Consider the following 57,671-nt stretch of genomic DNA (forward strand, 5'->3'; position numbering starts at 1 on the left):
ACGAATCATAGCCTGCGGCCGGAGCGCCTGCGGCTCTTCACCGGGAATCTACCGATCCGCGACGTCCTCTTCGGGCCGGAGCGACGTGAAGGAGAGCCGCAGGAAGCGGCGGGTGGCGTCGCGGACGCGCACCGTCTCGGCGAGGCGGTGGCCGACGACCCAGACGATCTCCTCCCCGCTGCAGACCACCCGCACCCGTGCCCGCGCGTGGGGCGGCACTTTGGCCTGGGTGAGCAGATCGCTGACCTTCTGGCGTCCCTGCATGCCGAGCGGGCGCAGGCGGTCGCCGGCGTGCCAGAACCGGACGGCAAGCGGGAAGGTGAGCCGGTCCGCATCCACGATCTCGCAAAAACGCCCGGTGCCCGTCAGGTCGCCGGGCCGCTCCGGCAACGGCTCGGCCCGCAGGATGCCGTCGTCGAACACGAGGGCGTCGCCCGGTTTCCGGAGCAGCCAGGCCGGGGTCGTTGCGGTCTCCCCCGCCCTTTTCTCCCGGTGTCGGGTGAAGAAGAGCGCGGTGCGCTCGCGCCACACCGTCCCGCCGGAGAGCACGACGCGGCGCCCCACCTGGGCCTCGATCAGGGCTTCGACGGCTTCGGCGACGGAGGCCCGGTACGGGGCCCCGGGCAGCCAGCGGGCCAGGGCTTCGAGCAGGAGCCGCCGGCGCCAGACCGCGGGCAGGGGATGCAGCACGTCCAGTTCCAGCCGTCCTCCCCGGGTGGTGGCCCGCCCCGCCGCCTCGAAGAGGGAGCTGACGGCGGGCTCGATGGCGTGCGCCAGGTAGTCCCGCACCATCTCTGCGGTGCGGGCGACCTGGTCGATCGCCGCCGGGCCGAAGTGCTCGCGCAGGCGCGGCATGATCTCGGCGCGCAGCCTGCCGCGCCGGTACCTCGGATCCGCATTCGAGGGGTCTTCCCGCCAGCGGAGCCCTTCGGCGCGGGCATAGGCTTCGATGGCCGCCCGCGGGACGCCCAGGAGCGGGCGAATGACGCGACGCGGTCCCTCCGGCCGGAGAGGCCGTGCCGGCGCCATACCGGCGAGGCCCTCCAGGCCGGCTCCCCGGAAGAGGTTGAGCAGGACGGTCTCCGCCTGGTCGTCCCGGTGGTGCCCCACGGCCACCCGGGTCAGGCCTTCCGCCGCGGCCACCTCGTCGAAGAAGGCGTACCGGAGGTCCCGCGCCGCCTCCTGGAGGGACTGCCCGGCCGCCCGGGCCGCCGCCCGCGTCGCGGGCCGGTGCACGTGGAGCGGCACGCCGTAGCGCGCGCAGGCTTCCCGCACGAGCCGCTCGTCCGCCTCCGACGCCGCCCCGCGCAGCCCGTAGTTGACGTGGGCAACCACGACCGGATAACCCAGGCGGTGCAGCACGTCGAGCAACGTCATGGAATCCACGCCCCCGCTGACACCGGCGAGCACCCGCTCGCCCGGTTCGAGGAGCCGGTGCCGGGCGATGAAGGCCGCAACCTGTTCACGAAGCGACATACCGGCGGCGCGAGGATGAGCTGGGCGTCGAAACGGGTCGATCCGGTCCCGCCCACATCAGGCACGACCGAATCGTTTCTGGAGCTCCTCGATGGCGATCTTGACCATCGTGGGGCGGCCCTGCGGGCAGGCGTAGGGCATTTCGCAGAGAAAGAGCTGGTCGATGAGCGTCCGCATCTCCTTCGTGGAAAGCTTCACCCCCGGCTTGATGGCGCTGCGGCGGGCGATGCTTTTGGCCAGCGCCTCCCGCCGCCGGTCCCGGCCGGTGTCTCCGAAGGTCTTGTACGCATCCAGGATGTCTTCCAGGATGGAGCGTTCGTCGCCGGTGCGGATCTCGGCCGGCACACCGCGCACGACGACCGACCGCCCGCCGAACGGCTCGAGATCGAACCCGAGCGAGCGCAGGTCCGGCAGCAGTTCGGTGAGCAGCTCGTAGTCCGCCGGGGAGAAGTCGAGCGTATGGGGGAAAAGCAGCTGCTGAGAAAGGCCGAAGCCGCCCCGCAGGTTCTGGAGGGCCTTCTCATACAGGATCCGTTCGTGCGCCGCGTTCTGGTCGACGATCATGAGTCCCGAGCGGATCTGGGTGAGGATGTAGGCGTCGTGCAGTTGCCACAGCAGGGGTTCCCGGTCGGGGGTCTCGTCTTCGAGGTCGCTGGCGGTAGCACCGGAAGCGATCACCGCCCCTTCGGCGTCGTCCGTGCCGGGGGCGGGGCGGTACAGCCGTTCCGTCAACTCGCCCGGCCGCGGTGCGTCGGAACGGGTTCCTCGTCCTGCCGGCCGGGCCGGGAAGGAGGCGCCTTCCGGGTCCGTCGCCGGGCGCGCCCCCTCCCACGGCACGACGAACGGACGGGGGGCTGCCGGAAACGACGCCGCGCCCGTGGGCGCCGGCTCGATCTCCGGGGTCAGCGCCGCCGTACCGAGTCCCTTTTTGACCACGGCCCGGAGAAAGCCGTAGACGCCGCGCTCGTCGTCGAACTTGACCTCCGCCTTCGTCGGATGCACGTTGACGTCCACATGACGGGGGTCGAGGTTCAGAAAGAGGGTGAAGAACGGATGGGCGCCCTCGGGCAGGGCATCCCCGTAGGCCGTGGCGACCGCGTGTTCGAGGTAGCGGTTCCGGACGTAGCGCCCGTTGACGAACAGGAACTGTTCGCCCCGGCTCCGGCGTCGCAGCGACGGGGCCCCGACGAAGCCATAGACCGAAAGATAGCTCGTCGTCTCCTCCACCGGCACGAGGTGTTCCTCGTACTCCTTGCCGAAGAGCGCGGCCACCCGGTGGCGCAGGGCCTCGAACGGGTCGTCCGACGGCGCGGCGGCGAGCCGGTACACCTCGTTGTCGTCGTGGATGAGGGTGAAGCCGACGTTCGGGTGCGAAAGCGCCAGAAACTGGAACGTCTCGACCAGGTGCTTGAACTCGGTGGCGGGCGACTTGAGGAAGTTGCGGCGGGCCGGGACGTTATAGAACAGGTTGCGCACGGCGACCGAGGTGCCGTCGGGCGTGGCACAGGGTTCTTTCGCCACGAGCCGCCCGCCCTCGACGCGCACGCAGAGACCGGCGGCGTCGGTGGCGCGCTTCGTGCGCAGCTCCACCTGTGCCACGGCGGCGATCGAGGCGAGGGCCTCGCCCCGGAAACCGAGGGTCAGGATGCGTTCGAGGTCCTCGGCCGTACGGATCTTGCTGGTGGCGTGGCGCTGGAAGCAGGTGACGGCGTCGGCCGGTCCCATCCCGCAGCCGTCGTCGATCACCTGCACCAGCTCGCGCCCGGCGGCCTTCAACAGCACGGTCACCTGCGAGGCGCCCGCGTCGAGCGCGTTCTCGATCAACTCCTTCGCTGCCGAGGCCGGGCGCTGCACCACCTCCCCCGCCGCGATCTTGTTCGCGAGGGAATCGGGCATCACCCGGATGATGCTATCGGGATCGACCACCACGCCGGACACGCACCGCCCTCCTGTTGTGCTTCTTGCTGCTCGTCCTGTTCCCGGTCATCCCAGCTTCATGTAGATGTAGAGGGCCATGGCCAGCATGACCAGGAAGTAGATGATGCCTGCCGGATTTCGCCGCTGCGCCCGTGACTTGCTCTTGATGCGGATGCGGCGCTTGAGCCGCTCTTCCCGTTCCGGATTGTAGTAGCGGGGTTCGTACGAGAAGCGCCGGTTCCGGATCCGGCGGTTGCTTGGAATGAACAGCCCCATGTCCTTGCCGCCATTGGATGGAAAGGGTCGCGAAGATGCCGGTCGGCGCAGGTTATACAGACCCTCCGGAACATCGTTCCGTCCGGCCGCGGCCGCGCCGGGCGGTCCCGGGACCGGCTTCATGCGTAGAGGCGGGCCACGTAGGCCAGGTAGAGATAGACCAGGGGCACGGCCAGGATGAGTGCGTCGAGGCGGTCGAGGAGGCCGCCGTGCCCCGGCAGGATCGTGCCGGAGTCCTTGACGCCGGCGGCCCGTTTCATCTTGCTCTCGGCCAGGTCGCCGAGCTGGCTGACGACGCCGCAGAGAAGGCCCACCATCAGGAGGTGCGGCCAGGCCAGGAAGGGCAGCACCGTCAGCTTGAACACCACGGCGGCCGCAAGGGCCCCGGCGGCCCCGCCGATCGTCCCCTCCCAGGTCTTCTTGGGAGAAACCCGGGGGGCCAGCGGGCGGCGGCCGAGCGCCTTGCCGGTGTAGTAGGCCAGCGTGTCCGTCACCCAGACGAGCACCACGACGGCCAGCGTCAGCCAGAACGCCTCGCGGTCGCCGACGGCACCGCCTTCGGCCAGGCGCAGCCGGATCAGGAACGCGAGGAAGAGGGTCGGATAGAGGGCGCCGAAGACCGTGGCCGCCAGCGACGGCAGCGGGTTGTCTTCGGCATGCCGCAACGGGCTCAGGGCCAGCCCGGCGAGTACCAGCGCCAGCGCCGCCGCCCCCGCTGCGGGTACATAGGCCCAGAGCACCAGCAGGGCCCCGAGCACGAGCCCTTCCGCCTTCCGCGGCGACAGCCCCCCCGCCTCCATGAGGTGGTACACCTCACGCTGGGCCAGCAACGCCACCCCCAGCAGCAAGCCGCCAACCCACCACCCGCCGGCATACAGGACCCCGACCACCACCGGTATCCCGATCAGGGCCGTCAGCAGGCGAAGCACCGCGTTGGACATGGGCGATCCCGCAGGTGAGAACGTGCGCCGGCTCAGGTGTCTTCCTCTTCTTCCCCCTCCTCCGGCGTGCTGAGGCGAATACGCTCGTTGCCGGAATCGAGCATGGACTCCTCGTCGTCGGCATGCGCCGGGGGGGCTTCCGGGTTGGCGGCAAGAGCCGCCGCCTCCAGTTCCTCGTCGCTGATCGGCTCGCTCGCCAGCAGGGCACGCGCCTCCGCCTCGTGTTCGGGCGGCACCATCACGTGCACCCGGGCCAGCCCTTCGATCATGGTCAGGTTGAACGCATGGTCGCGCTGCGTCAGAACGACCGCCGGGATACCCGCGTCGTCCAGCCGGTCACGCACCAGGTCCGCTTCGTAGTCGGTGCCGCTCATGTAGACGGACACCCATCCCTCATATCTTCGATCCGACATCGTCTCGCTCTGGCTGTGGAAAGGACTCGGTCCCGGTGGCCACTCGCCCCCGCGACGCCGCGGCGACCGGCCCGCGCCGGCGCAGCACCATCCGGGCCGTCCGGTCGATAGCATACACGAACAGCACGAAAAAGACCAGCGCCGGGATCAGGACATACCAGGGGATCGCCACGTTTTCGAGGTCGGACACGTTCAGGTCCGGCCGTGCGGCCACGTAGGCCCCCAGAAAGACGGCAAAGGCGTTGTTGGCAAAGTGAACGACGACGGCCGGCCAGAGGCTCCCGGTTCGCCAGGCCAGGTAGGCCAGGTAGATGCCCAGCACCGAAAGCGGGATGAACTGCGTCAGCCGGAGGTGAAACAGGCCGAAGAGGAGGCCTGTGAACAGGATCCCACCGGCGACGCCGAGGCTGCGTTCGGCCTGTCGCTGCACGTATCCCCGGAAGAGCAGCTCCTCACAGAGGGCCGGGGTGACGGCCAGCATGAAGAGCGTCGGTAACAGCCCGATCTGCTGCTCCAGCACCTTCTCGATCAGGTCGAGCTGGACCTGTTCGAACTCCCGGATCCACTCGGGCCAGGGCAGGGCCTCGCTCGCCTGGGCCAGCCACTGCACCACCGGGACGAGGGCCACCAGCCCCAGCACGGCCAGGCCGACGAGCCGGCCCTCCGGTCGCCGCAGGCGCAGGAAGGCGGCCTGCCGGCGGGTATGGAGCCGGGCAAACCAGAGGGCCGGCAGGGCAATGCCGAAGACCTGCCCGATCGTGTTGGCCACCATCAAGACGCCCGGCTGCTCCTGCATGACGTTCAGCACCGCCTCCATCAACCCCTCCGGCGGCGTTCCCCGGGCCAGCAGCAGAACCACCACGGCCACCGGCGCGATGACGAGTTGAAACACCACGAACACGAAGATCAGGCCGAACAGCACCGCCAGCAACGGCGGGAACCGATGGCGTTCCAGCGTCCCGTCGAGCGGAAGACCGCCCTCCGGATCCCAGTCGTCCGGCAGGGTACGAGACGAGGCGGCTCGTCGAAGCAGGTCGGGTGAGGCGATCTGGGTCATCGGAACGACGGGTCAAGGGCACGCTGCGGGGAGAAAGCGCCTACCGGAGAGCGACACACGGGTTCCCGGCCCTATTCGTCCACGCCGATCTCCCGGCGCAGGCGGGCCAGGATCGTACGCAGGCGGGTGTAGACATGCTTGGTTTTGTCGTACTGCATCAACTGGGCGATCTGCCGGCCCGTCATGCCGTGCTCGTATCGCAACAGCACCAGCAACTGGTCCTCCGGATCGAGGCGGCTCAGGGCGGCGTTCAGCTCGATGATCAGCTCCCGATCGTCCAGGGCCGCCTCCAACGCTTCGACGGCACCGGGCGCTTCCGGCTGGTAACCGGTCTCACCGAGGGCCTCCAGCGAAAGGCTGGCGCGGTTCATCTGCAGGGCCGCCAGCAGGTACCACCGCTTGCTGACCGTGAGCAGGTCGTCGATCCGCTCGATGGCCGCCAGAACGTCGTGCGCCGTGCAGGGAACGCCGTGGCCGGCAACCAGATGGGCAATCTCCTCATGCGTGAGGCCCTGCTGATAGTAGTACTTGAAGACGAGCTGCTCCCGCTCGTCCAGCCGGGAAAGCACCGCCTCCGGAATGGAGACGGCCCGGTGCTTCCGCAACCGATCCCGGCAGGCATTGGCCACGACGACGCTGATCCAGGAAAGCAGGTCGCTCTCGACACGAAACTGCCGCAACGCCTGGAAATCGTTCGCGCGAAAGCGTTCGCAGACCGTCGTGTATACCTCCATCATCTCATCGGGATCGCGCAGGAAACGCCGGATCATCCGCAGGATGAACGGGGTGTAGCGCTCCAGCAACTCGGCGTAGGCCGCTTCCGGCTCCCGTTTGAATCGCTCGATGAGGACGGTGTCCTGGTCCATGGGCCTTCCCCTCACGTCGGCGGTATGACGATCCGTTCTCCAGGGATACCCTGTCGGGCCGGCCGGCGAGACCGGCCAACCCGGCAGCAAACGAACGCCCCGGCCCCGCTCGTCTTAGCACAAACTTTGCGCCCGGGAAACCCGGACACGCTTGACGGCGTTACGCGGGCATAGATATATTGCAGATACACGCGCTTGTAGCTCAGGTGGATAGAGCGTTGGATTCCGGATCCAAAGGTCGGGGGTTCGAATCCTCCCAAGCGCACCCGACCCCGGTGTGTCGCAGCACGCACCGGGGTTTTTTTGATTCCGGCCGTGCCCGGCCCTTCAGGCTTTTCAACGTTCTACCGGGCGGCCTGCGAAGACGGTGCCCCCCGTCTCCCACCGGAAAAAGAACCTCCCCCCTTTTTCCGGCCCGGCCGCCGGCGGGCAAGGCAACGCCCTCTCGTCTCCGGAAAATAACCATTTCCGGGCACCCGGCCCACCGCCGGCATCGCACCTACCCGACGTCGACGGCCCGTTGCACCTCGGTCGTCACCGGAACCAGGCCGTCCTGGGGCGGCACCTGGAGCTGGTTTTCGCTCGTGGCCACGACCGAGGCCACCGTCAGGTCGCCCGTGACGTTGGTCACGGTCCGGCACATGTCGAGGATGCGGTCCACGCCGAGGATCAGGGCGATGCCGGTGGCCGGCACCTGGATGGCTTCGAGGATGATGACGAGCATGATGATGCCGGCGCTGGGCACGGCGGCGGTACCGATGGAGGCCAGCACGGCCGTCAGCACGATGGTGATCTGTGCCCCGAGGTCGAGCCCCAGCCCCAGCGCCTGCGCGATGAAGACCGCCGCCACGGCCTGGTAGAGCGCCGTCCCGTCCATGTTGATCGTCGCCCCGAGGGGCAGCACGAAAGACGACACCTCTTCGGAAACGCCCAGGTTTTTCTCCGCCACCTCCATCGTCACCGGCAACGTGGCACCGCTCGACGAGGTGGAAAAGGCCACGAGCTGGGCCGGGCTGACGCCGGTATAGAACTGTTTGAGCGTGAGCGGCGTCAGGAATTTGAGCATGCCGGTATAGGTGATCGCCATGTGCAGGATCAGCCCGAGCACCACGGCGATGCAGTAGTAGCCGAGCGCTGCCAGCAGTTCGAGGATCTGTGCCAGGTTGTCTCCCGCGATGGACGTGATCGTGTCGGCCATCAGGGCGAAGACCCCCACCGGCGCCGTCAGCATGATCAGTTCGACGAGCTTGATGACGAGATCGTTCAGGCTGTCGAAGAACGCGATGAGCGGCCGGGCTTTCTCGCGCGGGATCATCAGCAAACCGATGCCCGCAAAGAGGGCAAAGAAGACCACCTGCAGCATGTTGCTGTTGTCCGAGGCGGCGTCGAAGAGGTTGTCCGGCACCATGTCGACCAGGGGCTGCAACGGCCCGCGCTGCAGGGTCTCCTCGGCCAGTTGCTGGCGCACGGCCGCATCGCCGCCGTAGGTGGCTTCGAGCTTTTCCTTCATCTCCTGCGGCACCCGCGCGCCCGGCTTCATCACGTTCACCACCATCAGCCCGATCACGAGGGCCACCGCCGTCGTGCCGATGTAGATGCCGAGGGTCTTGCCGCCGATGCGCGAGAGCCGTTTCAGGTCGGAGAGCGAGGCCACGCCGGTGATGAGCGAGGCCAGGATCAGGGGCACCGCGATCAGCTTGAGCAGGTTGATGAAGATGTCGCCGAAGGGGGCGATCCAGTGGTCCGTAAACCGGCTCCAGCCGGCGGCGGCCGCGACGATCCCGAAGAGCAGCCCGAGCACCAGGCCGATGATGATCTGCCAGTGAAGCTTCTTATACCAGGGCATAGCACGTCCTACCGGATAACTCACAGGGCCGGGCGGCTGCGGGACACCTCGCGGCGGAGGGACCCGGCACCCCGAACGCCGCACCTAAGAACCAAAACCGGCAGCTGGAAAGCAAGCCATCGCCAGCGCTGCGCCGAAAAAGGTGCCCAGGAGGTTGACCCGGTCGTTGTCGAGCCAGCGGTGACCGCGCAGCAGCGGGTATGCGACGCCGCCCGCCCCGGCGCGTTCCGTCTCGTGGCCGGTCAGGGGATCGCGGTAGCGGGCCTGGAACAGGGCTCCGGCCAGGCTGTCGACGAAGGCCGCCAGGAAACCGGCGAGGGCCGCACATCCGGGCAACGGCCCGCCGGCAAACGGCCAGGCGCTCAGCGCGACGGCCCCCGCGCCGGAGAGGCCGCCAGCGTCCCCGGCCACGACACCGCCCCGGACGTTCCGGGCGGCACCCGGCGCCCGCTCGTGATCAGCCGGGGTTGCCGGCCCAGCAGGGTGCCCACCTCGGTCGCCCAGGTGTCCGCCGCCGCCGCGGCCAGAGCCCCGACGAAACCCGCATACCAGCGGGGCGACGGGTCCAAGGCCGCCCACAGCAACAGGCCCCAGGCCACGGCACCGTTGGCGAGCACCTGCCCGGCATCGCGCACGTCCCCTTTCGCACTACGGCGGGCCGGCGCGGCCTTGCGGCGCCGCCCCACCTTCGACAGCAGGCTCGACGTGACGAAGAAAACGAGGGCCGGCACCACCCATGCCGTCCCGCCCAGCCCGAGCAGGCAGGCCCCGAACAGCCCGCCCGCCACCGCCCCGGAGGCGTCCAGGAAACGCAGGCGCCAGGCCAGCCAGCCGAAGACAAGCCCTCCCCCGGCCGCACCGGCCCCCCGCATCAGCCAGAGCGGCGGATCGGGCCAGACGAGGAGCATCTCGGCACACGGCACTACGGCGCAGAACCCCCGGTCCCGGGTTGGTGGTGCAGAAACCTTCCGTCTACAGATAGGGGGCGACGACCTGCCTGAAGAAGTCGTAGTTGCGGGCCCCGAGCAGGTAGCGCCGGACCGTGCCCTCGCGGTCGATTACGTACGTGGTCGGACGCACGTCGAAGCCGTTGCGGAACACCGGGGGGACGGCCTCGGCCCCCGGCACGTACCCGCTGACGGTACGCAGCGGCAGTGTTTCGTTGAAGGCCCGCAACGTCCGGGGCGGTTCGTCCGAAATCGAGAGCACCACGAGCCCCTCATCGGCCAGGTCCTCGTAGAGCCGGTTCAGCTCGGGGATCTCCTGCAGGCACGGCGGGCACCAGGTCGCCCAGACGTTGAGCAGGATCACCTTGCCCCGGTAGGCATCGAGGGCGTGCTCGGTGTCGTCGGCCACCAGGCGGAACGTGAAGTTTTCCGCCGGCACCTCGAGCGGCACGTCTTCGAACGCCACCCGGTCGTTGAAATTGATCTCGGTGCGGGCCTGCGGCTCCAGGCGCATCGCCAGAAAGAGCAGCAACGCCGCGCAGGCCACGAGCAGCACCGACAGCCCGCTCCCGATCCATTCCACGGCACTCTGCGGCCGTCGCGTCTCGTTCCGCCCGATGAGCAGGTAGAGGAAAACCAGCCCCAGCCCGATCATCGCGGCGGCGGTGATATAGACCAGCGTCAGGTTCATACAGGTTTACGTGCCGGGGTGGCCCGGGTCGCGCAGCCCGCTATTCACGGCCGAAGTTGAGCAACAGCGAGAACCGCATGGTGTTCGCCAGCGGCGACTGCTCCTCCAGCGCGTAGATGTACGAGAAATCGACCCCGATGATGTTGTACCGGATGCCGGCCCCGAGCGTCATGAACTTGCGGTTCCCGTTCAGGGGGTTCTCGTAGAAGTAGCCGGTCCGGATGGCGAAGAGGTTGTTGTACCAGTATTCGAGGCCGGTCCCGATGGTGATCTGGTCCATCACGCCCAGCTTCTGCAACTTGCTCGGGTCTTCGCGGCACTGGTCCACGGTAGCGGAACAGACCTCGATGGGCTGCCAGGCCGAAAAGATCGCCTTGTACCAGGGGTCGACGTCGCTGCCGGTGGAGTCGGCGCGGGTGCGGATGAGGTCCTTGTTGAAGTCCTGCACGATCGAGAGCTTGTTGAACTCGTCGAACTCGAACGTGAAGGCATAGCCGAAACGCAGGTTGGTGGGGATGGGGTCGGCGTCCGCGTCCGGGCCGTCCGTGTAGCGGATGGTGGGGCCCATGTTGGCCAGGTTGAAGCCGGCCGAGAAGGTCGTCTGGATCCCTCCCAGCCCGAAGGGAGACGAGCGATAGAGGCCGGCGACGTCGAAGGCCCCGCCGATCCCCGGCTTGGTCGTCTGCCCGTCCACCTCGCCGTCGGCCAGGTCGGAGTAGATGAAGCGCAGGCTCGTGCCCAGGGCGAAGTGTTTGCTGAGCTTGAAGCCGTAGGAGGCCCCGACGGCCAGGTCGAAGGACTTGAACGTTCCGAGCGCGACGTTGTTGTCGTCACGGCGTTCGTGCTCGCCCAGGAACAGATAGGTTACGTGGGCCCCCAGCGTACCCCAGCCCGGGAGGTTGTGTTTGGCGACCAGGTATTCGTAGAAAAGCCCGGCGTTGAATTCGGGCAGCCAGTTCGAATGGGTGATGCCCAGCTCGGTGCCGCGCTGGAAGGCCAGCCCGGCCGGGTTCCAGAACATGGCCGAGGCGTTGTCCGCCAGGGCCACGCCGGCGTTCCCCATGCCGGCGGCCCGGCTGTCGGGTTCGATCTTCAGAAAGACGACGGCGGCCCCGCCCACCTGAGCCGCAGCCGGCAAAGCCGGCAGGCCCGTCAGAAGGATCAGGATCAGCAGGCCCGGCAGGCAAAAGCCCGGGCGCGAATCGATTGCACGCATTGGTTTCTCAGCAAGGTTTGAAAGGCCGGCTGCAGGCGCCCCGACCGTTCCGGTATCGTTTCGGCCTGCAGGTCCAGAAGATTGGTAATGCACGTTACGCTCAAAGGTTGCCGGCATTGGCTTCATCGTATTCATTTGATTTACCCTTATCGGATGACGGCGAGTTTCTCGATCCGCTCGGCGACGTCGCGCGCGCCGTCCGGGCGCTCGACCTCGACGCGGAGCTTGTAGAGATAGACGCCCGAGGTGACCCGGTCGAAGTCTTCGTCCCGTCCATCCCAGACGATCTGCACCGGCCCGCCGGGCAACACCCCGCCGGGCAGGGCCTCTTCCCCCTCGATGGTGCGGATCGGCCGCCCGTTGAGCGAGTAGATGCGCAGCTGCACCCGCGCCCCGGTACCCGGCGGCTGGTTGTGTTCGAAGACGAAACGCGTAACCCGGTTCATCGGGTTCGGGTAGTTGAACACGTTGCGGAGCACCAGCGCATCGTCTTCGGCGACGAAGAATTCGAGCTCGGCCGTGGCCGAGTTGTTCAGCACATCCCAGGCACGTACGCTCAGGCGGTGAAAGCCGGGTTCGAGCCGGGGCAACGGCCAGCGCACCTCGCCGCGCTGGTACGAGTTTTCCGCCGCCCGGAAACCGCTGCCGATGTCAACGGCCCGGCTTTCGTCCCCGTCGAGGACGAGCAGCATCTCGTGCCCGACCCCGGCGCCGACGGTGTTGATCCCGCTTTCGTCGTAGAGTTTCACAATCAGTTCGGGCTCCGGCGGGGTCAACCCGCCCGAAACGAAGGTGGTGTCGTTCAGGAAAAGGGCAATTTCCGGACCAAAGGGATCCTGGGGCGGGTTGGGCGAGGTACCGCCCACGACAAACTGCTCCGTGTACCCCAGGGCCTGCTCCGTCGACGTCAGGGCATAGACCGAGATGCGGCCCGGCTCGTTGCTGTAGGAGATGTCTTTCGGCACCACGAACGTCGCCGAGAAGCGACCGGCCCGGACCTGCACCCGGCCCCGCCAGATCAGGTCCTCGCGGGTCGTGTAATAGGGGGTGGGCATCCAGACCTGCTGCTTGAGGGAAACGCGGCGGACCGCGTCGAAGACGGTCACGTCCGCCCACCCGTCGAAGCCGGTATCGACCAGGCCGCCGGCGGCCTCCACGGCGCCGGTGACCGTGATCCGGTCGAGTGCCCGCATCCGGGCGGACTGGGAGGCCAGCGGCACCTCGTTCAGCGTCTCGACGACGACCCGGCGGTGCGGCAGGCCCAGCCGCAGGGTCGGATCGCCGAGCAGGTTGAACTTGCGGCTGTTGCCCTGCAACCCGACCGTCGTGTTCTTGGTCAGGCGCATGGCATCGCCGAGCCGGCGGGGCAGGCCGTCCTCGTCGAACGTGAGCAGGGCCTGGTTGAGCGCCCGGTTGAGCCCGGCATTGAGCGAGGTGGTGTCCGGCGACGTGTAGACGAGCCGGACGGTGGTCATCAGCGCCACCGCCCCGCCGTTCGGGTTCAGCAACAGCACCTCGGCTCCGCTCTGCTCGTTCTCGATGTCCCACCAGCCAAACGAACAAGTGGCCGTGATGAAGATGGTCAGGCGGTCCCCGTTCGTCAGTGCGGCCGCATCTTCTTTGACGAAGAGCTCCTCCTGGGCCAGCCCGTCCGGCCCCCCGTGCCCGCTGTAGTTGAACAGCAGCGTGCCGGCCTCGAGCGTGGCCAGGATCTCCCGCCTGGCTTCGGGGATGCGAAACCCGTTCAGAAACACCCGCTGGAAGGACTCCCCGTAGATCTTCTTCACGTTGAGCTCCGGCCGCAGCCCGCCCCGGACCAGCTCGGCCACCTGGTCGACGTTTTGCAGGTGCAGGTCGAAGTCGTTCTGTGTGCCCGCCAGCCCGGTGGGCCCGTCGTCGGCGACCATGGTGTAGAGGCTGCGCCATGCGCCGTACGTCTCGGGGTTTTCATACCGCTTGATTTTCTCGACCATGAGGCGGGCCTCGTCGAGGGTCTGCACCGGGAAGCGCCCGATCCCGATGTCCATCCGCTCGGAGCTCACGGCGCGGATGCCGCCATAGCGCCAGACGCCTTCGTTGTCGTCGAGCAGGCCGAAGTAGTCGTCGCTGGTGTACGAGGCATCCGGGTCGAAGGACTCCTCCGTCTCGTACGGAAAGATCCAGTTGGTGAGTTCGGTCTCGCCGGCGACGATCCCCCGGAAGTCGTAGTGCCCGTCGCCGAAGAGCAGGGCATAGCGAAGCAGGCTGGCCTCGTCGGGAGCGCGGTCGTAGTGAAACTTGAGGAAGTCGCGCACGGCCCGCATGTCGGGCAGGCCTCCCGAGAACTCGTTGTAGATCTCCTCGACGACGGCCACGAGCACCTGCAGCCCCTGCTGGCGGCGGTATTCGGCCAGCTCGCTGGCCGGTTCCAGGAAGGCGCGGGGGGCGACGATGACGAAATCCGGGAAACGCTGTTCGCCGTGCAGGTTCTGGTTGGGCACGACGGCGGCCCGGACCGGATCGAGGGGGCGGGCCGCCCCTTCGACGAAGGCGATGAGCTCGCGGGGGCGAGCCGGGTCGGTGACCTGCACCCGGACGCGGTAGGTGGTGCCGGCCGGCTGCACCCCGAGCCGGCGGATGGCTTCGGGCGCCGTCACGTCCCATACCTGCGGCGCCTCGTCAAAGCCCTGCAAGACGAACTCGAACCACCCGGTTTCCCCGGCAGGCGTGGCAAAGCGCAGCAGGCCGTTTTCGGCCCGCAGCTGCTGCGGGTAGAAGACCCGCACCCAGTCGAGTGCGGCCTGCGGGTCGCCTGCCTGGTCGAGCAGGCGCATGGACAGGCTGAGCCGCGTGCCGGCCGTCACGGTCCGGGTGAAGCGGTCCTGGGCGGCCACGGCCGCCGGATCCGTCACGGCCCGCCCGATGATGCGCGGCGCCCGGATCCGGCCGAGTTCCGCCCCGTTGAGCGTGAAGAGCAGCGTCGCCGCCGGGTTGGAGGCGATGGCGGCACGCACGTCGAACGTGGCCGTCCCCTCGCCGAGCCCGGGCAGGGCCACGTCGGAAAAGATGTTGCGCGTGCCGCCACTGCGGATCTGATGGCTCACCCACGTGTGCCCGGAGCCGTGCTCTTTGCTCCAGACGGTCTCGTCGAGGTCCACAACGAACCGCCCGGTCACCTGGGTGCGCACCTGCACGTCCGAGACGCCGGGAAAGGCCTCGTTGCCGACGCGCAGGCCGGCCGAGGTTCCGACCTTGAGGAAATAGTAGTTTTCGTTCGAGAAGGGGTGGACATAGTGGGTCCACCGATCCGTCTCGGGGTCATAGCGCCAGCCGCGCGGGGCCGCGGCATAGAAGAGCAGCACGTCGCCCTGGTTGAAGGCGCCGTCCCCTCCGCCGCGCACGAAGACGGGGTTCTCGGCCAGATCGGGGATCCGGTCGGCGCTGTTGAGCGCAGGCAGGGGGGCCCCGCCGTTGCCGAAGACCTGCAGGTTGTTGGGCTCGATGGCATCCGGCGAGAGGCCGACGGCCTCCCCGATGGCAGCCAGGTAGGCCCGGTCGATCCGGTAGATGCCCTCTTCCGTGATCGGAATCTTGAAGACGATGCCGTCGGCCAGGACGCTGCGATCCACGGCGAGGTGCGGGTTCATGAACGCCGTGCCGGCCTTCCGGGCCGCCTCCGGCGGCTGCTCGACGGCGATCCGCATCCGGCGATAGCGACGCAGCACCTCGCGTTCGGGGTCGTAGGCATAGAGCCGCGCCGTCAGCGTCACGACGGGATGCTTGCGTTCCAGCCCGAGCCCCTCGGCCGAGACGGGCGGCTGCATCAACGCCCGTGCATCCGGCCCGTGCAGCGGCTCCGCCGGCAGGGCCACCTCGTCATACTCGGCGGCCAGGAGCGACAGGCGCGGCGGGGCCAGGGCACGCAGGCGCAGGTTGGTCGTCGCCGTCCAGAGGCCGCCGGCCAGGCCGAACACGTAGGCGTCGGTCAACCGCTCGACCCGCGCCGAGTCCAGCGAGGCCTGCAACCCCATGGGCCAGGAGGCCGTCACCTCCACGACGTAGCGCGCCGGGGTGGCTTCCACCACCCGCACCTCGGCCTGCTGTGCCTGCGCGGGACGGGCCACGGCCAGCAGGGCCAGCACACCGGCCAGCCGGATAACCTGTCGGAACGGTCGAAACATGAAGACAGGGCTTCTTTAATCGGAGCCACACCGGAGGCCGCGTCATGCAGCCGGAGGCCCGGTAAGGACTCTCGAGAACCAATCTGCTCGTCCCCGAAGGGATCCCGCCCGGGGACTCGCCCCGGCAAGAGCCCGCGTGCGGGCATGCGGGGCACGGGACACACGGTTCGAATGGTAACCGTTCCTTGCGATAGGCAAAAGAGAGAGTTGTCGTCGCAGCCGGGTTCACGGAGACGACGGCAAAATACCGCGTCACCGGATCCGTTTCAAGGGGAAATCGGCATCCTCTGCAAATCCTTAAAGAAGGAGGCGCCCCAAACCCGACGGGCCTACGGGCGGGGAATCATGTTACGCAGCAGAATCAGCCGGTCCAGCGCCTCGGCCAGGGCTTCCACGGCGGCCTCGATGTCTTCCAGCGGGAGCCGGATGTCGTCGCCCATGCCGGCCATCGCCGCCAGCTCACGAAGCAACTGCGCATTCCCCGAAATGATCGAGATGGGATTGCTCATCTCGTGATGGACCCGGGAGATGTTGACCCGAATGGCCCCGAGCAGTGCCCGGATCTCTTCCTCCGAGAGCGGCTGCGACGCGTCGCGGCCCACCTCGTCCGGCGGGTTGGACGTGGACACTTCCATGGACTGGCTCATAGGACGTTCATTTTCGACAGGCGGGCCGGTACGGACGCAACGGCGGTTCTGTTCCTGGCTGAGAATCATGATAATCTTCCCCCGCCGTCCGGTTCCCGCCGGGCAGGCGACCGGGGATGGCGGTTCAGAGGGCATGCAGGGGTCGTTCGTCGGTGGCGGCGACGCCCTTCGGCGTCCGCTCCAGCCCGGCGACGGCCGTCTGCGGGTCGTGCTCGAAGAAAAGCTGCCACCCTTCGGCACAGGCCTGCTCCAGGAAGCGCTGCTTTTCCTCCACCGTCACCAGGGGGCGCACATCGTAGGCCATGACCCAGGGCAGGCCGAGGTGCGCGGTCGTCGGCAGCAGGTCGGCGACGAAGACGAGCGTCTGCTCGCCGTCGGTCACCCGCACGAGCTGCTGGGCCTCGGTGTGACCGTGCATCGTCATCAGGTGAACGCCGGGAAACAGTTCGATGTCCCCGTCGACGAGGTAGAGCTGCCCCGAAGCCGCCAGCGGTTCGATGTTTTCCTTCAGGAAGGAGCCGCGCTCGCGCGGGTTGGGCGCCACCGCCCAGGCCCAGTGGCGACCCTGCACGTGATAGGTCGCGTTTTCGAAGGTGGGGACGATCCGGTCGCCGCGGCGCCGGGTGCCGCCACCGGCGTGGTCGAAGTGCAGGTGCGTCAGGATGACGTCCGTCACGTCGGCCGCGCAGAAACCGGCCTGCTTCAACGAAGCGTGCAGCTCGTGTGTGGCGTGGTCGACGGCATAGATCTCCTGAAACCGGGCGTCGTACTTGTCGCCCAGTCCCGTGTCGACGAGGATGAGCCGGCCGGCGCCTTCGAGCAGCAGGCATCGCATGTGCAGGAGGATGCGGTTGCGGGCGTCGGCCGGGATGCGTCGTTCCCACAACGGCTTCGGGATGATGCCGAACATGGCACCGCCGTCGAGGCCGAAGCGGCCGGTTTCTATGACGTGCAGGGTATAGGGACCGATACGGGGCATTTTCTTCGATTACGGGTCGAGATACGGTTGCACGTTGCAACGTTGGACGTTGCACGTTTGGAGGTGGCCGGGCCGGCGTTCAACGCGGAACGCCTTTCCACGTACCGCCGCCTCAGCGTTCCGCTTCACCGGCGTCGGGCGGGAAGTCGCGGAGGTGCCCGTTCGACCGGATCTTGCGGCGCACCTCCTCCACCTGTTCGATCCGGGGCAACAACCCGCCCAGGTGTTCGACCAGATAGGCAATGCGCTCGTTCTCGGTGGGGAGTTTCAGCACCTCCAGCTGCTGTCCCAGCGAGAGCCCGGCATTGTGGGCGATGAAGTACGAGACCCGGTTCACATCCTGGTAGATGGTGGGGCGGACGGTGCGGCCGGCCAGCTCCAGCAGCTTGAGGTGCTGGGTGATCAGCCGCTCCCGCAGGTCGTTGTCGACCTCGGCCTCGGGCTCGTCGAGCGTCTCCACCTCGGCCGTCAGGTAGGCGTGCTCGTGCATGAGACGGCGGATGCGGAAGCGCCGGAACCCCTCGACCTGGATGTCCATCCGCCCGTCCTCGTAGCGGTGCAACACACGCCGTATCCGCGCCATACAGCCCACGTCGGCGATCTCCCCGCCGGTGAAGAGCACAATGCCGAAGGGACGATCCTGTGCCAGGCAGGTATGCACCAGTTCCCGGTAACGCGGCTCGAAAATGTGCAGGGGCAGGACCTCCTCGGGAAAGAGGACCACCTCCAGCGGAAAAAGCGGCAGGGAAGGAATCAGGGCCATGACGTTGAACCAGTACCGGCTCGGAGATCCGGGTCGGGTCCGTGCCGTGCCGGGAGGCCGTGTCCCGACCGCAAGCGGCCCCCCCACTGCCATCCAATGTGCGGGCCGGGCGCGTGTTTCACCGGTGTGCGCTTTCCGGCTCATGCGTCGCGCTCCTCCCCCCGTATCCGGTAGAGCCAGAGCCCGCCGGCCAGCGCGACGGCAGTCATGGCAACCGCCACGTCCCAGCGCAGCAGCAGCCCGCCGCCGATCCCGAACATCAGGCCGAAGAGCAGCAGCAGGGCCGCCAGGACGCGGCGCAGGTCCCGGGCGAGCGACTGGGCGGGGGGCAGGCCCGTCGCGGCCCGCTGGGCGGCCCAGCCCGGTCCCCCCGGCCGCACCCTGCGGTAGAACGCCACCAGCGTCTCGGGGCGTTCGGGCGGGGTCAGGTACATCACCGCCACCCAGATGAGGGTCGTGATCCCGGTGATCACGGCCAGGCGCATGCCGAAGTCGTCGATCCGCAGCACCGGCACGACGGTGGTGAAGAGCCCCGTAAAGAAGCCGGCCACCATGGCGGCCAGCTCCGCCCAGGCGTTGATGCGCCACCAGAACCAGCGCAGGATCAGCACCACCCCGGGCCCGGTCCCGATGGCGATCACCAGGCGAAAGACCGCCGCCACGTCCTGCGCGAAGAAGGCGGCTGCCGCGCCAAGGGCAGTCACCAGCACCGACGCCACGCGCCCGGCCCGCACGAGTTCCCGCTGGGTGGCCTGCGGGCGCATGAACCGGCGATAGAGGTCGTGTGTCAGGTAGGAAGCCCCCCAGTTGATCTGGGTCGAGACGGTGCTCATGAAGGCCGCCACCAGCGAGGCCACGACCAGCCCGAGCATCCCGGAGGGGAGAAAGTCGAGCATCAGCCGGGGATAGCCGAGCTCACGGTCTTCCAGGTCCGGGTACAGCACGAGGGCCGCCAGCGCCACGAGCACCCAGGGCCACGTCCGCACCACATAGTGCATGAGGTTGAAGAACCAGGCCGCCTTTTCGGCCTCGGCCTCCGTCTTCGAGGCCGCCAGGCGCTGGATGAATTCCCCGCCGCCGTCCGACCGCCGGAACGTCCACCATTGCAGCAGGACGTACGCCAGGAAGGTGCTGGCCGAGATGCCGGCGAAAGCACTCCATCCGACCCCGAACCAGTTCCCCTCCTGACCGAGCGTGAACGGGATGAAGGCCAGCACGTCGAAGTCCGTCGTGGCCTGCACCTTTTCCACGAGCCCGTGCAGGCCGCCCACCCGGGGACTCCGCAGGGCGTAGAAGGCAACGGCGACGGCCCCGAAAAGCGCCAGGAAGAACTGGAAAAAGTCCGTCGTGACGACGCCCCAGAGACCGGAAAATCCGGCGTAGAGCAGCACCAGCACCGCCACACCGAGCACGGTGAGCAGCTTGGGATCGGTCCCCAGGATCTGCTCGTCCGGGCCGAAACCGAGCCCTTCCCAGATGCCGAGCACCCCGATCACCTTGACGGCCGCGAGCATGATGTAGCCGATGCCGATGCAGTTGATGGGCACGGCAAACAGGAAGGCCTTCGCGGCCCGGAGCACGGCGGCCGGACGCCCCCCGTAGCGCAGCTCGATCAGTTCCGCATCGGTCACGATCTCGCTGCGTCGCCAGAGGCGGGCGAAGACGTAGATGAGCACGACGTGGCTCATGGCGAAAGCCCACCACTCCCAGTTCCCGGCGATGCCCCGGTTGCCCACCACCCCGGCGATGTAGAGCGGGGTGTCGATGGAGAAGGTCGTCGCTGCCATGGAGGTCCCCGCCAGCCACCAGGGTAACGACCGCCCGGAGACGAAGAACTCTTCCATCGAGGAGGAAGCCCGCCGCGCCAGGTACACACCGATTCCCAGCGTGGCGAGCAGGTAAGCCAGGACGATCAGCCAGTCTATGGTGCTCACGTCGCGTGCGTCGTGGGTTTGTCGTGGTCGCGCCGGCCGGGCCTTCGACACCTCGAAAACCCGTGTCGTATATTTCCCCGAGCCGCCGTCGTGCGGGGTCGCAACATACTCATCCGCCCGGACAGTGTACAGCCGTGTCCCGGTTTCCCTTTCCAGACATGCTGCTTTTCGCCCTGGCGGCGGGGCTGGCGGGCCACCTGTTCGTGTGGGCCGGTCCGGCCCGGGCCCAGCAGCCGGCCCTGATCGGCTCCTCGGACGACCCGCGGGAGAACATCCAGCAGGTATGGTGGGAACGCCGGCAGGTGCTCGACGTCATGGGCGGCTTCTCGCTCATCGGCGCGCAGTGGCGCACCGCCACCAGTTTCACGCTCGACCTGGACACGCGGCCGGTCCTGGCCCGGCTCCGCGGCACGCTCCGGGCCGGCATCTACGGCACGTACCGCCCGGACGTCGACGAGGCGTACGATCTGCTCCGGCTGCTCGAGTTCGCCCGCTACAACGCCCCGTCCCGCGCGCGCTTCTACCTGCGGGGCGGCCCCCTGCAGCGGATGCGGCTGGGCACCGGCCACGTGGTCGACTTCTTCAACTCGGACGTGGCCTGGGACGAGCGCACCGTGGGCCTGGAGATGATGTGGCAGGGTGCCGCGCTGGAAGTGTCCGGCTTCACGGACAACGTCCTCTTCGACGGGGTCACCGGCGGGCGCCTGGCCCTGACCCCCTTCTTCCGCGTGCGCGACCCGCGCCTGCGCTCGCTCCAGCTCGGCGCCGGCTACGTCACCGACCTGGCCCCCCACCCGGACGGCGTACCCCGCTTCACCGCCTACAGCGCCGACGCCCGGTTCGTCCTGCTCCGCTCCGGTGCCCTGCTGCTGGCCCCCTTCCTCAGCTACACCCGCTACGAACACTTCGGCGACGGCCTCCTCCTCGGCGCCGACCTCTACGCCGACAACTTCATTGACCTGGCCCGCTTCCACTTTCGCCTCGCCCTGTTCTACAACGGCCGGCAGTTCATCCCCGCCTACGTCGGCCCCTTCTACCAGGTCAACAGCCTCCGGGCCCGCATCCTGAAAGCCGAAGACTTCGACGAAAGCAACCCCCAGGCAGTCTTTGCCGGCGTCCCCCTGGCCGCAGCCGGCGGCGGCAACGACCTCATGACCGAACTGCGCATCCTGCTCTTCAGCGGCTTCGAATTCTACTACGCCTTCCGCCGCCACTACGGCGCACGGGCCCTCAGCACCTTCCACTTCCGCCTCTACCTGCGGGCCCGCCGCTTCAGCCTCTACCTGGGACAGGACCGCGGCGGCCTCCGCGGCTTCTTCTCCCTCTTCAATGACCTCGGCGACCTGACCGCCCTCGTTTTCCAGACCGACTACCGCTTCCTGGGCGACTTCCGTGTCTTTGCCCGGGCCCGCTATACCTACGAACGCCTCGACGACGGGGACGACGGCACCGAACGCTACCTCGTACAGCGCCGCTTCGAACCCTTCACCGGCCTGCGCCTCACCTTCTGACCGGAAAACTGTTTCGTGACAGAGCCGACACAATTCGTTGACATTTTCTGAAGAAAATTTTCCCCGGTCCTGTCGTATCATGGCGGTACCGCTGAGCACTTTCGTTTGAGCCATCGAGTCGATACCGGGCGGTTGCGCAGTAATTCGTCCCGTTGACATCTATTTGCTCCCGGGCTGCGCGCCACGCTGTTCCTGCGCCTCGCTTCTCGCAAATACCTGTCATCCTCCCGTTCCCTGCTTGAAGTCTCAGCCGGTCCCTGCGGGGTGAAGTGTCCTTGGCCGGCCTGCCGCAACGGTTCCGCTTCTGCGGTCCCGCCTGCCGGTGGCCTGCGGTCGACGCACGGGTGCGCTCGCCCTTCCAAGCCCGCTTCTCCCGTACCGCCAGGCTTCCTTCATCCACCTTTTGACGGGAGGTGCCATGCTTGCTCCGACTTATCCCGGCGTCTACATCGAAGAGGTGCCGAGCGGCGTGCGAACCATCACCGGGGTTGCCACCTCGATCACCGCGTTCATCGGGCGGGCCCGGCGAGGACCGGTGAACCAGCCCACCCGGATCCAGAGCTTCGCCGACTATGAACGGCTCTTCGGCGGCCTCTGGACCGAGAGCACGATGAGCTATGCCGTCCGCCACTTCTTCCAGCACGGCGGCGCCGAAGGCCTGATCGTGCGGGTCTTCCACCTGGAACCCACCGAGACCCCGGCCGACTTCACGGCCACCCTCGACCTGGCCGACGAGGCCGACCCGACGGCTACCGCGCTCACGCTCGAAGCCGCCAGCCCCGGCGCCTGGGGCAACACCCTGCGCGCCGTCGTCGATCACAACACGAGCACCGGCGCCGCCGACCTGTTCAACCTGACCGTCCAGGAGCTCGATACGCCGGGCGGCACTACCGTCCTCGCCACCGAGACGTTCCTCAACGTCTCGACCGACGCGGCGCATCCCCGCTTCGTGCCGAACGTCCTGGCCGAAGGCTCGAGCCGGGTGCGCGTCGCCGGCGGAACGGTGAACGCCCGCCCCGCCGAAGGCACCTTCGACGCCGACGGCAACGGCAGCGACGGCAGCGACATCGAGGACGCCGACATCGAGGGCAGCGCAGCCGACCGCGAAGGCCTCTTCGCCCTCGACGCGGCCGACCTGTTCAACCTGCTCTGCATCCCCCCGCTTTCCCGTACCGCCGACGTGGACCCGGCCACGCTGGCCACGGCCGCCGGCTATTGCCGCGAACGACGGGCCATGCTCCTGGTCGACCCCGAGGCCGGCTGGATCGACGTGCCCACGGCCGAGACAGGCGTGAACGACCTGCGCACGGCCATCGGGACGGACAACGCCCGGAACGCCATCGCGTATTTCCCGCGCCTGTTGATGCCGGACCCGCTCAACGAGAACCGCCTCACGGCGTTCGCCCCCTCCGGCGCCGTGGCCGGCATCATCGCCCGGACGGACGCCCAGCGCGGCGTCTGGAAAGCCCCGGCCGGCCTCGACGCCTCGTTCTCCGGCGTACGCGCCTTCACCTACCGGCTCACCGACGAACAGAACGGCACGCTCAACCCCCTGGGGCTCAACTGCCTCCGCACCTTTCCCGTGACGGGCAACGTGGTCTGGGGCGCCCGCACGCTCGCCGGCGCCGACCGCCTCGCCTCCGAATGGAAGTACGTGCCGGTCCGCCGCCTGGCGCTCTTCATCGAGGAAAGCCTCTACCGGGGCACACAATGGGTCGTCTTCGAACCCAACGACGAGCCGCTCTGGGCACAGATCCGCCTCAACGTCGGGGCCTTCATGCAAAACCTCTTCCGGCAGGGCGCCTTCCAGGGCACTTCCCCCCGCGAGGCCTACTTCGTCAAGTGCGACCGCGAGACGACCACCCAGAATGACATCGACCTGAGCATCGTCAACATCCTGGTCGGCTTCGCCCCGCTCAAACCGGCCGAGTTCGTCATCATCCGCATCCAGCAGATCGCCGGCCAGGTCGAGGCCTAGCACGGCGGAAAAGTCGAAATCCGAAACCCGAAATTCGAAACCGAACCATGGCCCAGTTCAGCGTCAATGCACAGCGATTCGACCCGTACAAGAACTTCAAGTTCAGGGTCAAATGGGACGGGCGTTACGTCGCCGGCGTCAGCAAGGTCAGCGCGCTGAAGCGCACCACGGAGCCGATCACCCATCGCGAGGGAGGAGACCCGAGCACCGAGCGCAAATCGCCCGGGCAGACCAAGTACGACGCCATCACCCTCGAACGCGGCGTCACGCACGACGTGGAGTTCGAGCGGTGGGCGAACAAGATCTGGAACTTCGGTTCCGGCCTCGGCAGCGAGGTCTCCCTGGCCGACTTCCGGAAAGACCTCATCATCGAGGTCTACAACGAGGCCGGGCAGGTGGTCAAGGCCTACAAGGTGTACCGGTGCTGGGTGTCGGAATACCAGGCCCTGCCCGAGCTGGACGCCGGCGCCAACGCCGTCGCCATCGAGACGATCAAGCTGGAGAACGAGGGCTGGGAACGCGACTACGACGTCACCGAGCCGACCGAGCCGTCGTTCACCGAGCCCTGAGGCCGCCATGCGCACCCCGTCCGGAGCCGAGCTGATGGACGTGTGGGAGCGGGCGGCCCCCCTCGCCCCGGAGGGGCGTGCCCTCGCCCTCCTCGTCGCCGTGCTGCCCGGTGCGGCGTGGGAGGACCTGGCCGCCCTGCCCCTGGGCCGGCGGGACGCCCTGCTCCTGGCCCTGCGCACCGCGGTCTGCGGGCCCCGCCTCGAAGGCACCGCCACCTGCCTGGCCTGTAGCGAGCGCGTCGAGTTCACCCTGGCCGAGGACGACCTCCTCGTGCCCGCCCCCGGCGACGCCCCGACCGACTCGATCCACGAAGGCGGCTTCGACGTTACGTTCCGCCTGCCCGACAGCACCGACCCGCAGCCCCTCCGGCGCGCCCCGGACGCGGAGACGGCCCGGCGCCTGCTGCTCGAACGCTGCGTGATCGAGGCCCGGCGCGGCGCCGACACGGTGAGCCCGGCCGACCTGCCCGAGCCGGTCGTCCGGGCGGTGGCCGCCGAGATGGGCCGGCTCGATCCCCAGGCCGAACTGCGCCTGGCCCTCACCTGCCCGGCCTGCACCCACACCTGGGAGATCGTCTTCGACGTGGCCGGCTTCTTCTGGGCCGAACTCGACGCCTGGGCCCGGCGCACCCTGCACGAAGTCCACCTGCTGGCGACGGCCTATGGATGGGCCGAGCGTGACATCCTGGCCCTCTCACCCTGGCGACGGCAGGCCTACCTCAACATGATCGGTTGATGCCCGACTTCCTGCACCATATCGTCGCCCGGAGCCGCACCTCGGTTCCCCTGGCCCGGCCCCGCCTCCGGGGACGCTACGAACCACCGTCTCCCGGCCCGGGGCTTCCTTCCGAGGGGCCGGAGCCCGCCACACCCGTTTCGCCGGTGCCGGGGTTCGATGCGCCGGGCACCTCGCCTCCCTCGCCGCCGGAGCCGGCGGTCCCACCGGCGGCGCTGCCGGCCCCGGCCGGGCCGGGCTCCCTCGCCCCGCCGCCCCGTGTGCCGGCATCGCCCCCGCACCCCGCCCCGCCCCTTCCGGCGGCGTCCACTCCCCCCGACGCCCGGCCCCGCCCGTCGCACGAAGACGGCCCGCGACCGCACCACCCCGTGCTCCCGCCCGCCCTTCCGGCGGCGCCGGTTCACTTGCCCCCCCCGAACCCACCGGCACACGGGGCGCATCCGGCGGACACACCCGCCGCCCCGCCCTCCCCGCGCCCCGCCACGGCACCCGCGGCGCCCGCCCCCCCTGTATCACCCGCAGCCCCCGTTCCGCCCGGCGACGCGCCGCCTCCCGAACGGGCACCGGCGCCGCCGGTCGTGTCCCTGCCCGCACGATCCATCCCCCCCCGTCCCCCCTCCGACCCCCCGGTCATGGTCTCCCCGGCGGGCGGCCTGCCGGAACCCGTCCTGCCGGGCAAACCGCCGGCCGCCGCGCCCACGATCCACGTCACCATCGGGCGCGTCGTCATCCGGGCCGTGCCCCCGACGCCGCCGGGACCGTCTCCGGAGAAGCCGCGCGTGCAGCCGGCCGTCATGACGCTCGACGATTACCTGAAACGCCGCAAGGCCGGAGGGCACGCATGAGCAACTTCCTCGCCATCGCCACGGCCACGGCCACGCTCCAGCAGTTGCTGCTGGAAAGCCTGAGCACCGACGTGCCCGGCGCCCAGGCCACCACGCTCCGGCCGGATAACCCCCGGCTCAGCGCCACCGGCAACTTCGGCGTCAACATCTACCTGTACCAGGCAACCCCGAACGCCTCGTGGCGCAACAACGACCTGCCCACACGCGGCGGGGCCGGGCAACCGGTGCAGCGCCCCCGCATCGCCCTCGACCTCTACTACCTGCTCACCTTCTACGGCGACGAGGAAAGCCTCCAGCCGCAGCGTATCCTCGGCAGCGTCTCGCGCACCCTGCACGCCCGGCCCGTCCTGACCCGCCCCATGATCCAGGCCGCCATCGATGCGGCCGTGGCCGTGGACCCCGGCCATTTCCTCGCCGGCTCGAACCTGGCCGACGACATCGAACAGGTCAAGTTCACCCCCATCCCGCTGTCCCTCGAAGAGCTGTCGAAGCTCTGGTCCGTGTTCTTCCAGACGCCCTACACCCTGTCGATGACGTACGCCGGCACGGTCGTGCTGATCGAGGCCGAGACGACGCCGGCGCCGGTGCTTCCGGTGCAGACGCCGGTCATCACCGTCCGGCCCGGGCTGCAGGCACCAGTTCCCACACCGGACCAGCTACCCGGCCTGGAACTCTGGCTCCGCTCCGACCTCGGCGTCACCTTCGATGCCGGAGGCGTCTCGAGCTGGGCCGACCAGAGCGGCCACGAGCGCCATGCCGTGCAACCGGACGGCGCCCGTCGCCCGGCCTTCGTGGCGCACGGACTCGGCTCCCGGCCCGTCCTCCGCTTCGACGGGTCGGACGACTACCTGGCCCTCGAAAACCTGTCGTACGACACCGCCGGGCAGCTCGAAGGCCTCACCGTCTGCGCCCTCGTCCGCTCCGCCGCGCCCGCCCCCCAGGTCATCGCCTCGTTCGACGACGGCGAATACTGGCAGCTCACCCTCCGGGACGACACCACCCCGGGCGCCGGATGGGACACCACCGACGAAACCGGCACCCCGCACACCCTGCGCACGACGGGTGCCTACCACGACGGGCGGTGGCACCTCCTCTGCGGGTGGTACGAAGCCGGCCCGGCCACGCCCAACAAGATCCTGTATGTCGACGGCGTGCCGGCAGCCCAGGCGACGGCCCATGCCGGGCACCGCCTGGGTTCGGGCACGACGCGCTTCGGCTTCCTTGGCGTCGGCTCCGGGGCCGCCACGTTCGACGGCTCCCGGGACCCGGCGTGGTTCTTCCTCGGCGACGTCGCCGAAGTCCTGGTCTACCACCGGGCCCTCTCCGAGGAGGAGCGGCTTCAGCTGGAACGCTATTTCCGGGAGCGCTACAATCCATGAACACGGAAGCGACATCCGACGCCCGGCACGCCCGCGTCCGAGCGGGCGCCAGCCAGCAGGCCCTGGTACAGGCCCTCGACGAGGTGCGGGGGGCGCTGGTACGCCGGGCCGGAACGCCGGAGACCGGCCCGCCCCGCGAGGCCGGCAACACCGCATCCGGGTCCGGCTCGGACGCGGCCCGCACCCGGCAGGACGTCCCCGCCGGATCGCCCCCCACGACCCTGGACCTGCTCTGCCGCACGTTCGGGCTCTCGTCCTTCGAGCGGGCCGTCCTCCTCCTGTGCGCGGGCATGGAGCTGGAAGCCGACTTCGCCGGGTTGTGCACCGCCTGCCACGGCGTTCCCTACCCCACCTTCGGGCTGGCGCTGGCCGCTTTCGAGCCGGAAGCCCACTGGAGCGCCCTCACGCCGGCGGCGCCCCTCCGGCACTGGCGCCTGGTCGAGGTCCGCCCGGGGGATTCCCTGACGACCAGCCCCCTCCGCCTCGACGAACGCATCCTGCACTACCTGACCGGTCTCAACCCGCCGGACGAACAGCTCGATGGCTTCATCCTGCCGGCCTCGACGCCGCCGGTCACCCTCGTCCCCTCCCACCGCGCGGTCGTCGAGGCGGCGGCACAGGCCTGGCGGGAGGTTCCCGCCGGCCGGCCGTGGCCGGTCCTCCAGCTCTGCGGGGATACCGGTACGGAGTTGGAGAACCTCGCCGCCGCCGTGTGCGAGCGCGCGGGCCTGCACCTGCGCGTGATGCCCGTGCACACCCTGCCCGCAACGCCCCACGAGTTCGACGTGTTGCTGCGGCTGTGGGAACGCGAGGCGATCCTGAGCGGCTGTGCCCTGGCCCTCGACGCCTGCACGCCGGAGGCGGAACACGCCGGGCGGGCCCCCTACCTCCGGCAATGGCTGGCCCGGGGACGCACCCCCGTGCTGCTGCTGGCTCCCGAACACCGGCTGCCGGAAGCCTGCCCCCCCGGCCGCCCGCTCCTCACCTTCTTCGTGACCCGTCCCACCCCCCACGAGCAGCGGGAGCTCTGGACGGCGATCCTCGGTCCGGACACCGCCCCGCTCAACGGCCAGATCGAACGCCTCACCGCCCAGTTCGACCTCGGCGAAACGGCCATCCGCGCCGCGGCCGCAAGTGCCGGCACCCCCCCGACGCACGCACCCCGAACCACCGGCGACCGGCTGTGGGACGCCTGCCGCCGGCAAGCCCGTCCCCGCCTCGACGACCTCGCCCGGCGCATCGAGCCCGTCGCCACGTGGGACGACCTCGTCCTGCCCGAGCGTCCCCTCCAGACCCTGCGCACCATCGCCCTGCACGTCCGGCACCGCCTGCAGGTCTACGAGACGTGGGGCTTCGCCCGCAAGTCCCGCCGCGGCCTCGGCATCAGCGCGCTCTTCACCGGCCCCAGCGGCACCGGCAAAACGATGGCCGCCGAGGTGCTCGCCGGCGAGCTGCGCCTCGATCTCTACCGCATCGACCTCAGCCAGGTCGTCAGCAAGTATATCGGCGAAACCGAAAAGAACCTGCGGCGCGTCTTCGACGCCGCCGAGGCGGGCGGCGCGATCCTGCTCTTCGACGAGGCCGACGCCCTCTTCGGCAAGCGCACCGAGGTCAAGGACAGCCACGACCGCTATGCCAACATCGAGGTCAGCTACCTGCTCCAGCGCATGGAGGCATACCGGGGCCTGGCCATCCTGACGACCAACTTGAAGGACGCCCTCGACGATGCCTTCCAGCGACGAATCCGCTTCATCGTCACCTTCCCCTTTCCCGATGCCGCCCTCCGCCTCCGCATCTGGGAGCGCATCTTCCCCGGGGAGACCCCGACGCGCGGGCTCGACGCCGGCAAGCTGGCCCGGCTGACCCTCACCGGCGGCAACATCCGCAACATCGCCCTCAACGCCGCCTTCCTCGCCGCCGGCGCCGGTGAACCCGTCGAGATGAAACACCTGCTCGAAGCCACCCGGCAGGAGTACGCCAAGCTCGACAAACCGCTCACCGAAGCCGAAACCCGGGGGTGGATATGACCCGGCCGAACCTCATCCTGCACATCGACGAACTCGTCCTCGACGGCTTTCCCGAGACGGACCGGGCGCTGCTCGCCGCTGCCGTCGAGGCCGGGCTGGCCCGGCTCCTTGCCGAACGGGGCCTCCCGCCCGCGTGGCCGGCCGGCGGCGCGGCAGCCCACCACGACGGCGGCGCGTTCGAGGCCCAGCCGAACGCCGGCACCGCCCGGCTGGGCCTGCAACTCGCATCCGCGATCTACGGAGGACTCACCCGATGAAGACGTCCCGCTTACAGCAAACCACCCCTCCCCCCTCGCCCGCCGGGAAAGTCCCGGTGCACACCTGCGCCTGCGGGGGCACGAAAGGACCGACGGGCGAATGCGCCGCATGCCGGCGAAAACGACAGACCGGAAAACCGGCCACGGTGCACACACTCGAACGGCGGCCCCCGGCACGAAACACCCGCCCCACAGGCCGCGGGACGCACACCCCCTCCCTGCAACCCGGCACAGGGCACGCTTTCTCCACCCTCAAGCTCTTTCCGGAACAGCGCCCGGCCTCGATCACCCCGTCGGTGGACCAGGAAGGCTTCGTGGCTACCGCCACACGGCACCCCCCGCTTCATGCCGGGAGTCTCGATCCCGGACCGGTTCAGACCCAGGGTGGTGGCGGCAGCGGCGGTGGCGGCGGCACGTTCGTTTGCCCCATCGGGGCCGCCGACTTCACGAGCATCCCGAGCGGTACCCTCGCCGCCACGTTCGGCTCCGGCAAGTTCGGGGCCTCGTTTGCCATGAACGCCCGGTTTCACATAGCCCCCGTCTCGGCTCCCTGCACCGACAACTGCAAATGCGGCGAGTACCGGCAGTTCGTTCGCGGGTATTTCAACTACAACGGAACGGACGTCACCCACCAGCTCTGTGCCAACACGCTGAGCCGTACCACCTGGCACGAGGACTGCGTTACCATCGGCGGAACCGATCACAAGTACGGCTACCACGCCATCCCCTTTGCAACCAGCAAATTCAAGGACCCGGACCAGGCGACCGGCTGCAAGTTTGAAGGGTTTGACTTTCCCGGCTTCAGCCTCGGCTCGCTCAGCTCCGGAGATCGCCTGGACATGCACCTGGAGTTTGAAGGCCGGCTGGTGGACGCCTGTGACGGAGACAAAACGATCAAGTCTTCTTCCTGGGTCGTCGAGGGCAACGGCACGGTGCCGTAGCGGCCATCCGCCTTCTCCCCGAACCTTGCATACCGATGCCGAACGAATCCTTCAGGGTTTCCCCCGTCTCGCAGTCCTTCGGGACCCATGAGATCTACCCGCACCTGCGCCGGGACCGGCGGCACGACACCTGGCACGTGACGCTGGTGCTGACCCGTCCTCCCGACCTCCCGCCGGTACGGGGCGAAGACCTCACGGTTCAACTCCACGACGCGGACGGACGGTCGTTCGACGTGCGGGAGCGGCCCGCCGGCCCCCAGGTCGAAGTCGGCAACAGCCGGGGCGTGTCGGTCAATGCCGAATTCGTCTTTGCCGGGGCCGCACGCCTTCCGGCGACCCTGTCGGTTTCGTACCGCGGCCAGACGGCCCGCTTCCACATCCATCCTCCACCGGAACCCCCGCGTTAGCGGAAACCGGTTTGCCCGCCTCCGACGCCCTTTCCCGAACGCTTCCTTATGACCACCTTTCCCGGCGCTCCCCGACTGCTCAAAGGCGGCCTCGTGCTCGTCGATCCGGATTCCGGCACCGTCCGGCGTGCGATCGTGCTGCAGTACAACCCGACGACGCTGACGCGAACGCTTCAGGTCCAGAGTGCAGGCGAAAACGCCGACCGCTCGCAGGCCCTGCGCCTGAGCGGTCCGCCCGTGGAGACCTACCGCCTCGAAGCCGAGATCGATGCCGCCGACCAGCTCGAATTCCCCGACCAGCACCGGACGACCGTCGAGCACGGCATCTTCCCCCAGCTGGCTGCGCTGGAGACGATGGTCTATCCCGAGAGCAGCCGCCTGCAGGCCAACAACGACCTGGCCAACGCCGGCACGCTGGAGATCCTCCCCGTCGAGGCCCCGCTGACGCTTTTCGTCTGGAGCAAGCAGCGGGTGGTGCCCGTGCGCGTGACCGACTTCAGCATCACCGAAGAAGCGTTCGACCCCACGCTGAACCCGCTCCGCGCCCGCGTCACCCTGGGCTTCCGCGTCCTCAACGTGAACGACCTCGGTTTCGAGCACGCCGGCGGCAACCTGTACATGACCTACCACAAACAGCTGGAACGGCTGGCCGGGCTGAACCCGTTCGCCCGCGCGGCCGACCTCGGCTTCTGACACCTCACAACCACGCCATGGCCACCTATCCCCTCAACAGCCGCTACTACCGCACCGAACAGGCGGAATACGTGAAGGCAGACGGCCAGGTCATCGCCTACCTCCGCCGGCGGTTCCTGCCGCCGCCGGAGCGCCTGGCCCTGCAGCAGGAACACACCGTCGTCGACGGGGACCGGCCGGACCTCATCGCCGCCCGCGCCTTCGGCGATCCCGAGCTGTTCTGGCGCCTGGCCGACGCCCACCGCGTCCTGCACCCGGACGAGCTGACCGCCGAACCGGGGCGCCGGCTGCGCATCACCCTTCCCGAAGGTATTCCCGGTCCCCCGCATGCTTAGAGGCGGCATCCATCTGACCCTGCTGATGGGCCCCACCGTCCCCGTGCCCGTCCCGAAGCCCGTCACCGAGGCACTCACCGGCGTCGAGGTCCGGGAGACGGATGGCGAGCCGGCGGCCTTCACCCTCACCTTCACCTTCGACAGCAAATCCGCCCTCACAACGGTGATGCTGCTGCTGGGCGAGCTGGCCCCGCTCTTCCGCGCCATCCTGGTCGCCACGGTGCGGGGCACGCCGCACGTGCTCATGGACGGCCTCGTGACCGACCAGCAGATCGCGCCCGACGTGCAGACGGGCAAGGCCACGCTCACACTGGCCGGCTCCGACCTGACCGTGGCCATGGACCAGATCGACTTCACCGGCATCCCCTATCCCGGGATGCCCTTCGAAGCCCGGGTGGCCCTCATCGTGGCCAAGTATGCGGTCTACGGGATGATCCCGCTCGTCATCCCCACCCTGTTCCTGGACGTGCCCATCCCCGTCGAGCGCATCCCGACGCACCGGGGCACGGACCTCAACTACGTCAGGATGATGGCACGCGAGGCAGGCTACACGTTCTACATCGTCCCCGGCCCGGCACCCGGCACGAACGTGGCGTACTGGGGCCCCGAGGCCCGCCTCGGCGTGCCGCAGCCGGCGCTGAACGTGGGCATGGACGGGTTCACGAACGTCGAGTCGATCAACTTCCGCTTCACCGGCGGCGAGCAAGTGCTGCCCGTCGTCTTCATCCAGGAGCCCTTCACGCGGGCACCGATCCCCATCCCGATCCCCGGCATCGACCTGCTGAAGCCCCCGCTCGGGCTGCTGGCCGGGCTGCCCCGGATCGAACTGATGAACCACACCGCCAACATGAATCCGGCCCAGGCCATCCAGGCCGGGCTGGCGCGGGCTTCCCGCAGCGCCGACGTGGTCCAGGGCTCCGGCTCGCTGGACGTGCTCCGCTACGGCCACGTGCTCCGCGCCCGCGGGTTGGTCGGCGTCCGGGGCACCGGCGACGCCTTCAACGGACTCTACTACGTCAAAAGCGTCACCCACCGGCTCAAACGAGGCGAATACAAGCAAGACTTCACGCTCGTGCGCGACGGGCTGCTCCCGACGGTTCCCCGCGTCCCCCCGTGACGGAACGGCCGGACGGACCGCCTGAAGAATCCCCCAACCCTCCTACCCCATGGAAACCTATTTCGGCAAGTATCGCGGGCTGGTACTCAACAACGTGGATCCGATGCAAAAGGGGCGGCTGCTCGTCCAGTTGCCCGATGTGCTGGGCCTCTCGACCTCGAGCTGGGCGATGCCCTGCGTGCCGTTCACCGGACCGCAGGCGGGCACCTTCGTGCTGCCGCCGGTGGGCGCCGGCGTGTGGGTCGAGTTCGAGGGAGGCAACCCGGACTACCCCATCTGGACGGGCGGCTTCTGGAGCTCGGCCGCCGAGGTGCCGGCGCTGGCGCTGGCCGGGCTGCCTGCCTCCCCCAGCATCGTGCTGCAAACCCTCGGGCAGAACACGCTGATGATCAGCGACGTGCCGGGCACGGGCGGCATCATGCTCAAGAGCACCACCGGGGCGATGATCCTCGTCAACGACCTGGGGATCACGATCTCCAACGGCAAAGGGGCCACCATCGTCATGGCCGGCCCGACCGTGACCATCAACAACGGCGCCCTGGTCATCACCTGACCCGGTGCCGCCCCGGCCGCGTTACCCCCCCGCGGCCGGTGCGATCTGCAAGCTTTCAATCGAAAAAATGCCTGGACCTGTTTTTCATCTCGGCGGCACGGCCATCTGCCCGCACGGCGGTCAGGTGTCGGTGATCCCGACGAACACCCGCGTCTTCGCCGGCGGCCAGCCGGTCGCCACGATGGCGGACACCTACCTCGTGGCGGGGTGCGCCTTCACCGTTCCCGGCCCCAAACCGCAACCGTGTGTGAAGGTGCAATGGCTCGTACCGGCCACCCGCGTCTTCGTGAACGGGCAGCCGGTCATCATCCAGACGAGCACGGGCCTCTGCCTGAGCGCCGAGCAGATCCCGCAGGGCCCGCCTACCATCGTGGCGGCCCAGCCCCGCGTCATCGCCACCTGAGCCTCAGAGATATGGGGCCGGGCGACGGTGAAGGGGTATCGGCATCATTTGATGCTCCGTGCGGGATCCGCTTGCGGAGGCCGGGATAGCCCGGCATCGTGCGTGGTGCGTGAGCAGGCGGCCCCGCGAAATACGCACGGCGCAGAGGCCATCCCGCCGCCGAAAAGCGGAGACGACACAACCCGTTAGACCCAACACCCAAACCATGAACCTCGACTTCCCCTTCCACATCGACGGGCGCGGGCGGACGGCCACGACCGGCGATGACGACCACGTCCGCGACCTGATCGAGCAGGTGCTCTTCACCAGCCCCGGCGAACGCGTCAACCGGCCCGACTTCGGCAGCGGGCTGCGCCAGTTGACCTTCGCGCCGAACAGCGCCGAACTGGCCGCCACGACCCGCCTCCTCGTCCAGAGCAACCTGCAACGCTGGCTGGGCGACCTCATCGACGTGATCGACGTGACGGTTGCACAGGAAGACGCCCTGCTCCGTGTGACGGTGCAGTACCGGGTCCGCCGCACGCAGGAGTCCCGTACGGCCACCTTCAGCCGGGAGACCTGACATGCCGCTTCCCTACACCTGCCGGACCCCGCGCCGCCGCAACCTCACCGACGCCACGGCCCTCAACGGCATCGACTACCTCGAAGTGCTCGACGCCGAGGCGCCGGCCGGCAGCCCCCGCCAGCGAACGTTGCTCGTGCGCCTGCTCGAACCCGTCCCGGCAGACCTGACGGCGGGCAACCTCCGCATCACGGGCGGGGTGCGCGTCGCGCACGTGGGCGTCGAATGGGCCCGCGCCGCCGACGACGCCGAAGCCGCCTTTGCCGAAGGACTCCTCAACGAAGCCGAGCGGGACTTCCTCCTGGCCCGGCCCGACCCGGACCACCTGCTCGTCGTCCGCACCGATACCGAAGGGGACCATTCCACCTACACCCTCTCCATCGTCACCTCCCCCACGAGCGACGTCCCCCGGCCCGACTTCGACCCGGTCCTGTCCGAAACCCCCTTCTCCTTCAAGATCGACTGCCCCTCCGAGTTCGACTGTGCCCCCGTGCAGGCCTGCCCGCCCGAGCCGCCCTCCGCCCCGCCGCTCGACTACCTCGCCCGGGACTACGGCACGTTCCGCCGTCTCCTCCTGGACCGGCTCTCGGTGACCCTGCCGGAATGGACCGAGCGCAACCCGGCCGACCTGGGCATCGCCCTCGTCGAGGTGCTGGCGTACACGGGCGACTACCTCAGCTACCAGCAGGATGCCGTGGCGACGGAGGCCTACCTGGGCACGGCGCGCCGCCGGCCCTCCGTCCGGCGCCACGCCCGCCTCCTCGACTATGCGATGCACGACGGCGTGAACGCCCGGGCCTGGGTATGCCTCGAGGTCGACGCCGGCGGAGACGGGCTCGTCCTCGCCCCGGAGGACGCCACCGGCTTCCGGACGCGCCTGCTCACCCGGATGCCCGAACCGGTCGTCCTCGACCCCGGCACCTGGGAGACGGCCCGTGCCCTTCACCGGCCCGAGGTGTTCGAACTTCTCACCGGAACGACCCTCTACGCAGCCCACAACACAATCCGCCTCTACACCTGGTCCGACGAGGCCTGCTGCCTGCCGGCCGGGGCAACGCGCGCCACGCTCCGCGACGACGAGACCGCCCGGCTGCGCCTCCGCCCGGGCGACGTGCTGCTCTTCGAAGAGGTCCGCGGCGCCGCAACCGGGCTCGAAGCCGACGCCGACCCGGCGCGGCGGCACGCCGTCCGGCTGACCCGCACCGTGCCGGAGGCCGGGGTGGCACCGGACGGGACGCGCACGCCGGGCCCGCTTACCCGCGACCCCGTCACGGACGAGCCGGTCGTGGAGGTCGAATGGGCGGCGGGCGACGCCCTGCCGTTTTCCCTCTGCCTCTCCGCCCGGATCGGCGACCGGTATGAGGAAGACCTGACGGTGGCCCGGGGCAACGTCGTCCTGGCCGACGCCGGCCGGAGCATCGCCACCGAGGCCCTCCCGCTGCCCGAAGCCGCGGCCCGCTATCGCCCGAAGCTGGCCGAACGCGGCCTCACGTACCGCGTGCCGTTCGACGCCGCCGCGGCCGCCGCCCGGCCGGCCGCCGAAGCCGTACGCCAGGAACCGCGGGCCGCCCTGCCGGCCGTGACCCTCACCGGCGGCGGGCTGACCTGGACGCCCCGGCGGGACCTGCTCGCCAGCGGCCGCTTCGCCGCCGAATTCGTCGTCGAAATGGAGGACGACGGCACGGCCCGCCTCCGCTTCGGCGACGGCGTCTACGGGCGCCGGCCGGAAGCCGGGCTCGCCCTGACGGCCACCTACCGGGTCGGAAACGGGCCGGACGGCAACGTGGGGGCCGAGGCCCTCGCCCACGTGGTCACGGCCGCGGGCGGCATCACCCGGGTACGCAATCCCCTTCCCGCCACCGGCGGCACCGCCCCCGAAACACCGGCCCAGGTGAAGCTCTACGCCCCGCAGGCCTTTCGCATCCAGGAACGCGCCGTCACCGAAGCCGACTACGCCGACGTCGCCCGGCGCCACCCCGAAGTGCAGAAGGCCGTCGCCCGGCGACGCTGGACGGGGAGCTGGTTTACCCTCTTCCTGGCCGTCGACCGCACCGGCGGCCGCCCGGTCGACGCCGCCTTCGAAGCCGACCTCCGGGCCTTCCTCGAACGCTTCCGCCTGGCCGGGCAGGACCTCGAAATCGACGGCCCCCGCTTCGTCCCGCTCGACGTGGCCTTCACCGTCTGCGTCGCCCCCGGCTTCTTCCGCGCCGACGTGAAAACCGCCCTCCTCGACGCGCTCTCGGCCCGCGACCTGCCCGACGGACGACGCGGCTTCTTCCACCCGGACCACTTCACCTTCGGACAGCCGGTCTATCTCAGCCGCCTCCTCGCCACGGCGATGGCCGTGCCCGGCGTGCAGTGGATCGACGCCGAGGTGCATCCCGCCAAACCCCACCGCTTCCAGCGCCGGGGCCAGCCCTACCACGGCGAATACGAACAGGGCTTCATCGACATGGGACGCCTCGAAATCGCCCGGCTCGACAACGACTCCAACCGACCCGAAAACGGCAAAATCGAGTTGTTCATGCAAGGAGGGCTGTAAGGATGACCTCGACCCGAAACGAAACGACGTCTCCGACCTGCGGCTGTTGCGAAGAAACGCCGGCAGGGCCCCGGCACGAGAACCGTCCCGGGCTTTCGGCCCTGGCCTACCGCACCGGCACGCACGGCACCATCCTCCGGCGGATGCTCGACCGGATCGGCCGCATCGAACTGCCCGGGGACGGGCATGCCGGCACACGCCCGCTGGCCCGCCTGACCACCCGTTCCCCCGCGGACCCCGCCATCGCCCTCCTCGATGCCTGGGCCGCCGTGGCCGACGTCCTCACCTTCTACCAGGAGCGCATCGCCAACGAGGGGTTCCTCCGCACCGCCACCGAACGACGGTCGCTGCTCGAACTCGCCCGCACCATCGGCTACGAACTCCGGCCCGGCGTGGCCGCGAGCACGTACCTGGCCTTCCACGTGAATGAGGGAGCGGGCGGCCCCGCCCGGGCATCCCTCCCGGCCGGCACGAAGGTTCAGAGCGTCCCGACGGCCTCCGACGAGCAGCCGCAGACCTTCGAGACGACGGAGGATTTCGAGGCCCGCACCGCCTGGAACGCCGTCCGCCCGCGCCGCACCGAGCCCCACCTCCCCGCCTTCGGCGACACCGAGACCTACATCCAGGGCATCACCAGCCGGATCCAGCCCGGCGACTACCTCCTGCTCGTGGGCGACGAGCGCAAGGCGTGGTTCGGCAGCGAGCAATGGGATGTGCGCCAGGTGAAAACCGTCGAACCCGACGCCGAAAAAGACCGCACCCGGCTGACCTGGGAGCCCGGCCTCGGCACCGACGCGGCGCATACGCGCCGCGTGGAACCCGCCACCCGAAACGCCGAACTGTACGTCTTCCGCCGCCGCGCCGCCCTCTTCGGCCACAACGCGCCGGACTGGCGTGCGTTGCCCGAAGAGATCAAGCGCGCCTACTGCACCGAACGCGACGCCGACGGCCGGCCTACCTGTCCGGACTGGCCCGGCTTCGAGATCGACGTCGACGCCGCCCGGCTCGACCTCGACGCCGACTATCCCCAGATCCTCCCCGGCAGCTGGATCGCCCTGGTCGGACCCGCCTACACCGAACTCTACCGTGCCGTCGAGGTGGCTGCCCTCACCCGCACCGACTTTACCCTCTCGACGAAGATCACCCGGGTGACGGTGGATATCCGGGAAAACCTCCGGCGCTTCGGCCTGCGGGAGACGCTGGTGCTGGCCGAGCCCGAACGGCTCGCCTTTGCCGAACGGCCCGTCACCGCTCCCGTCGCGGGGGCCTCCCTCGACGTCGAACCCCCCGCCGCGCATACACGCGGCGACGACCTCTTCTTCGAAGGACAAACGATCCTGGTGCAGGGGCAACCCTCCGGGGCGGAGGTGCCGGAGGAGGACACCCGTATCCACGGCGAGGTGGCCGTCGTCAAGTCCGTCACCGACCATGGAACGCACATGACGGTGGTGCTGGAGAACGCGCTGGCCAACAGCTACCTCCGCGAGACCGTCACCCTCTACGGCAACGTGGTGCCGGCCACGCACGGCGAGACCGTGACGGAGGTGCTCGGCAGCGGCGACGGATCGGTGAGGAACCAGGCCTTCACCCTCGGGAAAACCCCGCTGACGTACGTCTCCGCGGCGACGCCGGACGGCACCGCGAGCACGCTCGAGGTACGGGTGGGCGGGGTACGATGGGAGGAAGTGCCTTCCCTCTACGGCCAGGCGCCGGCGGCGCGGGTCTACACCGTACGGCTCGACGACGCGGCCCGTACCACCCTTACCTTCGGCGACGGCGTGAACGGGGCACGGCTGCCCTCGGGGCAGGAGAACGTCACGGCCACGTACCGCACCGGCCTCGGCCTTGCCGGTGAGGTGCAGGCCGGGCAACTCACCCTGCTGATGACACGCCCCTACGGCATCGACGGCGTGGACAACCCGCTGGCGGCCGCCGGAGCCGCCGATCCCGAGACGACGGACGACGCCCGCCGGAACGCCCCGCGCACCGTCCTCACACTCGACCGCATCGTCTCCCTGCGGGACTTCGAAGACTTCGCGCGGGGCTTCGCCGGCATTGGCAAGGCCCAGGCGACCCGCCTCTTCGGCGGCGAGGCGCACCTGGTGCACCTGACCGTCGCCGACGTCCAGGGCGAGACCGTGGTGTCTCCCCTGCTCGACAACCTCCGCGATGCCATCGACGCCGTACGCGATCCGGCGGCCGTGGTGGTGCTGGCCGGAGCCGCCACCCCTACCTTCCGGCTGGCCGCCACCGTCTGGTACGACCCCGCCTACCGGCCCGAGGACGTCCAGGCCGCCGCCGAGGCCGCCCTCCGCGACGCCTTCGCCGTCGACGCCCGCGACTTCGCCCTGCCCGTCACGGCCTCCGAGGTGCTGCGCGTGCTGCACACCGTCGCGGGCCTCGTCGCCGTCGACCTGGACCGCCTCTACCGCGACGGCGAGGTGCCGGGCCTGGCGCCGGTACTGCCGGCCGCCCGCGCCCGGCGCCTGGGCGACGCCATCCTGCCCGCCGAGTTGCTGCTGCTTCACGAAGACGGCATCGAACTCACCCTCTACCCGGCCTGAATGACAACCGGCCCCCCCCGTGAACGGACCCAACGAAGACCGGCTCTACCAGCTTCTACCCGCCGTCTACCGGGTGCGGGACGCCGAACACGCGGCCGACACCGGCCATGGCGAGCCCCTGCGTGCCCTCCTGCGCCTGATCCAGGAAGAGGCCGACCGCCTCCGCGACGACATCGACGGGCTCTACGAGGACTGGTTCATCGAGACGTGTGCCGAATGGGTCGTCCCCTACCTGGGCGACCTGCTCGGCGTGCGTCACCTTCACCCCATCGAGAGCGCAGGCCTCTTCAGCCTGCGAGCCTTCGTGGCCAACACGCTCCGGTACCGCCGGCGCAAGGGCACCGCCCCCGTGCTCGAACAGCTGGCCCGCGACGTGACGGGCTGGCCCGCCCGCGCCGTCGAGTTCTTCGAGCGCCTGGCTACGACCCAGCACCTCAACCACGTTCGCCTCCACCGCCCCGTGTCTCTGGACCTCCGGTCATCTGCCACGCTGGCCCTGGTCGACGGGCCGTTCGAGACCATCACCCACACGGCCGAGGCCCGCCGCCTGGCCGTGGAACGCGGGCGGTACAACATCCCGAACGTCGGTCTCTTCCTGTGGCGGCTCCAGAGCTACTACCTGACCGCCGCCGCCCCTCGTCCCGTCGCCGACCCGCCGGACGGCCGCTACACGTTCAGCCCGCTCGGCAACGACCTGCCCCTCTTCAACCGCCCCCAGACCGAAACGGAGATCACCCACCTGGCCGAGCCGGTCAACGTGCCGGACCGGCTGCGCCGCCGCACCCTCTACGACGACCTCGACGCCTACCGGCAGGCCCTGCTCACCGGCGGCACCACCGCCCCCGCCTACTTCGGCCCCCAGCCCGTCCTGCAAGTTTTCTTCGACGACCTGGAAGCGGCCCTTCCCCCCGAACAGATCCTGATCTGCGACCTCTCGGGCTGGGACGTGCCGGGCTGGATCCCCCCGGCGGACACCACCGGCTTCGGCGCGAAGGTCAGCGTCGATCCGGAGCGCGGGCGGCTGGCGGTGCTCCAGGGGGTGCCGCTTCCCGCGCGGCTGCGCGTCAGCTATGCCTACGGCTTCGCCGCCGACCTCGGCGGGGGCCCCTACGGCCGCGAGGCCACCCTGGCCTCCCCTGCCGGGACGGACGCCTGGACCGCCACGGTGGCACAGCACGACCCCGCCGCCGGCTTCACCACGCTGGCCGGCGCCCTGGCAGCCTGGGCCGCGAGCAACGCAACCGAAGGTGTGCTCACCATCCTCGACAGTGCGACGTACGCCGAGACGCTCACGATCTCCTTCACGCCGGGCCGGAGCCTCGTCGTGCAGGCGGCGGACGGGCGACGCCCCCACCTCCGCCTCCGGGACGGCAGCGGGCGGGACCTGGCCGACCTGACCGTCGGCGGCGGCACCGACGAGGGCACCACGCTGACGCTCAACGGCCTCCTCATCGAGGGCGGGCTGCACGTCGAGGCGGGCAGCCTCGAACGCCTCACCCTGCTGCACTGCACCCTGGTACCGGGACGCGGGCTGCTCCCCTCGGGCGAGCCGCGCCGCCCCGACCGGCCCGCGCTCACCGTCGCCCCCGGCAACGAACGGCTCGACGTGACCATCACCGCCTCGATCCTCGGCCCGATCCGCATGCCCGAAGCGACCGCCGGCCTGACCGTCACCGACAGCATCGTCCAGTCGCCTCTGGCCGGGGGGGCGGCGACCCGGACGCCGGCCCTCGTCTCGGGCAACCTGAGCCCTTTCCCGGCCCTGACCTCGGCCACCCCCACGGTGCAGGTGCAACTCGGCACGATCACACACACGCTCACCCTGGCCGGCGTACCCTCCACGCTCGCCGAGGCCCGCGACCGGCTCCAGGCCGCCCTGCAGGCAGCGGACCCCGACCCCGCTTTCGCCGGAGCCCGCGTCGTGACGGCCCTCAACCGGCTCATCCTCGTCCCCGGTCGTCCCCTACCCGTCGTCGTGACCACCGCCGGCGACGACCCGACGGCCGACGAACTCCGCCTCACCGGCGACGCCCGCATGGTCGAGGCGCTGCACTCCGCCGGCCTCGCAACGTTCCCCGCTCTCTCCGCCCCCCTGCCGGCCCTCCGCGTGGCGATGAACGACCGCGGGCCGTTCGTCCTCACCCTGGACCCGCCGCCTACCTCGGTCGCCGAGGCACGGGACCGGCTGCACACGGCCCTCCGCAACGCCGACGCCGACCCGGCCTTCGCCGATGCCCTCGTCGCCAACCTCGACGACGCCCTGCTCGTCCTGCCCGGCACCGAAGCGACGACGGTCCTGCTCGGCACCACCCCGGACGACCGCACCACCCTGTTCGAGCTGGCCCTCGACGAAAACCGGCCCGCCCTCGCGGCCGACGATGCCGGCACCACACCGGGACCGGAGAGCCGCTTCATCCGCTCGACCGTCTTCGGCACGGTCTACGTGCGCGCGCTCGGCCTGGCCTCCGAATCCATCTTCACCCACCCCGCGACGGTCGTGCGACGACAGACCGGATGCGCCCGGTTCTGCTCGTTTGCCGAGGGCTCGCGCACCCCCCGCCGCTTCCGGTGCCAGCCCGACCTGGCCCTGGAGGGCCTCGTCGCCGAGACCGAACGCCGGCGCACCCGCGTGCGCCTGACCCCGACCTTCACCGCCACACAGTACGGACAGCCGGGCTATGCGCAGCTCCGCCGCCGCACCGCCGCCGAGATCCGCACCGGCGCCGAGGACGGAGCCGAAATGGGTGCCCTCAACCAGCTCAAGGAAGCCCTCCGCGAGGCCAACCTGCGCACCGCCCTCGACGAATACCTGCGTTTTGGACTGGAATCCGGCATCTTCTTTATCACCTGAGGAAAAAACCATGAAGGGGGACTTCACCCGCTCGACGTTCGACCCCGCCCGGCACTACAGCAGCGTCCGGATGCAGCAGGGCCGCGTCTGGCTCGACGCCGACTGGAACGAGCACCAGGACATCGCCGACCACCTGAGCCGCACCGCGCACGCCGACGTCATCGGACCGCACGGGGCACCCCTGCACGACGCCGGCTTCGGCCTCTCCGTCGACGGCGACGGGGTCCTGCAGATCGGCGCGGGGCGCTACTACGTCGACGGCATCCTGTGCGAGAACGAGGCGCCGGTGCCCGTCACGGCCCAGCCGGACCTGCCCGGCTATGCCCTCCCCGAAGACGCCGGCCTCTACCTGGCCTACCTCGACGTGTGGGAGCGGCACGTCTCGGCCCTCGAAGACGGCCACCTGCGCGAGGTGGCCCTGGGCGGGCCGGACACGACCACCCGTACCCAGGTCCTCCGCCAGGTGAAGCTGCTCCGCGCCGGCGACCCCGGCGACGACCTCCACTGCCTGAGCGAACCCGCCGCCTGGGACACGCTGACGGCCCCGAGCACCGGGCGGCTCTGCGCCCGCGCCGTCCCCGCCGACGCCCCTACCGACCCGTGCATCGTGCCGGAGCAGGGCGGGTTCCGCGGCCTGGAAAACCAGACCTACCGGGTGGAAGTCCACCGCGTCGGGCCCGGCACCGAGCTGGGGCTGAAATGGTCACGGGAGAACGGCTCGGTCGTCTTCGCCTGGCTCGAACAGAACGGGGATGAGCTCACCCTGGCAAGCACGGGACGCGACGAGGTCCTCGGCCTCTCCCCCCTCGACTGGATCGAGCTGACCGACGACGACCGCGAGCGGCGGGGCGAGGCCGGCGTGCTCGTCCAGGTCCTGGGCATCAACGGCCACGTCGTCACCATCGACCCGGGCAGTGCCGTCATCGACCGGGCCGGCTTCGGCACCAACCCGAAGGCGCGGCGGTGGGACATGCCCGGCGGCGAGATCCCCTACACCCCGGCCGGCCCGGCCACCTACATCGACCTCGAAGACGGCATCCAGGTGGCCCTGCTGCCCGGCACCTACCGGGTGGGCGACTACTGGGCGTTCCCGGCACGGACGGCCACGGCAAGCATCGAGTGGCCGGCGGACGACCTCGGCGACCCGGCCTGTGTGACACCGCACGGCATCTACCACCACTACGGCCGCCTCGCCCTCCTCGCCTTCGACGGCACGAGCTGGTCCGTCCTCGCAGACTGCCGCACCTTCTTCCCCCCGCTGACCGAGGTCGCCGCCTTCGCCTACGCCGGGGGAGACGGCCAGGAGGCCCTGCCCGGCGAAACGCTCGCCTACCCGCTGGAAGCCGCCGTGTGCCTCGGGCAACATCCCGTCGAGGGTGCCCGCGTCCGCTTCCGTATCCTCGACGGAACCGGCGGTTCCCTCTCCGGAGGAGGCGCTACGGGCACCGACCTGGTCGTCGAGACCGGGCCGGACGGCCTGGCCGCCTGCACCTGGACGCTCGATCCCGACACGGGCACCCCCCACCAGCGCGTAGAGGCCACCTGGCTCGACGCCGCCGGCGACCCGCGCCACCACCCGATCCGGTACAACGCCAACCTGAGCCTCGCCGCCCGGGTCGGCTACACACCCGCCGAAGACTGCGAACCCCTCTCCGGCACCACGACGGTGCAGGAAGCCCTGGACCGGCTCTGCCTCCTGACGGGCGCGCCCCCCGAACCCGGCATCACCATCCGGGCGGTCGAACTCATGCAGGACGGGCCGCTGCCCAACGACGGGCACCTCGCCCTCAACGACTTCCGGAACGGGTTACGGGTGCTCTGCGACGCCGACATCGACCCGTTCACCGTCTCTTTCTCCTCCGGCGACTTCTCCCGGCAGCGGGCCCGCGCCACGTGCTACGTCACGCTGGAGATGCCGCTGGTGATCGAACGGGCCGCCGGCGGGCCGCTGCTGGCCGGCTACACGCCGCTGGTCCTCCCCCCCGCCGAGGCCTTCGTCGAGGCCAACACCATCGTGTGGCAACCCGCTCCCTCCGCACTCGACTGGGTGGCCGCCGAACTCGACCGGCTGCGCAAGCGCCTGGCAACGCCCGACCTGGAAATCCTGGCCCGCTTCGTGCTGAAAGGACACTTCATCTGGGCCGCCAACGACCCGACCCGCTACCTCGACGGGGAAACCTCCGGCATGGCCGAAGAACCGGGCCTGCGCTTCCCCGGAGGCGACGGCCGCCGCGGCGGCGACTTCGAGATGTGGTTCTGGCTCACCCCGGCCGTCGCCGCCGGCAACCCGGCTATCGACGTCGAACCCGCCGCCCTCGGCTTCGGCAACGTGGCCCTCGGCAGCTCGGCCGAGGCCACGTTCACCCTGGCGAACACCGGCAACGCGGTCCTCACGGTCAGCAGCATCCGAACCACGAACACGCAGTTTGCGGTACAGGCACCGGACGCTCCGTTCGAGATCCCGCCCGGCGGCACGTCCCCGCCCGTCGTGGTCGTCTTCCAGCCAGCCCAGCTCGGCCCCGTCTCGGCGAACGCCGTGATCACCTCCAACGCCGCCAACACGCCGCTGCTGCAGGTGCCGCTCAGCGGCAACGGCTTCATCGACATCGACCTCATCCGGGGCGGCGGGGGCGGCGGAATCATCGGCGGGGGCGGCGTCATCGGGCGCTGACCACCGCCCGGCAGTTCCCTAACGAAAGCACCCGGCCCTTGTGGGCAACCTGCCATGCAGGACACGGATGAGGTGATCCTGTTCACCAGGCCACGATGCCACGCCTGTCTGCGTAGTAGAACAGCAGATCCATGTTACCCGGAGCGTGGCCAAGTTCTCTCAGCAACAACACGACCTGCCCTCGGTGATGAACGGCATGGTTGGCTGCGTGATGTAGCAGCTCACCCAGCGGCATAAAACGTTTCTCGCCCCCGGCTCCCCTGTATTCGACGTTACGTGCCAAATCCTGGTCTTTCAACCCGTCCAAGAATCCACGCATGTAAGCCTCGATCCGCCTCCATGCTTCTATAAGTGATGCAACCGTCGGGTAGTCGTCAACCTCAAGGCGCGGACCACGTTCGGGACCACCACACCGATCCAACCAGCCCCACTCTGTGCTCAAAACGTGAACGAGTGTATTTCTGACGGATCCGTAGCTCCCGGCTACCGAACGCGTGAACTCTTCCGGAGTCAACTGCAAGATCACGCGGAAGAGCCTTTCATTAGCCCAGTAGCTGTAGTCAAAGAGAAGGCGAAGGTCGTTGACGGTCATCGAAATGCTGCCTTTGGGGATTGCCGGATTCAATGCCGAAACGGCTGCCCAATGCACCGGTTCAACGGCAACACACAGTGGCACCCATTTCCACAACGGACGGCTCCTGAGCGCCATGGTTTTGCACACTGCTCTCCATGGCAACCAGAACAAACAGCACAATTTGCTAAGGTAGCGCAGAGACCCCGACGGAGCAACTACCGTCTGCCTGTACGACAGACCGCCAATCCGCCCCGAGTGAACTGAAATACAGTGCCTGTTACATACTATGAAACAAACCGGGCGTCGTCAGGCGACGGCCGCACTCATCTCGAGCATCCGCTCGATGGGCCGGAGGGCGCGCCGGCGCAGCTTCTCGTCCATCGTGATCTCCGGCTGCTCGTGCTTCAGGCAGAGGTACAGCTTTTCGAGGGTGTTCAGGCGCATGTGCGGGCACTGGTTGCAGTTGCACCCGCTCTCGGGCGGCGCCGGGATGAACGTCTTCTCCGGGCTATCCTTCCGCATCTGATGCAGGATGCCCTCCTCCGTCGCCACGATGAACGTGTCGTGCGCGTCCTCGCGGGCAAAGCGGCGGATCTGGCTCGTGGACCCGACGAAGTCGGCATGGCGGAGGACGGCCTCCTCACATTCGGGATGCGCAAGCACCGGTGCGCCGGGATACCGCATCTTGAGGCGAACGAGCTTCTGCTCGCTGAAGGTCTCGTGCACGATGCAGACGCCGTCCCAGAGGACCATGTCGCGGCCCGTCCGTTTCATCAGGAAGCGCCCCAGGTTGCGATCCGGCGCGAAAAGGATCGGCTGGTCTTCGGGAATCTGCCGGATGATGTGTTCGGCGTTGGACGAGGTGCAGATGATGTCGCTCAGGGCCTTGGTGGCCGCCGAGCAGTTGATATAAGAGACGACGACGTGGCCGGGATACCGGGCCTTGAAGGCGGCAAAGGCGTCCGCCGGGCAGGCGTCGGCCAGCGAGCAGCCCGCGTTGAGGTCGGGCAGCAGCACCTTCTTGCCGGGGTTGAGGATCTTGGCCGTCTCGGCCATGAAATGCACGCCGGCGAAGACGATGATGTCGGCGTCCGTCTCGGCGGCCTTGCGCGAGAGGCCCAGCGAATCCCCGATGTAGTCGGCGATGTCCTGGATGTCCGGCTCCTGGTAGTAATGGGCCAGGAGCACGGCGTTCTTCTCGCGCTTGAGCCGCTCGATCTCCTCGAACAGGTCCAGGAACGGGTCGATCTCCTCCTCGACGTATCCGACGGCGGGGTCGAGGACGGGCAGGTCGGTCATGGCGGCCGGGGCTGGGTGGGCAGGTGGTTGGGACGTGTCACGCGCCCGCTTTAACGCGGGATGCCGGGCATCAGGTTTCGCCGCCCCGTCGCCCCCGGGGCATGCCCCGCCTCGGGCCGGCTACTCCGAAGACGATTCCGGGCGTTCGAGGCGAAGCTGGAGCGAGATGCGATGGGAAAAGCCGAGGTCCGAACTGAGGCCGGCGAAGTCCCCGAAGCCGTAGTCGATGCTGAGCTGCCGGATGTGCAGGCCGGTCCCGACCGAGGGCGTCAGGCTGACCCCTTCGTCGAAGAAAACGCGGTTGACGCCGGCCCGGAAGGCGAGCACGCCCTTGTAGAGGAATTCCGTTCCCAGGCGCGGGTGGAAGGACACGTCACCGGCGTTCAGGACGAAGGCCTGCTGCCCGTCGAAGGCCAGGTCCACGTCGAGGCCCAGCGTAAAGCTACTCTCCAGACCGACGGGGACGATGACGCCCGTGCCCAGGCGTGCCACCGGCAGTACGAGTTCCGTTCCCCCCTCCGGGATTGCATCGCCGAACACCTCCTCGATGTTGCGCAGCGCATCCCGGTTCACGCTCCAGCTCTGCAGCATCGTCGAGAGATCCTGCACGTTGACGCCGAAGACGAAGCGTTCTCCCCGGTATTGCAGGCCGGCGTCGAAGCTGTAGCCCCAGGCACTGGCAAAATCCCCGATGTTGCGGCGGATGACCTTGCCGGTCACCCCGAACGAGAACCGTTCCCCCAGGGCACGGGCGTAGCTGAGAAAGAAGGCCAGGTCGGCCGCCGAAAAGCTCGTGAAGTACTGGTCCGGGTTGGGCCGGGGCTGATCACGCTCCGGATCCCAGGCATCGAGCGTGTTCTTGATGTCGTTGACCCCGCTGCGAAAGAACGAGAGGCCGACGTAGGACCGGTCGTTGACGGGAAAGGCGATGCTGCCGTAATCGAAGGAGACGACCCCGGCGAAGCGTTCGGCGTGCATGTAGGCGAGCTCGGGCGCGGCGAGGCGACTCAGCCCCGCCGGGTTCCAGTAGCCGGCCGTGACGTCGCCGGCTACCGCCACGTAGGCCCCGCCCATACCGAGCGCCCGGGCCCCGACCCCGCCCGCCAGAAAGTCGGCCCCGTACTTGGCAATCTTCTGGGCCGGAGCCTCCGGCACCAGCCACAGCAACACCAGCAGCCCGGCCGCCGCGAAGCGGCTCCGCCGCACCCGGTGCCGCGTCGAAAATGCGTTCATGCGCTTGCCCTGTGATGGAAAAACCCGTTCGCGCGCCGAAACAGGCACGAACGCGTTCCGGTGTGGTTAACGTATCGGTCCGTATCGTTTCGGGTCAAGGGCAAAAAGGGGTTCATGAACGGGATCCGGCGCCTACCCCGGGAAAGGCCGCCCCCCATGCTACACGGCCGGGCTCGACGAGACCCAACGGCCTCCGGCAAAGACGTGTTCCTGCCGCCCCGGGCAAAAAAGCACGCCCGTGCCGCGTGACGTTTCCATGAACTCGCCCGAACGCCTTCCCGGGAGGCAGGGATTCCGCCGCCGGTCATATAACTTCGCCGGACCGCTTTCCTCCGAACCACAACCCTGCGTCCCATGAAGCGCGTCATCCTGCGCCGTCACAAGGAAAAGGCCCTGCAGCGGGGCTATCCCTGGGTGTTTGCCAACCAGATCCACCGGATCCACGGCGACCCGGCCGGCGGCGACGTCGTGGAGATCGCCTCGGCCGACGGGCAGGTGCTCGGCCTCGGCCTCTACCACGCCACGTCCCTCATCGCCGTGCGCTTCCTCACCTCGGACGCCACCGCCACGATCGACGCCGCCTTCTTCCGGGAACGGCTCCGCCGCGCGCTCGCCCTGCGGGAGGCGGCCTTCCCCGGTGCCACGCACTACCGGCTCGCCTTCGGCGAGAGCGACGGCCTGCCCGGCACCGTCATCGACCGGTACGGCGACGTGCTGGTGTGGAGCACCCTCTCGCTCGGCATGGAACAGCGCCGCGACCTCCTTCTCGACGCCCTCGAAGACCTCCTCCACCCTACTGCCATCGTCGAGCGGAACGACGTCCCGCTCCGGGCCAAGGACGGGCTGGCCGAAACGAAGGGCGTCCTGCGCGGGCGGTACGAGGGTCCCGTGGAGATCGAGGAGCACGGCGTGCGCTACGCCGTGGACGTGCTCGACGGGCCGAAGACCGGCTTCTTCATCGACCAGCGGCTGCACCGGGCCGCCGTCCGCCCCTTCGCCCGGGACCGGCGCGTGCTCGACGTCTTCAGCGCCGACGGAGGCTTCGGGCTGCAATGTGCGGCCGCCGGCGCCGCGTCGGTCCACCTGCTCGACGTCTCCCAGGCCGCCCTCGACCGCGCCGTCGCCAACGCCACGCGCAATGGCCTGGCCGACCGCCTCACCACGGAACAGGCCGACGCCCTCGACCGCCTCGGCCGGCTGGTGGAAGAAGGCGCCTCCTACGACTTCGTCATCCTCGATCCCCCCGCCTTCGCCAAAAGCCGCCGCCACGTCGAAGAGGCCACGCGCGCCTACCAGCGGATCAACATCAGCGCGCTGCAACTCCTCCCGCCCGGTGGCCTCCTGGCCACGGCATCCTGCTCCCAGGCCATCGGCGAGGGGGACTTCGTGAAGATCATCCAGTACAGTGCCCGCAAGGCGGGTGCCCGGCTGCGTCTGCTCTATCGCGGCACCCAGCCCCCGGACCACCCCGTCCTCGACACCATGCCGGAGACCCACTACCTCAAATTCTACCTCTTCCAGAAGCTGTACGACGAGGTGCCCTGAACGACGGGCGTATGAACACCCCGCACGACGCCGAAACACAGATCCGCAACCCGATCAGAACACATGTCCCCCGAAGGCTCCCCGCCGGGCCATGCGCCCAACCCGGTCGCCACGGCCCCCGAATTTCCCACCCCGGAATCCGCAATCTAGCGGCGCACGCGGAAGCCGAAGACCGGCACGAGCATGTCGGTCCGGGACCGGGCCAGGTCCAGGAGGATCCGGCCGTCGATCTCCTCGAAGGCGGCACTGGCGGCGTACTCCGCTTCTGTTCCGAAGAGATACCGGAGGCCGGCATGTACGGAGGCCCTTGCCGTGCCCTCCCAGGCATCCTCCCACGTGTGCACCACCAGCTCGAAGCCCCCGCCGGCCCCGTAGCTGAGGGCCAGGTCGGTGACCCGCGCGTCCTGGTCGAGGCCCCGGCGGAAGATGACGACGTCGCTCTCCACGTCGATGTGGGTCACGAAATACCGCAGCCCTCCTACCACGTCGACGTAGGGCAGGAACACCCCGCGCGACGGCTGCAGCCGCAGTACGAGGTGCCCCATCAGCACGTTGTTGGTCACCGCCACGTTCAGGGCTTCCAGGGGAAGGGCGAAGTCGCCGGTCAGACCGTCGTCGAGGGGCGAGCGATGCAGGCTGAGGCGGGAGCCGGTGCCGTAGTGGAGGAACCCGACCTCGGAGCCGAGGACGAGGGGCGAGCCCGGCACCCGCCCGCCGAGAAACCCGAGCAGGCCGTACGCATCCCGTTCGAGCCGTTCGTCGAAGGCCCCCTGCGGCACACCCGCCGCGAAGTTGATTTCGGCCCAGACCTCCCCCTGCTCGCGGGATTGTCCCAGGGCCAGGGAGCTCGCAAAAAAGATAGGAAGTGCCGCCAGAACCCATCGTCTCATCGCATCTGCCCTCCGGGAGAGTCCCTCTGCCCATTGTCGTGCCGGCTCGATCGCCATGCCGTCAAATGTATCCATTACACATGTTTAAGGCAAGGCACATCACCGGGCATCCTCACCCCGCCCGCCGCAGCCGTGCCCCGAATGCCCCGTCGATCTCATGCCGGTGGGGCAGCGAGGCGAAGAACCCTTCCGAGGTGACCAGGGCACCGGGCACGAAGGGATGGGCCGGTTCGAGGGTGAAGTCCGGATGTCGTTTCAGGAAGGCCGCGATGCGGGCCTCGTTCTCTTCCGGTTCGATGGTGCACGTGGCGTAGACGAGCAGGCCTCCCGGGCGGACGAGGCGGGCGGCGGCGTCGAGCAGTTCGTCCTGCAGGCGGATCAGCTCGTCGAGGGCTTCGGGGAGGCGGCGCCAGCGCAGGTCGGCGCGCCGGGCGAGGACGCCGAGGCCGGAGCAGGGCGCGTCGAGCAGCACCCGGTCGCCCCGGGGGGCATCGGGCCGGTTGGCGAGGTGGCGCAGATCCACCGCTTCGGTTTCGATCAGGGCCAGCCCTTCGCCCCGGGCGGCTTCGGCCAGGAGGCGCAGGCGCCCGGCGTTCACGTCGAAGGCGAGGAGCCGCCCCTGCCCGCGCATGCGGTCGGCGGCGTAGCGCGCCTTGCCGCCGGGGGCGGCACACACGTCCAGCACGGTTTCTCCGGGCTGCGGGTCCAGCAGGCGCACGACGAGGCCGGCACTCTCGTCCTGCACGGCGCAGCGGCCGTTGTCCAGCAGCCCGGCTGCGCGGACCGGCTGGAGCTGCCCGAGCCGGAGGAAGTCGTCGAGGTAGGGCGACGGCGTCCATGCGACCCCGTGCGCGTCGAGCAGGGCGACGACGGCCGCCCGGTCGGCCCGGGATGAAAGTCGCAGGCCGAAGACGGGGCGGGCATTGTTCCACGCCAGGAGCCGCTCCGTCTCCGCCGTGCCGAAGCGTTCCACCCAGCGCCGCACCATCCAGGTCGGGTGCGAGGCCCGGATGGCCAGATCTTCGACCGGGTCGCCCGTCTGCGGCACGGGGAGCGCGTTCCGGTGCCGGAGCACGGCGCGCAGGAGGCCGTTGACCAGGCCTCCGGCACCGGGCCGCACGAACGCCTTGGCCAGTTCCACGGCCTCATGCACGGCGGCATGCGCCGGGGTGCCGAGGAAGAGCAGGTCGTAGAGGGCAAGGCGAAGGATCTGGCGGAGCGTGGGCTCCATCTTCTGGTAGGGGCCCCGGTAGAAGTGCGCGATCAGGAAGTCCAGCCGGCGCCGCCAGCGGGTGACGCCGGCCACATACTCCGTCACGAGGCGGTCGGCACGCGGATCGGCCTCACCGGCCGCGTCGTCGCCCACGAGCCCGGCAAAGGCACCTCCCACCTCGATCCGGTCGAGCTGCCGGACAGCCCGGCCCCGGGCGGTGCGTTCCAGCGCCGCCGCCTTCCTGCCGGTACGCTTTCGAGCAGCCATACACGCCCAAGGTATCGGGGCGTACCCATCACGTCATACGCCCCCTGCCCTGCAAAACACGCCCCCCGACGGATCAGAGCAGCGCGCGGGCCGCCTCGACGACCCGGTCCACGGTGAAGCCGAGCTTTTCGAACACCACTTTGCCCGGTGCCGAGGCCCCGAAGCGGTCCAGCCCGATGACGTGCCCCCGGGGGCCGACGTAGCGCTCCCAGCCCAGGGTGCGGCCGGCCTCCACCGCCACCCGTGCCGTCACCTCCGGCGGCAGGATGGCCCGGCGATAGTCTTCCGGCTCCCGCTCGAACAGTTCCCAGGAGGGCATGCTGACGACGCGGACGCGATGGCCCAGCCGGCGAAGCCGCTCCGACGCGGCGACGATGAGCGCCACCTCGCTGCCGGTCGCCATCAGGATCAGCTCCGGCTCGTCGTCGTCCGAGAGGATGTAGGCGCCGCGCCGGAGCCCCTCGGCCGGTGCGAGCGTCGTCCGGTCGAGCACCGGCACCCCCTGGCGGGTCAGCGCCAGCGCCGTCGGTCCATCGCGGCGGAGCAGGGCCACACGCCAGGCCTCGGCGGTCTCGGCCGCGTCGGCGGGGCGGATGAACGTGAGGTTGGGGATGAGCCGCAGCGACATGGCGTGCTCGACGGGCTGGTGCGTCGGGCCGTCCTCGCCGAGGCCGATGGAATCGTGCGTGAAGACGTAGACGACCGGCAGGTGCATGAGCGCACTCAGGCGCAGGGCCGGGCGCATGTAGTCGCTGAAGACGAGGAAGGTGCCGCAGTACGGGCGGAGGCCGCCATGCAGGGCGATCCCGTTGCAGATGGCCGCCATGGCGTGTTCCCGCACCCCGAAGCGCAGGTAGCTGCCCGACGGCTGGTCTTTCTGGAAGTCCGTGCGTCCTTTGATGAACGTGTTGTTCGAGGGCGTCAGGTCGGCCGAGCCCCCGATGAGGTTGGGCAGCTTCGCGCCCAGGGCCGCCAGGACCGCCCCGCTGGCCTTGCGGGTGGCCACCGAGGTGCCCGGCTCGAACACGGGCAGGTCCGCGTCCCAGTCCTCGGGCAGGCGCCCATCGAGCCAGGCCCGGAAGGCGGCGGCCTCGTCCGGGTAGGCCCCGGCGTACCGCTCCAGCAGGGCCTGCCAGGCCTCCTGCGCCGCCCGTCCCCGTTCGACGGCTTCTCCCAGGTGTTCATAGACCTCGCCGGGCACGAAGAACGCCGGTTCCTCCGGCCAGCCGAGCGCACGCTTCGTCAGGCGCACCTCCTCCTCGCCCAGGGGTGCCCCGTGCGCCTCGGCCGTGTCCTGCTTGTTCGGGCTGCCGTAGCCGATGTGCGTGTGCGTGATGATGAGCGAGGGGCGGCTCGCGTCGGACCGGGCGGTCTCCAGTGCCCGGGCCACCGCCTCCAGGTCGTTGCCGTCGGGGACGTCGAGCACCTGCCAGCCATAGGCTTCGAAACGCCGCCCCACGTCTTCCGTGAACGCCAGGTCGGTGCTTCCGTCGATGGAAATCTCGTTGTCGTCGTAGAGGTAGATGAGCTTGCCCAGGCCCAGGTGGCCTGCCAGGGAGGCCGCCTCGTGCGAGATGCCTTCCATCAGATCCCCGTCCGAGACGATGCCGTAGGTATAGTGATCGACGACGGGAAAGTCCGGGCGGTTGAAGCGGGCGGCCAGAAAGCGCTCGGCGATCGCCATGCCGACCCCGTTGGCAAACCCCTGCCCGAGCGGCCCCGTGGTCGTCTCCACCCCCGGCGTGAGGAAGTTCTCCGGATGTCCGGGCGTCCTCGACCCCCACTGGCGGAAACGCTTGAGCTCCTCCATCGGAAGGTCATAGCCCGTCAGGTGCAACAGGGCGTAGAGCAGCATCGAGCCGTGCCCCGCCGACAGGACGAACCGGTCCCGGTCCGGCCAGGCGGGGTCCTTCGGGTTGTGTTTCAGGAAATGGTGCCAGAGTACATAGGCCGGGGCCGCCATCCCCATCGGCATGCCGGGATGGCCGCTGTTGGCCTGCTGCACCGCATCGACGGCCAGAAAACGGATGGTGTTGATGCTGCGTTGCGCCAGTTCGGTTGCCAAGGCACGATCCACCGCAGAGGAAGCCTGTGTCATGGGCCGGAGGAAATTCATATTATGATATGATCACGCGGGTTAGGGGTGTGCAAAGTTACGACATCGCCGGCCCGGAAAACGGGCCGAACGGGTAAAAAATTGGAAAAGCCGGACGGCGCCCCGGCGTGGCCGTCGTGCGCCAGGGCCCTCCGAGCCACGGACCACGCGCCTCCTGCCTCCCGGTCCGGACCGGATGTCGCATGCCGGAGCGGCGGGCCCCCCGCTTCAAACCGCCGGGCTCCTCACGGGGTCCCGGCGGCCGAGGCGATGAGGTGGTTCAGGCAGGTCGTGCTGCGCGCTGCGGGATCCACCACGCGCCCGTTGATCATGACCGCCGGCACGCCGCGCAGCCCGATCGCGGCCAGTTCTTCGCGGATACGCCGGATCTGGTCGAGGTGCATCCCCCGTTCCACCCGGGCCTGAAACCGATCCGGATCCATCCCCAGCCCGGCTGCCAGCGTGCGAAGCCGGTTCATGTCCAGCCCCCCCTGCTGCTGGTGCGCGAACTGGGCATCGATCATCTCGAAGTATTTCCCTTCCTGCGCCGCAACGTACAGCGCCTCGGTCTGCAACATGGACTGGGGAAAGACGACGAAGGGAATCAGGTAGAAGCGGGCCCGTTCGCGGTTGGCCTCCACGACCTGCTTCATCACCGGGTGCAGGGCCTTGCAGTGCGGGCAGTTCGGGTCGAAGAACTCGATCACCGTGACGGGGGCCTCCAGGTTGCCCTGGTAGGGATCCCCGATGCTGAAGAAGCGGTCGTAGTCCGCCACGGGTGGGATCTCCTCGCTGTACCGGCATTCCGCCCCGGGACGGGCGGTGTTCGCCGCGGCGGTGGCCGGCGGGGTCTCCGCCGCCGCGACCGCCGGGGTGCCCGGTGCGGGCAGGCTCTTGAAGTAGACCACGTCGGCCACGGCCACGAGGAGCAGCACGATCCCCAGGGCGGCATACAGGCGCGGTTCACCGGGGCGATGGCGCGTCACCATGCCCCGTAGTCCCGCCGGAAGCCGCACCATCTCCCCCACCTGCACGGCGAACATCGCCGCCACCGTCAGGGCGGACATCAGGCACAGCAGGCAGAACTCGCCGATCTGCACGGACTGCACGTAGAGCAGGTAGGCGGAGTACGCAAAGCCGAAGAAAAGAAGCACCGCCCGCGCCTGTTTGATCTTTGCACGCCACCCGTCGCCGACGAAGACCACCGCCGCACTCATCCAGGCCACGAGCACGTAGAAGAGCAACCCCCAGACCACGTTCGAGACGCCGAAGACCTTGCCGGCGTCGCTCTGCACCACCGCCTCGCAGTCGAACGTGGGGTCGGGCGCGGAGAAGCCCAGGCACCCCCGGTCGAAGCCGCGCTCGGTCTGGAGCCAGAGGTGCACGACGACCAGCAGGCCGAAGAGGGCCAGCCCGTAGAGCAGCCGGTCGGTCAGGGGACGGTAGGGAGCGAAACGCAAAGCAGGGGTGTTCATCGAACCTCAGGTCATCAGCATGCGGAGGAACCTCAGGCAACCAAGATAGAGAAAACGGGGAACATGACGAAAGGCACCCCGGCCGCGCGCCCGCGAAGCGACGCGGCACGCCGCCCCGGTCACGGACCGCAACCACGGGCCTTTCTGGAATTTCGCGTGATCTCGCCACAGGCGGCGCGTTTTTTCCGGTAGATGCCTACCTTAGCCTGCATATCCGCTTCCAGATCGAAGATGGCACGTCGACACCGGTTCGAGCGTTCGTTCGACTTCGCCCGGGGACTCTACCCGCACACCCGCCGGCTCTTCGAGCAACATTTCAACTGGCAGCTTACGGGGCGCTGGATGTTCTATTCGGCCCTGGTCGGGGTGCTGGGGGCGCTGGGAGCGTTGATCTTCGCCACGCTGGTCCAGACGGCGAGTGACGTCTTCCTGCTCGACCTGGCAGGCTACCGGATGCCGATGCCGGGCGGTGAGGGGCCGCCGGGCGAAGCCTTCGACCTGCAGGCGGCCCTGCATCCGGCCCGGCGGTGGCTGCTCTTTCTGATTCCCACGCTGGGCGGGCTCGTCTCCGGCTGGCTGGTTTTCACGTTTGCCCCGGAGGCCGAGGGTCACGGCACCGACGCCGTCATCCGGGCTTTCCACCGGGGCAAGGGACTCATCGGCTGGCGGGTGCCTGTGGTGAAAGCGCTGGCTTCGGCGGTGACCATCGGGACGGGCGGCAGCGCCGGGCGTGAGGGCCCCATCGCCCAGATCGGCGCGGCGCTCGGAAGCCTGCTGGCCCGGCGGCTCGGCCTGAGCGAACGCGAGCGCCGCATCCTGCTCATCGCCGGCATCGCCGCCGGCGTCGGCAGCATCTTCCGTTCCCCCCTGGGTGGGGCCTTCTTCGCCGTCGAGGTCCTCTACCGGCAGGACCTTGAAACCGAGGGCCTGATGCCGTCGGTGGTGGCCGCCATCACCGGCTACTCGATCTTCTCCACCGTCGAGAGCTCCGCCACCGTCTTCACCGTTCCGAGTTTCACCTTCGTCAACCCGCTCGAGCTGGTGCCACTGATCGTGTTCGCCCTGCTCTGCGCGGCCGTCGGCATCCTGTACGTGGACATCTTCTACGGCACGAAGCGGGTCGTCTTCGACCGGATGAAGCTGCCGCCGCACCTCAAGCCGGCCGTCGGCGGGCTCCTGGTGGGGACCATCGCCTTCTGGTTCCCGGCCGTCCTGGGCTCGAGCTACGGCTGGCTCCAGCAGGCCATGTACGGCAACCTGCCGCTCGCGGTGATGGCCCTGCTGGCCCTGGCGAAGATCTTCGCCACGTCGTTCACGATCGGTTCCGGCGGCTCGGGGGGCGTCTTCGCCCCGTCGCTCGTCATCGGGGGGATGCTCGGCGGCCTCTTCGGCGAGGGGCTGCACACCCTGCTGCCGGGTCTGGTCCGGCAACCGGAGGCCTACGTCATGATCGGCATGGCGACGTTCTTCACCGGCGTGGCCAACGTCCCGATTTCGACGACCATCATGATCTCCGAGCTGACCGGGAGCTACCGCCTGCTCGTTCCCCTGATCTTCGCCGGGGTGATCGTCCACCTGCTCGTGCGGCGCTGGAGCCTCTACACACAACAGGTCGACACGTACAACGACTCGCCCGCCCACCGGGCCGACCTCACGCCGAACCTGCTGGACGACCTCAAGGTCCGGAACGTCATCACCTATCCGGTTCATTACCACGTGCTCGACCCGGCCACCACGCTCGACGAGATCCTGAGCGTCTTCACCCGGACGCGCGAGGTGGTCCTGCCCGTACGTTCGGCGCATCCCGAACGCGAAGGGCCCTACCGGGGCCTCGTGCTGCTCGACGACCTCCAGTCGCTCCTGCAGTCCGAAGACATGATGCGGCGCTTTGTCGTGGCGGCCGACGTGCAGGTGCCCTTCGCGGCCGTCCACCTCGACGACAGCCTGACGACGGTGCTGGAAGTGTTCAACCGGACGGGCTACCCGGAGCTCCCCGTCCTGGACGAACAG

46 protein-coding genes and 1 tRNA gene (1 of these 47 running past the window's edge) are annotated in these 57,671 nt (G+C 69.2%); 23 read left to right on the top strand and 24 right to left on the bottom strand.

The window, feature by feature from the left end:
- Window positions 1–48: 48 nt before the first annotated feature.
- The 7 genes from tilS to GQ464_RS01890 all read right to left on the bottom strand — a co-directional run bounded on the left by tilS (window position 49) and on the right by GQ464_RS01890 (window position 6,946).
- The gene (tilS, locus tag GQ464_RS01860; protein WP_228350514.1) at window positions 49–1,476 is read right to left on the bottom strand and encodes a tRNA lysidine(34) synthetase TilS; all 1,428 of its coding nucleotides are present in this window, start codon (window positions 1,474–1,476) and stop codon (window positions 49–51) included.
- 57 nt (window positions 1,477–1,533) lie between these two features.
- The gene (gene mutL, locus GQ464_RS01865; protein ID WP_166980392.1) at window positions 1,534–3,372 is read right to left on the bottom strand and encodes a DNA mismatch repair endonuclease MutL; all 1,839 of its coding nucleotides are present in this window, start codon (window positions 3,370–3,372) and stop codon (window positions 1,534–1,536) included.
- 87 nt (window positions 3,373–3,459) lie between these two features.
- Complete coding sequence (locus GQ464_RS01870) at window positions 3,460–3,669, bottom strand: hypothetical protein (RefSeq protein WP_166980394.1); 210 nt, start codon at window positions 3,667–3,669, stop codon at window positions 3,460–3,462.
- Between the two features lie 119 nt (window positions 3,670–3,788).
- Complete coding sequence (locus tag GQ464_RS01875) at window positions 3,789–4,610, bottom strand: phosphatidate cytidylyltransferase (protein WP_166980396.1); 822 nt, start codon at window positions 4,608–4,610, stop codon at window positions 3,789–3,791.
- A gap of 32 nt (window positions 4,611–4,642) precedes the next feature.
- Window positions 4,643–5,023 carry a putative signal transducing protein gene (locus GQ464_RS01880; RefSeq protein ID WP_166980397.1) on the bottom strand — a complete coding sequence of 127 codons (381 nt, stop codon included), beginning with the start codon at window positions 5,021–5,023 and terminating at the stop codon, window positions 4,643–4,645.
- Complete coding sequence (locus GQ464_RS01885; RefSeq protein ID WP_166980399.1) at window positions 5,004–6,080, bottom strand: CPBP family intramembrane glutamic endopeptidase; 1,077 nt, start codon at window positions 6,078–6,080, stop codon at window positions 5,004–5,006. Before GQ464_RS01885 ends, GQ464_RS01880 begins: the two co-directional genes overlap by 20 nt.
- Before the next feature lie 71 nt (window positions 6,081–6,151).
- The gene (locus GQ464_RS01890; protein WP_166980401.1) at window positions 6,152–6,946 is read right to left on the bottom strand and encodes a sigma factor-like helix-turn-helix DNA-binding protein; all 795 of its coding nucleotides are present in this window, start codon (window positions 6,944–6,946) and stop codon (window positions 6,152–6,154) included.
- 191 nt (window positions 6,947–7,137) lie between these two features.
- Between GQ464_RS01890 and GQ464_RS01895 the strand changes: the two genes are divergently transcribed.
- Window positions 7,138–7,211: transfer RNA gene (locus GQ464_RS01895), tRNA-Arg, on the top strand.
- A gap of 234 nt (window positions 7,212–7,445) precedes the next feature.
- Here GQ464_RS01895 and GQ464_RS01900 read toward each other — a convergent pair.
- The 10 genes from GQ464_RS01900 to GQ464_RS01940 all read right to left on the bottom strand — a co-directional run bounded on the left by GQ464_RS01900 (window position 7,446) and on the right by GQ464_RS01940 (window position 20,129).
- Window positions 7,446–8,792 (bottom strand): dicarboxylate/amino acid:cation symporter, encoded by a 1,347-nt coding sequence (locus GQ464_RS01900; RefSeq protein WP_166980403.1) that lies wholly within the window; start codon window positions 8,790–8,792, stop codon window positions 7,446–7,448.
- A gap of 84 nt (window positions 8,793–8,876) precedes the next feature.
- Window positions 8,877–9,203, bottom strand: coding sequence for a DUF92 domain-containing protein (locus GQ464_RS18675; RefSeq protein WP_166980405.1), 327 nt, complete (start codon window positions 9,201–9,203; stop codon window positions 8,877–8,879).
- Window positions 9,155–9,700 (bottom strand): DUF92 domain-containing protein, encoded by a 546-nt coding sequence (locus GQ464_RS18680; protein WP_166980407.1) that lies wholly within the window; start codon window positions 9,698–9,700, stop codon window positions 9,155–9,157. Before GQ464_RS18680 ends, GQ464_RS18675 begins: the two co-directional genes overlap by 49 nt.
- Before the next feature lie 64 nt (window positions 9,701–9,764).
- On the bottom strand, window positions 9,765–10,430 hold the full coding sequence (locus GQ464_RS01910; RefSeq protein WP_166980409.1) for a TlpA family protein disulfide reductase: 666 nt from the start codon (window positions 10,428–10,430) through the stop codon (window positions 9,765–9,767).
- Between the two features lie 40 nt (window positions 10,431–10,470).
- The gene (gene porV, locus GQ464_RS01915) at window positions 10,471–11,646 is read right to left on the bottom strand and encodes a type IX secretion system outer membrane channel protein PorV (protein ID WP_166980411.1); all 1,176 of its coding nucleotides are present in this window, start codon (window positions 11,644–11,646) and stop codon (window positions 10,471–10,473) included.
- A gap of 146 nt (window positions 11,647–11,792) precedes the next feature.
- A complete protein-coding gene (gene porU / locus GQ464_RS01920) occupies window positions 11,793–15,806 on the bottom strand; it encodes a type IX secretion system sortase PorU (RefSeq protein WP_166980414.1) in 4,014 nt (1,337 codons plus the stop codon).
- 329 nt (window positions 15,807–16,135) lie between these two features.
- On the bottom strand, window positions 16,136–16,441 hold the full coding sequence (locus tag GQ464_RS01925; protein WP_228350515.1) for a hypothetical protein: 306 nt from the start codon (window positions 16,439–16,441) through the stop codon (window positions 16,136–16,138).
- 136 nt (window positions 16,442–16,577) lie between these two features.
- The gene (locus GQ464_RS01930; RefSeq protein WP_166980417.1) at window positions 16,578–17,432 is read right to left on the bottom strand and encodes an MBL fold metallo-hydrolase; all 855 of its coding nucleotides are present in this window, start codon (window positions 17,430–17,432) and stop codon (window positions 16,578–16,580) included.
- 112 nt (window positions 17,433–17,544) lie between these two features.
- On the bottom strand, window positions 17,545–18,195 hold the full coding sequence (locus tag GQ464_RS01935) for an LON peptidase substrate-binding domain-containing protein (RefSeq protein WP_166980419.1): 651 nt from the start codon (window positions 18,193–18,195) through the stop codon (window positions 17,545–17,547).
- A 140-nt stretch (window positions 18,196–18,335) separates the two neighbouring features.
- Window positions 18,336–20,129, bottom strand: a complete 1,794-nt coding sequence (locus GQ464_RS01940) for a sodium:solute symporter family protein (RefSeq protein ID WP_166980421.1) — start codon at window positions 20,127–20,129, stop codon at window positions 18,336–18,338.
- A gap of 158 nt (window positions 20,130–20,287) precedes the next feature.
- Here GQ464_RS01940 and GQ464_RS01945 point away from each other — a divergent pair, with 158 nt between their 5' ends.
- The 20 genes from GQ464_RS01945 to GQ464_RS02045 all read left to right on the top strand — a co-directional run bounded on the left by GQ464_RS01945 (window position 20,288) and on the right by GQ464_RS02045 (window position 45,070).
- Window positions 20,288–21,640, top strand: coding sequence for a hypothetical protein (locus GQ464_RS01945; RefSeq protein WP_166980423.1), 1,353 nt, complete (start codon window positions 20,288–20,290; stop codon window positions 21,638–21,640).
- A gap of 418 nt (window positions 21,641–22,058) precedes the next feature.
- On the top strand, window positions 22,059–23,618 hold the full coding sequence (locus tag GQ464_RS18685) for a phage tail sheath family protein (protein ID WP_166980425.1): 1,560 nt from the start codon (window positions 22,059–22,061) through the stop codon (window positions 23,616–23,618).
- 47 nt (window positions 23,619–23,665) lie between these two features.
- Window positions 23,666–24,187 (top strand): phage tail protein, encoded by a 522-nt coding sequence (locus tag GQ464_RS01960; RefSeq protein WP_166980427.1) that lies wholly within the window; start codon window positions 23,666–23,668, stop codon window positions 24,185–24,187.
- Window positions 24,188–24,194: 7 nt separating this feature from the next.
- Window positions 24,195–24,923, top strand: coding sequence for a T4 family baseplate hub assembly chaperone (locus GQ464_RS01965; protein WP_228350516.1), 729 nt, complete (start codon window positions 24,195–24,197; stop codon window positions 24,921–24,923).
- A 632-nt stretch (window positions 24,924–25,555) separates the two neighbouring features.
- Window positions 25,556–25,768 (top strand): hypothetical protein, encoded by a 213-nt coding sequence (locus tag GQ464_RS01970; RefSeq protein WP_166981373.1) that lies wholly within the window; start codon window positions 25,556–25,558, stop codon window positions 25,766–25,768.
- Complete coding sequence (locus GQ464_RS01975) at window positions 25,765–27,147, top strand: Pvc16 family protein (protein ID WP_166981370.1); 1,383 nt, start codon at window positions 25,765–25,767, stop codon at window positions 27,145–27,147. Before GQ464_RS01970 ends, GQ464_RS01975 begins: the two co-directional genes overlap by 4 nt.
- Window positions 27,144–29,174 (top strand): ATP-binding protein, encoded by a 2,031-nt coding sequence (locus tag GQ464_RS01980; protein ID WP_166981367.1) that lies wholly within the window; start codon window positions 27,144–27,146, stop codon window positions 29,172–29,174. Before GQ464_RS01975 ends, GQ464_RS01980 begins: the two co-directional genes overlap by 4 nt.
- Entirely contained in the window at window positions 29,171–29,431 is a 261-nt protein-coding gene (locus tag GQ464_RS01985) for a hypothetical protein (RefSeq protein ID WP_166981364.1), read from the top strand. Before GQ464_RS01980 ends, GQ464_RS01985 begins: the two co-directional genes overlap by 4 nt.
- 146 nt (window positions 29,432–29,577) lie before the next feature.
- Window positions 29,578–30,372 carry a hypothetical protein gene (locus tag GQ464_RS01990; RefSeq protein ID WP_166981361.1) on the top strand — a complete coding sequence of 265 codons (795 nt, stop codon included), beginning with the start codon at window positions 29,578–29,580 and terminating at the stop codon, window positions 30,370–30,372.
- Window positions 30,373–30,407: 35 nt separating this feature from the next.
- The gene (locus tag GQ464_RS01995; protein WP_166981358.1) at window positions 30,408–30,779 is read left to right on the top strand and encodes a hypothetical protein; all 372 of its coding nucleotides are present in this window, start codon (window positions 30,408–30,410) and stop codon (window positions 30,777–30,779) included.
- 48 nt (window positions 30,780–30,827) lie between these two features.
- Complete coding sequence (locus tag GQ464_RS02000) at window positions 30,828–31,472, top strand: hypothetical protein (protein WP_166981355.1); 645 nt, start codon at window positions 30,828–30,830, stop codon at window positions 31,470–31,472.
- A gap of 17 nt (window positions 31,473–31,489) precedes the next feature.
- Window positions 31,490–31,807 carry a LysM peptidoglycan-binding domain-containing protein gene (locus GQ464_RS02005; RefSeq protein ID WP_166981352.1) on the top strand — a complete coding sequence of 106 codons (318 nt, stop codon included), beginning with the start codon at window positions 31,490–31,492 and terminating at the stop codon, window positions 31,805–31,807.
- Window positions 31,808–31,832: 25 nt separating this feature from the next.
- Window positions 31,833–32,924 carry a hypothetical protein gene (locus GQ464_RS02010; RefSeq protein WP_228350517.1) on the top strand — a complete coding sequence of 364 codons (1,092 nt, stop codon included), beginning with the start codon at window positions 31,833–31,835 and terminating at the stop codon, window positions 32,922–32,924.
- 49 nt (window positions 32,925–32,973) lie between these two features.
- On the top strand, window positions 32,974–33,477 hold the full coding sequence (locus GQ464_RS02015) for a phage baseplate assembly protein V (RefSeq protein ID WP_166981346.1): 504 nt from the start codon (window positions 32,974–32,976) through the stop codon (window positions 33,475–33,477).
- Between the two features lie 67 nt (window positions 33,478–33,544).
- Window positions 33,545–33,880, top strand: coding sequence for a hypothetical protein (locus GQ464_RS02020; RefSeq protein ID WP_166981343.1), 336 nt, complete (start codon window positions 33,545–33,547; stop codon window positions 33,878–33,880).
- 205 nt (window positions 33,881–34,085) lie between these two features.
- Window positions 34,086–34,442: a GPW/gp25 family protein gene (locus GQ464_RS02025; protein ID WP_166981340.1), complete on the top strand. Its 357-nt coding sequence runs from the start codon at window positions 34,086–34,088 to the stop codon at window positions 34,440–34,442.
- A 1-nt stretch (window position 34,443) separates the two neighbouring features.
- Window positions 34,444–36,984, top strand: coding sequence for a putative baseplate assembly protein (locus GQ464_RS02030; protein ID WP_228350518.1), 2,541 nt, complete (start codon window positions 34,444–34,446; stop codon window positions 36,982–36,984).
- Window positions 36,985–36,986: 2 nt separating this feature from the next.
- Window positions 36,987–39,548 carry a putative baseplate assembly protein gene (locus GQ464_RS02035; RefSeq protein ID WP_166978862.1) on the top strand — a complete coding sequence of 854 codons (2,562 nt, stop codon included), beginning with the start codon at window positions 36,987–36,989 and terminating at the stop codon, window positions 39,546–39,548.
- A gap of 19 nt (window positions 39,549–39,567) precedes the next feature.
- Entirely contained in the window at window positions 39,568–42,399 is a 2,832-nt protein-coding gene (locus GQ464_RS02040; protein WP_166978860.1) for a hypothetical protein, read from the top strand.
- 10 nt (window positions 42,400–42,409) lie between these two features.
- Window positions 42,410–45,070, top strand: coding sequence for a DUF6519 domain-containing protein (locus tag GQ464_RS02045; RefSeq protein ID WP_166978858.1), 2,661 nt, complete (start codon window positions 42,410–42,412; stop codon window positions 45,068–45,070).
- An 82-nt stretch (window positions 45,071–45,152) separates the two neighbouring features.
- On the opposite strand, the gene GQ464_RS02050 is transcribed toward GQ464_RS02045, so the two are convergent.
- The 3 genes from GQ464_RS02050 to GQ464_RS02060 all read right to left on the bottom strand — a co-directional run bounded on the left by GQ464_RS02050 (window position 45,153) and on the right by GQ464_RS02060 (window position 48,176).
- Entirely contained in the window at window positions 45,153–45,779 is a 627-nt protein-coding gene (locus GQ464_RS02050; RefSeq protein WP_166978856.1) for a DinB family protein, read from the bottom strand.
- Between the two features lie 171 nt (window positions 45,780–45,950).
- The gene (nadA, locus tag GQ464_RS02055) at window positions 45,951–46,943 is read right to left on the bottom strand and encodes a quinolinate synthase NadA (RefSeq protein ID WP_166978854.1); all 993 of its coding nucleotides are present in this window, start codon (window positions 46,941–46,943) and stop codon (window positions 45,951–45,953) included.
- 120 nt (window positions 46,944–47,063) lie between these two features.
- Window positions 47,064–48,176, bottom strand: a complete 1,113-nt coding sequence (locus GQ464_RS02060; protein ID WP_166978852.1) for a PorV/PorQ family protein — start codon at window positions 48,174–48,176, stop codon at window positions 47,064–47,066.
- 354 nt (window positions 48,177–48,530) lie between these two features.
- Between GQ464_RS02060 and GQ464_RS02065 the strand changes: the two genes are divergently transcribed.
- A complete protein-coding gene (locus tag GQ464_RS02065) occupies window positions 48,531–49,721 on the top strand; it encodes a class I SAM-dependent rRNA methyltransferase (protein WP_166978850.1) in 1,191 nt (396 codons plus the stop codon).
- 146 nt (window positions 49,722–49,867) lie between these two features.
- On the opposite strand, the gene GQ464_RS02070 is transcribed toward GQ464_RS02065, so the two are convergent.
- The 4 genes from GQ464_RS02070 to GQ464_RS02085 all read right to left on the bottom strand — a co-directional run bounded on the left by GQ464_RS02070 (window position 49,868) and on the right by GQ464_RS02085 (window position 55,661).
- Window positions 49,868–50,611, bottom strand: a complete 744-nt coding sequence (locus GQ464_RS02070; RefSeq protein ID WP_166978848.1) for a hypothetical protein — start codon at window positions 50,609–50,611, stop codon at window positions 49,868–49,870.
- A gap of 112 nt (window positions 50,612–50,723) precedes the next feature.
- Entirely contained in the window at window positions 50,724–52,091 is a 1,368-nt protein-coding gene (gene rsmB, locus GQ464_RS02075) for a 16S rRNA (cytosine(967)-C(5))-methyltransferase RsmB (protein ID WP_166978846.1), read from the bottom strand.
- Window positions 52,092–52,164: 73 nt separating this feature from the next.
- The gene (gene tkt / locus GQ464_RS02080) at window positions 52,165–54,189 is read right to left on the bottom strand and encodes a transketolase (RefSeq protein WP_166978844.1); all 2,025 of its coding nucleotides are present in this window, start codon (window positions 54,187–54,189) and stop codon (window positions 52,165–52,167) included.
- Between the two features lie 242 nt (window positions 54,190–54,431).
- Window positions 54,432–55,661 (bottom strand): vitamin K epoxide reductase family protein, encoded by a 1,230-nt coding sequence (locus GQ464_RS02085; protein ID WP_166978842.1) that lies wholly within the window; start codon window positions 55,659–55,661, stop codon window positions 54,432–54,434.
- Window positions 55,662–55,892: 231 nt separating this feature from the next.
- Between GQ464_RS02085 and GQ464_RS02090 the strand changes: the two genes are divergently transcribed.
- On the top strand, window positions 55,893–57,671 hold the 5' portion of the coding sequence (locus GQ464_RS02090; RefSeq protein WP_166978840.1) for a chloride channel protein. It continues 99 nt past the right edge of the window; the window shows 1,779 of its 1,878 coding nt (coding positions 1–1,779); it begins with the start codon at window positions 55,893–55,895; its stop codon lies off the right edge, out of view.

Origin of the sequence: Rhodocaloribacter litoris, from assembly GCF_011682235.2 — a bacterium.
Lineage (GTDB): Bacteria > Bacteroidota > Rhodothermia > Rhodothermales > ISCAR-4553 > Rhodocaloribacter > Rhodocaloribacter litoris.

Coding starts and splice junctions, on each gene's coding strand:
- GQ464_RS01925 (WP_228350515.1), bottom strand. CDS start 16,441: ATGGAAGTGTCCACGTCCAACCCGCCGGACGAGGTGGGCCGCGACGCG.
- GQ464_RS01995 (WP_166981358.1), top strand. CDS start 30,408: ATGCCGAACGAATCCTTCAGGGTTTCCCCCGTCTCGCAGTCCTTCGGG.
- GQ464_RS02030 (WP_228350518.1), top strand. CDS start 34,444: ATGCCGCTTCCCTACACCTGCCGGACCCCGCGCCGCCGCAACCTCACC.
- GQ464_RS01980 (WP_166981367.1), top strand. CDS start 27,144: ATGAACACGGAAGCGACATCCGACGCCCGGCACGCCCGCGTCCGAGCG.
- GQ464_RS02025 (WP_166981340.1), top strand. CDS start 34,086: ATGAACCTCGACTTCCCCTTCCACATCGACGGGCGCGGGCGGACGGCC.
- GQ464_RS02020 (WP_166981343.1), top strand. CDS start 33,545: ATGCCTGGACCTGTTTTTCATCTCGGCGGCACGGCCATCTGCCCGCAC.
- porU (WP_166980414.1), bottom strand. CDS start 15,806: ATGTTTCGACCGTTCCGACAGGTTATCCGGCTGGCCGGTGTGCTGGCC.
- nadA (WP_166978854.1), bottom strand. CDS start 46,943: ATGACCGACCTGCCCGTCCTCGACCCCGCCGTCGGATACGTCGAGGAG.
- GQ464_RS01975 (WP_166981370.1), top strand. CDS start 25,765: ATGAGCAACTTCCTCGCCATCGCCACGGCCACGGCCACGCTCCAGCAG.
- GQ464_RS18685 (WP_166980425.1), top strand. CDS start 22,059: ATGCTTGCTCCGACTTATCCCGGCGTCTACATCGAAGAGGTGCCGAGC.
- GQ464_RS02070 (WP_166978848.1), bottom strand. CDS start 50,611: ATGAGACGATGGGTTCTGGCGGCACTTCCTATCTTTTTTGCGAGCTCC.
- GQ464_RS02060 (WP_166978852.1), bottom strand. CDS start 48,176: ATGAACGCATTTTCGACGCGGCACCGGGTGCGGCGGAGCCGCTTCGCG.
- GQ464_RS02010 (WP_228350517.1), top strand. CDS start 31,833: ATGGGCCCCACCGTCCCCGTGCCCGTCCCGAAGCCCGTCACCGAGGCA.
- rsmB (WP_166978846.1), bottom strand. CDS start 52,091: ATGGCTGCTCGAAAGCGTACCGGCAGGAAGGCGGCGGCGCTGGAACGC.
- GQ464_RS01985 (WP_166981364.1), top strand. CDS start 29,171: ATGACCCGGCCGAACCTCATCCTGCACATCGACGAACTCGTCCTCGAC.
- tilS (WP_228350514.1), bottom strand. CDS start 1,476: ATGTCGCTTCGTGAACAGGTTGCGGCCTTCATCGCCCGGCACCGGCTC.
- GQ464_RS01885 (WP_166980399.1), bottom strand. CDS start 6,080: ATGACCCAGATCGCCTCACCCGACCTGCTTCGACGAGCCGCCTCGTCT.
- GQ464_RS01970 (WP_166981373.1), top strand. CDS start 25,556: ATGGTCTCCCCGGCGGGCGGCCTGCCGGAACCCGTCCTGCCGGGCAAA.
- GQ464_RS01935 (WP_166980419.1), bottom strand. CDS start 18,195: ATGGCCCTGATTCCTTCCCTGCCGCTTTTTCCGCTGGAGGTGGTCCTC.
- GQ464_RS01890 (WP_166980401.1), bottom strand. CDS start 6,946: ATGGACCAGGACACCGTCCTCATCGAGCGATTCAAACGGGAGCCGGAA.
- GQ464_RS02015 (WP_166981346.1), top strand. CDS start 32,974: ATGGAAACCTATTTCGGCAAGTATCGCGGGCTGGTACTCAACAACGTG.
- GQ464_RS01900 (WP_166980403.1), bottom strand. CDS start 8,792: ATGCCCTGGTATAAGAAGCTTCACTGGCAGATCATCATCGGCCTGGTG.
- GQ464_RS18680 (WP_166980407.1), bottom strand. CDS start 9,700: ATGCTCCTCGTCTGGCCCGATCCGCCGCTCTGGCTGATGCGGGGGGCC.
- tkt (WP_166978844.1), bottom strand. CDS start 54,189: ATGACACAGGCTTCCTCTGCGGTGGATCGTGCCTTGGCAACCGAACTG.
- porV (WP_166980411.1), bottom strand. CDS start 11,646: ATGCGTGCAATCGATTCGCGCCCGGGCTTTTGCCTGCCGGGCCTGCTG.
- GQ464_RS02005 (WP_166981352.1), top strand. CDS start 31,490: ATGGCCACCTATCCCCTCAACAGCCGCTACTACCGCACCGAACAGGCG.
- GQ464_RS01945 (WP_166980423.1), top strand. CDS start 20,288: ATGCTGCTTTTCGCCCTGGCGGCGGGGCTGGCGGGCCACCTGTTCGTG.
- GQ464_RS01875 (WP_166980396.1), bottom strand. CDS start 4,610: ATGTCCAACGCGGTGCTTCGCCTGCTGACGGCCCTGATCGGGATACCG.
- GQ464_RS01880 (WP_166980397.1), bottom strand. CDS start 5,023: ATGTCGGATCGAAGATATGAGGGATGGGTGTCCGTCTACATGAGCGGC.
- GQ464_RS01910 (WP_166980409.1), bottom strand. CDS start 10,430: ATGAACCTGACGCTGGTCTATATCACCGCCGCCGCGATGATCGGGCTG.
- GQ464_RS02045 (WP_166978858.1), top strand. CDS start 42,410: ATGAAGGGGGACTTCACCCGCTCGACGTTCGACCCCGCCCGGCACTAC.
- GQ464_RS02000 (WP_166981355.1), top strand. CDS start 30,828: ATGACCACCTTTCCCGGCGCTCCCCGACTGCTCAAAGGCGGCCTCGTG.
- GQ464_RS02050 (WP_166978856.1), bottom strand. CDS start 45,779: ATGGCGCTCAGGAGCCGTCCGTTGTGGAAATGGGTGCCACTGTGTGTT.
- GQ464_RS01965 (WP_228350516.1), top strand. CDS start 24,195: ATGCGCACCCCGTCCGGAGCCGAGCTGATGGACGTGTGGGAGCGGGCG.
- GQ464_RS01870 (WP_166980394.1), bottom strand. CDS start 3,669: ATGGGGCTGTTCATTCCAAGCAACCGCCGGATCCGGAACCGGCGCTTC.
- GQ464_RS01960 (WP_166980427.1), top strand. CDS start 23,666: ATGGCCCAGTTCAGCGTCAATGCACAGCGATTCGACCCGTACAAGAAC.
- GQ464_RS02085 (WP_166978842.1), bottom strand. CDS start 55,661: ATGAACACCCCTGCTTTGCGTTTCGCTCCCTACCGTCCCCTGACCGAC.
- GQ464_RS01930 (WP_166980417.1), bottom strand. CDS start 17,432: ATGCCCCGTATCGGTCCCTATACCCTGCACGTCATAGAAACCGGCCGC.
- GQ464_RS02035 (WP_166978862.1), top strand. CDS start 36,987: ATGACCTCGACCCGAAACGAAACGACGTCTCCGACCTGCGGCTGTTGC.
- GQ464_RS02065 (WP_166978850.1), top strand. CDS start 48,531: ATGAAGCGCGTCATCCTGCGCCGTCACAAGGAAAAGGCCCTGCAGCGG.
- mutL (WP_166980392.1), bottom strand. CDS start 3,372: ATGCCCGATTCCCTCGCGAACAAGATCGCGGCGGGGGAGGTGGTGCAG.